63 protein-coding genes, 1 tRNA gene and 1 pseudogene (2 of these 65 running past the window's edge) are annotated in these 57,146 nt (G+C 43.0%); 44 read left to right on the forward strand and 21 right to left on the reverse strand.

All coding sequences use genetic code 11. The features are described from left to right. From D0T92_RS03940 to D0T92_RS04070, 26 genes are all read left to right on the forward strand, one after another. On the forward strand, nt 1–649 hold the 3' portion of the coding sequence (locus tag D0T92_RS03940) for a type IV secretion system protein (protein WP_151050425.1). It extends 17 nt beyond the left edge of the window; only the last 649 of its 666 coding nucleotides appear in the window; the start codon falls outside the window, past its left edge; it ends in the stop codon at nt 647–649. A gap of 61 nt (nt 650–710) precedes the next feature. Next, complete coding sequence (locus D0T92_RS03945; protein WP_151050427.1) at nt 711–1,682, forward strand: type IV secretion system protein; 972 nt, start codon at nt 711–713, stop codon at nt 1,680–1,682. A gap of 21 nt (nt 1,683–1,703) precedes the next feature. After that, a complete protein-coding gene (locus D0T92_RS03950; RefSeq protein WP_151050429.1) occupies nt 1,704–2,138 on the forward strand; it encodes a hypothetical protein in 435 nt (144 codons plus the stop codon). Nucleotides 2,139–2,158: 20 nt separating this feature from the next. Then, entirely contained in the window at nt 2,159–2,620 is a 462-nt protein-coding gene (locus D0T92_RS03955) for a DUF3568 family protein (RefSeq protein WP_151050431.1), read from the forward strand. Nucleotides 2,621–2,802: 182 nt separating this feature from the next. Further along, nucleotides 2,803–3,540, forward strand: a complete 738-nt coding sequence (locus tag D0T92_RS03960; RefSeq protein WP_151050433.1) for a virB8 family protein — start codon at nt 2,803–2,805, stop codon at nt 3,538–3,540. Further along, the gene (locus tag D0T92_RS03965; protein ID WP_151050435.1) at nt 3,537–4,358 is read left to right on the forward strand and encodes a TrbG/VirB9 family P-type conjugative transfer protein; all 822 of its coding nucleotides are present in this window, start codon (nt 3,537–3,539) and stop codon (nt 4,356–4,358) included. The genes D0T92_RS03960 and D0T92_RS03965 overlap by 4 nt, the downstream gene beginning before the upstream one ends. Then, on the forward strand, nt 4,359–5,645 hold the full coding sequence (gene virB10, locus D0T92_RS03970) for a type IV secretion system protein VirB10 (protein ID WP_151050437.1): 1,287 nt from the start codon (nt 4,359–4,361) through the stop codon (nt 5,643–5,645). A 52-nt stretch (nt 5,646–5,697) separates the two neighbouring features. Continuing rightward, nucleotides 5,698–6,795, forward strand: a complete 1,098-nt coding sequence (locus D0T92_RS03975) for an ATPase, T2SS/T4P/T4SS family (protein ID WP_151050439.1) — start codon at nt 5,698–5,700, stop codon at nt 6,793–6,795. A gap of 57 nt (nt 6,796–6,852) precedes the next feature. Continuing rightward, a complete protein-coding gene (locus tag D0T92_RS03980; RefSeq protein WP_225315135.1) occupies nt 6,853–7,632 on the forward strand; it encodes a tetratricopeptide repeat protein in 780 nt (259 codons plus the stop codon). A gap of 2 nt (nt 7,633–7,634) precedes the next feature. Further along, nucleotides 7,635–8,003 (forward strand): hypothetical protein, encoded by a 369-nt coding sequence (locus D0T92_RS03985; RefSeq protein WP_151050441.1) that lies wholly within the window; start codon nt 7,635–7,637, stop codon nt 8,001–8,003. A 68-nt stretch (nt 8,004–8,071) separates the two neighbouring features. After that, the gene (locus D0T92_RS03990; RefSeq protein ID WP_151050443.1) at nt 8,072–8,470 is read left to right on the forward strand and encodes a single-stranded DNA-binding protein; all 399 of its coding nucleotides are present in this window, start codon (nt 8,072–8,074) and stop codon (nt 8,468–8,470) included. A 60-nt stretch (nt 8,471–8,530) separates the two neighbouring features. Continuing rightward, a complete protein-coding gene (locus D0T92_RS03995; protein WP_151050445.1) occupies nt 8,531–10,564 on the forward strand; it encodes a type IV secretory system conjugative DNA transfer family protein in 2,034 nt (677 codons plus the stop codon). A gap of 53 nt (nt 10,565–10,617) precedes the next feature. Further along, on the forward strand, nt 10,618–11,256 hold the full coding sequence (locus D0T92_RS04000; protein WP_151050447.1) for a hypothetical protein: 639 nt from the start codon (nt 10,618–10,620) through the stop codon (nt 11,254–11,256). Between the two features lie 21 nt (nt 11,257–11,277). Then, nucleotides 11,278–13,707, forward strand: a complete 2,430-nt coding sequence (locus tag D0T92_RS04005; protein ID WP_191963666.1) for a UvrD-helicase domain-containing protein — start codon at nt 11,278–11,280, stop codon at nt 13,705–13,707. A 67-nt stretch (nt 13,708–13,774) separates the two neighbouring features. Further along, a complete protein-coding gene (locus tag D0T92_RS04010) occupies nt 13,775–16,660 on the forward strand; it encodes an LPD7 domain-containing protein (RefSeq protein WP_151050452.1) in 2,886 nt (961 codons plus the stop codon). A 15-nt stretch (nt 16,661–16,675) separates the two neighbouring features. Beyond that, entirely contained in the window at nt 16,676–16,891 is a 216-nt protein-coding gene (locus D0T92_RS04015; RefSeq protein WP_151050454.1) for a hypothetical protein, read from the forward strand. A gap of 60 nt (nt 16,892–16,951) precedes the next feature. After that, nucleotides 16,952–18,244 carry an ArdC family protein gene (locus tag D0T92_RS04020; protein ID WP_151050456.1) on the forward strand — a complete coding sequence of 431 codons (1,293 nt, stop codon included), beginning with the start codon at nt 16,952–16,954 and terminating at the stop codon, nt 18,242–18,244. A gap of 78 nt (nt 18,245–18,322) precedes the next feature. Next, entirely contained in the window at nt 18,323–18,844 is a 522-nt protein-coding gene (locus tag D0T92_RS04025) for a plasmid mobilization relaxosome protein MobC (RefSeq protein WP_151050459.1), read from the forward strand. A 15-nt stretch (nt 18,845–18,859) separates the two neighbouring features. Beyond that, nucleotides 18,860–19,915 carry a relaxase/mobilization nuclease domain-containing protein gene (locus tag D0T92_RS04030; RefSeq protein ID WP_151050461.1) on the forward strand — a complete coding sequence of 352 codons (1,056 nt, stop codon included), beginning with the start codon at nt 18,860–18,862 and terminating at the stop codon, nt 19,913–19,915. Between the two features lie 157 nt (nt 19,916–20,072). After that, nucleotides 20,073–20,981 carry a DNA-methyltransferase gene (locus tag D0T92_RS04035; protein WP_225315136.1) on the forward strand — a complete coding sequence of 303 codons (909 nt, stop codon included), beginning with the start codon at nt 20,073–20,075 and terminating at the stop codon, nt 20,979–20,981. A gap of 42 nt (nt 20,982–21,023) precedes the next feature. Next, nucleotides 21,024–21,338, forward strand: a complete 315-nt coding sequence (locus tag D0T92_RS04040) for a hypothetical protein (RefSeq protein WP_151050463.1) — start codon at nt 21,024–21,026, stop codon at nt 21,336–21,338. A 230-nt stretch (nt 21,339–21,568) separates the two neighbouring features. Continuing rightward, nucleotides 21,569–21,799 (forward strand): hypothetical protein, encoded by a 231-nt coding sequence (locus D0T92_RS04045; RefSeq protein WP_225315137.1) that lies wholly within the window; start codon nt 21,569–21,571, stop codon nt 21,797–21,799. 232 nt (nt 21,800–22,031) lie between these two features. Further along, nucleotides 22,032–22,472, forward strand: coding sequence for a thermonuclease family protein (locus tag D0T92_RS04055; RefSeq protein WP_151050467.1), 441 nt, complete (start codon nt 22,032–22,034; stop codon nt 22,470–22,472). A gap of 131 nt (nt 22,473–22,603) precedes the next feature. Beyond that, on the forward strand, nt 22,604–25,030 hold the full coding sequence (locus D0T92_RS04060; protein WP_151050469.1) for an AAA family ATPase: 2,427 nt from the start codon (nt 22,604–22,606) through the stop codon (nt 25,028–25,030). A 699-nt stretch (nt 25,031–25,729) separates the two neighbouring features. Beyond that, a complete protein-coding gene (locus D0T92_RS04065) occupies nt 25,730–26,038 on the forward strand; it encodes a type II toxin-antitoxin system PrlF family antitoxin (RefSeq protein ID WP_151050471.1) in 309 nt (102 codons plus the stop codon). Nucleotides 26,039–26,050: 12 nt separating this feature from the next. Continuing rightward, entirely contained in the window at nt 26,051–26,512 is a 462-nt protein-coding gene (locus tag D0T92_RS04070; RefSeq protein ID WP_151050473.1) for a type II toxin-antitoxin system YhaV family toxin, read from the forward strand. A 70-nt stretch (nt 26,513–26,582) separates the two neighbouring features. On the opposite strand, the gene D0T92_RS04075 is transcribed toward D0T92_RS04070, so the two are convergent. Together D0T92_RS04075 and D0T92_RS04080 are read right to left on the reverse strand one after the other, a co-directional pair. Continuing rightward, complete coding sequence (locus tag D0T92_RS04075; RefSeq protein WP_225315138.1) at nt 26,583–27,386, reverse strand: thermonuclease family protein; 804 nt, start codon at nt 27,384–27,386, stop codon at nt 26,583–26,585. A 23-nt stretch (nt 27,387–27,409) separates the two neighbouring features. Next, nucleotides 27,410–27,589: a YdcA family protein gene (locus D0T92_RS04080; protein WP_151050475.1), complete on the reverse strand. Its 180-nt coding sequence runs from the start codon at nt 27,587–27,589 to the stop codon at nt 27,410–27,412. Nucleotides 27,590–27,932: 343 nt separating this feature from the next. On the opposite strand from D0T92_RS04080, the gene D0T92_RS04085 reads away from it, so the two are divergent. After that, complete coding sequence (locus tag D0T92_RS04085) at nt 27,933–28,535, forward strand: LexA family protein (protein ID WP_151050477.1); 603 nt, start codon at nt 27,933–27,935, stop codon at nt 28,533–28,535. Next, the gene (locus D0T92_RS04090; protein WP_151050479.1) at nt 28,536–29,795 is read left to right on the forward strand and encodes a Y-family DNA polymerase; all 1,260 of its coding nucleotides are present in this window, start codon (nt 28,536–28,538) and stop codon (nt 29,793–29,795) included. Nucleotides 29,796–29,944: 149 nt separating this feature from the next. On the opposite strand, the gene D0T92_RS11345 is transcribed toward D0T92_RS04090, so the two are convergent. From D0T92_RS11345 to D0T92_RS04105, 4 genes are all read right to left on the reverse strand, one after another. After that, nucleotides 29,945–30,106, reverse strand: coding sequence for a hypothetical protein (locus tag D0T92_RS11345; protein ID WP_191963667.1), 162 nt, complete (start codon nt 30,104–30,106; stop codon nt 29,945–29,947). 44 nt (nt 30,107–30,150) lie between these two features. After that, nucleotides 30,151–30,696 carry a hypothetical protein gene (locus tag D0T92_RS04095; protein ID WP_151050481.1) on the reverse strand — a complete coding sequence of 182 codons (546 nt, stop codon included), beginning with the start codon at nt 30,694–30,696 and terminating at the stop codon, nt 30,151–30,153. Nucleotides 30,697–30,740: 44 nt separating this feature from the next. Beyond that, complete coding sequence (locus tag D0T92_RS04100; RefSeq protein WP_151050483.1) at nt 30,741–31,523, reverse strand: N-6 DNA methylase; 783 nt, start codon at nt 31,521–31,523, stop codon at nt 30,741–30,743. A 63-nt stretch (nt 31,524–31,586) separates the two neighbouring features. Continuing rightward, complete coding sequence (locus D0T92_RS04105; protein ID WP_151050485.1) at nt 31,587–31,988, reverse strand: phosphoglycerate kinase; 402 nt, start codon at nt 31,986–31,988, stop codon at nt 31,587–31,589. A gap of 625 nt (nt 31,989–32,613) precedes the next feature. Between D0T92_RS04105 and D0T92_RS04110 the strand changes: the two genes are divergently transcribed. Then, complete coding sequence (locus D0T92_RS04110) at nt 32,614–32,979, forward strand: hypothetical protein (protein ID WP_151050487.1); 366 nt, start codon at nt 32,614–32,616, stop codon at nt 32,977–32,979. 44 nt (nt 32,980–33,023) lie between these two features. On the opposite strand, the gene D0T92_RS04115 is transcribed toward D0T92_RS04110, so the two are convergent. The 6 genes from D0T92_RS04115 to D0T92_RS04140 form a co-directional block, all read right to left on the reverse strand. Further along, entirely contained in the window at nt 33,024–33,368 is a 345-nt protein-coding gene (locus tag D0T92_RS04115) for a type II toxin-antitoxin system PemK/MazF family toxin (protein WP_151052964.1), read from the reverse strand. Further along, the gene (locus tag D0T92_RS04120) at nt 33,368–33,610 is read right to left on the reverse strand and encodes an AbrB/MazE/SpoVT family DNA-binding domain-containing protein (RefSeq protein WP_151050488.1); all 243 of its coding nucleotides are present in this window, start codon (nt 33,608–33,610) and stop codon (nt 33,368–33,370) included. Before D0T92_RS04120 ends, D0T92_RS04115 begins: the two co-directional genes overlap by 1 nt. A gap of 291 nt (nt 33,611–33,901) precedes the next feature. After that, entirely contained in the window at nt 33,902–34,186 is a 285-nt protein-coding gene (locus tag D0T92_RS04125) for a type II toxin-antitoxin system RelE/ParE family toxin (protein WP_151050490.1), read from the reverse strand. Further along, nucleotides 34,183–34,434 (reverse strand): hypothetical protein, encoded by a 252-nt coding sequence (locus D0T92_RS04130; RefSeq protein ID WP_151050492.1) that lies wholly within the window; start codon nt 34,432–34,434, stop codon nt 34,183–34,185. The genes D0T92_RS04125 and D0T92_RS04130 overlap by 4 nt, the downstream gene beginning before the upstream one ends. Nucleotides 34,435–34,961: 527 nt before the next feature. Further along, nucleotides 34,962–35,771 (reverse strand): hypothetical protein, encoded by an 810-nt coding sequence (locus tag D0T92_RS04135; RefSeq protein ID WP_151050494.1) that lies wholly within the window; start codon nt 35,769–35,771, stop codon nt 34,962–34,964. Between the two features lie 16 nt (nt 35,772–35,787). Continuing rightward, the gene (locus D0T92_RS04140) at nt 35,788–35,994 is read right to left on the reverse strand and encodes a Cro/CI family transcriptional regulator (protein WP_151050496.1); all 207 of its coding nucleotides are present in this window, start codon (nt 35,992–35,994) and stop codon (nt 35,788–35,790) included. Nucleotides 35,995–36,151: 157 nt separating this feature from the next. On the opposite strand from D0T92_RS04140, the gene D0T92_RS04145 reads away from it, so the two are divergent. The 8 genes and pseudogenes from D0T92_RS04145 to D0T92_RS04180 all read left to right on the forward strand — a co-directional run bounded on the left by D0T92_RS04145 (nt 36,152) and on the right by D0T92_RS04180 (nt 41,503). After that, nucleotides 36,152–36,742 carry a LexA family protein gene (locus D0T92_RS04145; RefSeq protein ID WP_263641695.1) on the forward strand — a complete coding sequence of 197 codons (591 nt, stop codon included), beginning with the start codon at nt 36,152–36,154 and terminating at the stop codon, nt 36,740–36,742. Between the two features lie 1,081 nt (nt 36,743–37,823). Then, nucleotides 37,824–38,006: a hypothetical protein gene (locus D0T92_RS04150; protein ID WP_151050500.1), complete on the forward strand. Its 183-nt coding sequence runs from the start codon at nt 37,824–37,826 to the stop codon at nt 38,004–38,006. A gap of 100 nt (nt 38,007–38,106) precedes the next feature. Beyond that, the gene (locus tag D0T92_RS04155; protein WP_151050502.1) at nt 38,107–38,637 is read left to right on the forward strand and encodes a TrbM/KikA/MpfK family conjugal transfer protein; all 531 of its coding nucleotides are present in this window, start codon (nt 38,107–38,109) and stop codon (nt 38,635–38,637) included. A 170-nt stretch (nt 38,638–38,807) separates the two neighbouring features. Continuing rightward, entirely contained in the window at nt 38,808–39,575 is a 768-nt protein-coding gene (locus D0T92_RS04160; protein WP_151050504.1) for a nucleotide-binding protein, read from the forward strand. Further along, a complete protein-coding gene (locus tag D0T92_RS04165) occupies nt 39,568–40,005 on the forward strand; it encodes a hypothetical protein (protein WP_225315139.1) in 438 nt (145 codons plus the stop codon). The genes D0T92_RS04160 and D0T92_RS04165 overlap by 8 nt, the downstream gene beginning before the upstream one ends. Before the next feature lie 10 nt (nt 40,006–40,015). Then, nucleotides 40,016–40,276, forward strand: coding sequence for a lipopolysaccharide heptosyltransferase (locus tag D0T92_RS04170; RefSeq protein ID WP_225315140.1), 261 nt, complete (start codon nt 40,016–40,018; stop codon nt 40,274–40,276). Nucleotides 40,277–40,280: 4 nt separating this feature from the next. After that, nucleotides 40,281–40,367: pseudogene (locus D0T92_RS11700) on the forward strand (helix-turn-helix domain-containing protein); the annotation flags it as partial. A gap of 116 nt (nt 40,368–40,483) precedes the next feature. Then, entirely contained in the window at nt 40,484–41,503 is a 1,020-nt protein-coding gene (locus D0T92_RS04180) for a tyrosine-type recombinase/integrase (RefSeq protein ID WP_263641696.1), read from the forward strand. A 35-nt stretch (nt 41,504–41,538) separates the two neighbouring features. On the opposite strand, the gene D0T92_RS04185 is transcribed toward D0T92_RS04180, so the two are convergent. Continuing rightward, nucleotides 41,539–41,614 (reverse strand) — tRNA-Ile (locus D0T92_RS04185). Between the two features lie 155 nt (nt 41,615–41,769). Between D0T92_RS04185 and ubiD the strand changes: the two genes are divergently transcribed. Then, entirely contained in the window at nt 41,770–43,248 is a 1,479-nt protein-coding gene (gene ubiD / locus D0T92_RS04190; protein ID WP_151050507.1) for a 4-hydroxy-3-polyprenylbenzoate decarboxylase, read from the forward strand. Between the two features lie 118 nt (nt 43,249–43,366). Continuing rightward, complete coding sequence (locus D0T92_RS04195; protein ID WP_151050509.1) at nt 43,367–44,476, forward strand: endonuclease/exonuclease/phosphatase family protein; 1,110 nt, start codon at nt 43,367–43,369, stop codon at nt 44,474–44,476. 76 nt (nt 44,477–44,552) lie between these two features. Here D0T92_RS04195 and D0T92_RS04200 read toward each other — a convergent pair whose 3' ends face one another. Beyond that, entirely contained in the window at nt 44,553–46,949 is a 2,397-nt protein-coding gene (locus D0T92_RS04200) for a DNA translocase FtsK (RefSeq protein WP_151050511.1), read from the reverse strand. Between the two features lie 285 nt (nt 46,950–47,234). Here D0T92_RS04200 and D0T92_RS04205 point away from each other — a divergent pair, with 285 nt between their 5' ends. Beyond that, nucleotides 47,235–47,798 (forward strand): hypothetical protein, encoded by a 564-nt coding sequence (locus tag D0T92_RS04205; RefSeq protein ID WP_151050513.1) that lies wholly within the window; start codon nt 47,235–47,237, stop codon nt 47,796–47,798. A 48-nt stretch (nt 47,799–47,846) separates the two neighbouring features. Next, complete coding sequence (locus D0T92_RS11350; protein WP_191963668.1) at nt 47,847–48,017, forward strand: hypothetical protein; 171 nt, start codon at nt 47,847–47,849, stop codon at nt 48,015–48,017. Between the two features lie 67 nt (nt 48,018–48,084). On the opposite strand, the gene D0T92_RS04210 is transcribed toward D0T92_RS11350, so the two are convergent. From D0T92_RS04210 to D0T92_RS04235, 6 genes are all read right to left on the reverse strand, one after another. Further along, the gene (locus D0T92_RS04210) at nt 48,085–48,588 is read right to left on the reverse strand and encodes a DUF302 domain-containing protein (RefSeq protein ID WP_151050515.1); all 504 of its coding nucleotides are present in this window, start codon (nt 48,586–48,588) and stop codon (nt 48,085–48,087) included. Between the two features lie 238 nt (nt 48,589–48,826). Beyond that, nucleotides 48,827–50,611, reverse strand: a complete 1,785-nt coding sequence (locus D0T92_RS04215) for a M48 family metalloprotease (protein WP_151050518.1) — start codon at nt 50,609–50,611, stop codon at nt 48,827–48,829. Nucleotides 50,612–50,622: 11 nt separating this feature from the next. Beyond that, complete coding sequence (locus tag D0T92_RS04220) at nt 50,623–51,219, reverse strand: LemA family protein (protein WP_151050520.1); 597 nt, start codon at nt 51,217–51,219, stop codon at nt 50,623–50,625. 162 nt (nt 51,220–51,381) lie between these two features. Beyond that, nucleotides 51,382–52,557 (reverse strand): radical SAM family heme chaperone HemW, encoded by a 1,176-nt coding sequence (gene hemW, locus D0T92_RS04225; protein WP_151050522.1) that lies wholly within the window; start codon nt 52,555–52,557, stop codon nt 51,382–51,384. A gap of 116 nt (nt 52,558–52,673) precedes the next feature. Next, nucleotides 52,674–53,288, reverse strand: a complete 615-nt coding sequence (gene rdgB, locus D0T92_RS04230; protein WP_151050524.1) for an RdgB/HAM1 family non-canonical purine NTP pyrophosphatase — start codon at nt 53,286–53,288, stop codon at nt 52,674–52,676. 13 nt (nt 53,289–53,301) lie between these two features. Beyond that, on the reverse strand, nt 53,302–53,535 hold the full coding sequence (locus D0T92_RS04235) for an NGO_0222 family membrane protein (RefSeq protein WP_151050526.1): 234 nt from the start codon (nt 53,533–53,535) through the stop codon (nt 53,302–53,304). 193 nt (nt 53,536–53,728) lie between these two features. Between D0T92_RS04235 and rnhA the strand changes: the two genes are divergently transcribed. Together rnhA and D0T92_RS04245 are read left to right on the forward strand one after the other, a co-directional pair. Next, nucleotides 53,729–54,166 (forward strand): ribonuclease HI, encoded by a 438-nt coding sequence (rnhA, locus tag D0T92_RS04240; RefSeq protein ID WP_151050528.1) that lies wholly within the window; start codon nt 53,729–53,731, stop codon nt 54,164–54,166. An 87-nt stretch (nt 54,167–54,253) separates the two neighbouring features. Further along, nucleotides 54,254–55,726 (forward strand): protein adenylyltransferase SelO, encoded by a 1,473-nt coding sequence (locus D0T92_RS04245; RefSeq protein ID WP_151050530.1) that lies wholly within the window; start codon nt 54,254–54,256, stop codon nt 55,724–55,726. Nucleotides 55,727–55,805: 79 nt separating this feature from the next. Here D0T92_RS04245 and D0T92_RS04250 read toward each other — a convergent pair whose 3' ends face one another. Next, nucleotides 55,806–56,633 (reverse strand): SDR family oxidoreductase, encoded by an 828-nt coding sequence (locus D0T92_RS04250; RefSeq protein WP_151050532.1) that lies wholly within the window; start codon nt 56,631–56,633, stop codon nt 55,806–55,808. Between the two features lie 172 nt (nt 56,634–56,805). Between D0T92_RS04250 and D0T92_RS04255 the strand changes: the two genes are divergently transcribed. Next, nucleotides 56,806–57,146, forward strand: partial view of a c-type cytochrome gene (locus D0T92_RS04255; RefSeq protein WP_151050534.1) — the 5' portion only. Its footprint extends 115 nt past the window's final position; only the first 341 of its 456 coding nucleotides appear in the window; its start codon is at nt 56,806–56,808; its stop codon lies off the right edge, out of view.

Below are 57,146 nucleotides of genomic sequence, written 5' to 3' on the forward strand. Positions count from 1 at the left end.
AAAAATAAAAGCTATTGCAGTTTTGGTATCTACAGGATTAATGACTGTTTCGATGCCTATGTCCATTGCCGGTGGTATCCCTGTATTTGATGGTGCGGCAGTTGCCCAAGCCATTCAGCAAGGAGTGCAAATGGCTGAGCAAATACAAAACCAGATCAAACAACTACAAGAGCTTAAAAACCAAGTTAAAGCTTTGACTGGTAGTCGTAATTTAGGGGAGTTTGCAAAAAATACTGCCCTTGACCATGTGCCTGATGAGTGGAAAGCCGTTTACGGCGACATTAAAAATTTAGATACATCAACAATTATAGGTAAAGATCGCTATAAGCAAAGCAATGCCACTGACGCTTTAATCAACAGTTATAAACAGGCTTCAAAAGCAGTTTTTGATACTCAAAAACGTATTGATGTGATTCAAAAGTTGGCCCAACAAATCAATCTGACACAAGATGCCAAAGCAGCAGCTGATTTACAGAATCGTATTTCGATTGAGCAGTCAAGAATTGCAACAAATCAAGTCATGTTGGACATGACTATGAAGATGGCCGAGCAGCAAGAAAAAATCCAAACGGCTCAGCAACAAAATATAATTGCCTGTCAAATCAAAGCTAAAGGCCGTTCTGCTCAGAAAGCATGTGGTTCTATTTAATTTTTAATAACTAAACCCAACCCGCTGTTTTAAACAATCAGCGGGTTTTTTAGGAAAAAAAATGTCTGACGCATCTGGAAAATCAACATTTTTTGTTGATATGACACAATTTGTTACCGTGAACATGGGCACCAGTTTGTTTGAATCTGCTGGAAATTTTATTTCAAGTATAGCACCTGTTTTTTCAACGATGTTTGGTTTGTACCTTTTGATGGTGATGTTTTCATATTGGCAGGGAGGTGGTGTTGATGAAATGTTCGTTGACTTTGTAAAGCGAATGATTGTATGTTGTTTTTTAGTCATTTTAGCCTTCAATGCTACTCATTACCACGAACTTGCTAATCTTATTTATGTCTTACCTGATGATTTGGCAAAAGCATTCGGAAGTGTGGAGTACTCTGGTGGTGCATTAGATAAAATTGTGGATGATGTAAATACAGTCACAGACGAACTTGCTTTTCAAAAGAGCAGGCTTAATATTTTAGATGTCGGCACAAGGTTCGATTACACTCTTGTTATTTACAGCATTGAAATTTTTATGGGAATTCTTCTAACTGTTGGATTTGCCTTCTATTTGCTATCAAAAATTTCTCTTGCAATGGTTCTTATGATAGGTCCGTTGTTTATCGGTTTCGGTTTATTTCCTGCTACTCGCCAATACAGCATGAACTGGGTTGGACAGTGTTTAAATTATCTATTTACTATTGTCTTATTTTCGGTGCTTGGCTCAATGATGTTAACTTTTATTAAAGATTATGTTGATATAATGGGAGCAGATAATATTGCTGCAGCATCATCGTTAGCTATGTTATTAGTTTTAATAACTATTCTTTTTATTATTGTTTGCTTCTTTATACCTCAAATAGCATCTGCGCTGACAGGTGGGGGAGCTATACAAGGCTCTATGCGAACAATTTACAATGTAACGCGTAAAGGATTGGCTAAGATTGATCACGGTACAAGAAAATCTGGAGTCGCTGCGAAGAATGTATGGAATAAAAATCGTAGTGGAGGAAGTATAAAAAAATCCTAATATAAATGAAGGAGGTGAAAAATGGATCATAACGATATAAGGAAAGGTGTCTTACAGGCTCAAGTTGTAGACCGTAATTCAGGTTTTTTGTTATTTGAAATTTTTGTTGTACCTCCTACTCTTGCTTATTTTGTTGCAACTAGTAAATTTGTTTCAGAGTACGTCGGTCAAGATTCATTAGTATTTATATTTACAGGATTTTTTCTATTTTTCTTTTTTGTTTATGGGGTATTTTTCAACACAAAATTCAGAAGATATATTGCATTATTCTTCAGTTTCCTATGGGTGTATAGCGCATGGAAATTTGTCGGTCCTGATAAACCTTTTTCTGACTATCAAATAACGGACTACTTCATAGATGTTTTTTTTAGAAGTATTCCATGTGTAATTATATTTTTAATTACTCTTTTCTTACATTGGCATGATTTTATATTTTTAGATGATATGCAAAATTAATTAATATAGGAGTAGTAAGTATGAACAATAAGAAGTTGATAGTATCTCTTCTGTTTTCTATTTCAATTTGTTTGACCGGTTGTGCCGCTCTAAATGATGGTTTAGCGCAGATAAATAGCACTCTAGGAGAAATTAATGGGGGCTTATCTGGGTCATCAAGTAAGCCCATTTCTGATAAACAAACTGCCGTTTATGCTTTAAAAAATATGCAAATATCAGAAACATCCGCTTTTAATGGAACCGGTTATGGTAAAGGGCTTCGCCTAACCGGTGAGGCATACAACAAAACAAGTAAACTGGTAAGATTGAATCTTTCTATCCCCATCTACGATAAAGGTGGATTCCGTGAAGGCTCTTTAGGTGGTGAGATTACTCTTTCACCAAAAGAGAAACAACGGTTTGAATTCGATACCCCATCAGCTATACCTGAAGGCGGAAAACTGGATTTGAATAAATTCAAAGTTTCCCAAGAAAAATTTTGATATTTATAAAACGCTGAAACGCTTCCAAATGGAAGCGTTTTTTCTTTTGGAGATTTACATAATGAAGAAACTGACATTAATACTAATAGCAATGATGATGGCCACTGCTTGCTCACATAATCCAAAGAAGCCTAGCGGTCAGCCTTTTCCGATTAACCCCACTTATCAGGTAGGAAATTAAAATGGGATTATTCCGCAAAAAAGATAAAGTTAGAAAAACTAATACAAAAGAGCAAAAGCCGAAAACACCTTATAAAGAAAGTATCGACTTTATTAAGGCAGCCAAAGAGTTTGAAAAATCAGAAAACGACAACATCCGTAAACGTGAAAAAATAGCATGGGTTGTCGCCGGTGCAGCTGGATTAATTACAGTAGCATCTGTCTTTGCTGTAGCAGCTATGCAGCCGCTTGTACGAGTTGAACCTTACATTATGCTAGTGGATATGAACACTGGTAAAACCAATGTGATTACTACATTAGATCATAAAACTTTATCCAATAATAAAGAGTTAAATAAACACTTTTTAGGTAGTTATGTGAAGAATCGTGAAGGGTATGACTGGTATACGATTCAGACCACTTACGATACTGTAATTGCGATGAGTGGACCACAAGAGCAAGCTCAATTTACGAAGCCTTTCCAAGATGAAGTAGGGCCTGATAAAGTTCTTGCTGATAAATATAGAGTAAAAGTAGATATTAATTCTATTTCATTTGTCGGCGAAACTGCACAGGTCCGCTTTACTAAGACAACATTACCCGTCACTCCCTCATCGGGAGACGCCCCTGCAACACAACACTTAATCGCTACAATTGCGTATCACTATGCTAATCCACCGTTGAATGAAGAAGAACGGGAATATAACCCAACAGGATTTATTGTTGATTCTTATCAAGTGGAAGTGGAGAACTCACAATGATAAATAAAACTTTTTTAATTTCCGGTATTGTCGCCGGTTTTTTTTCGCTCTCCGTTCAGGCCGCAGCTATTCCTAAAGGTACGGTATATGACAAACGTATCCAGTATATAAATTACAACCCAGACAATGTGGTAGTTATTCGATCCAAAGTGGGCAGAGCTGTGTTGGTACAGTTGGCTAATGATGAGCGCCTAAGTGGCGATAGTAAAGGTTTGGCTGCTGGCAATACCGGTGCATGGGCCTTAAACGTATCCGGAAACAATATTTTCTTTAAACCCAAAATTGCTTCTCCTCAAACAAACTTACTGATTACCACCAATAAACGAACTTACGCATTCGATTTACAGATGGCGGGTAAAAATCGGCCACCCACCTATATTCTGCGCTTCCGCTATCCGGATGAAGTAAGACAGCAGAGGGAAAAAGTAGAACGTAAACGTCGCGAAGCACGTACTCTTAATGATCTTCATCCTGAGAAAAGTTATGGTTTTCGTAACTTTGATTATTGGGGATTTGGCTCTAAAGCCCTTTCACCATCTGAAATGTGGGATGACGGTCGATTTACTTACCTCAAGTTTGATGATGCTCGTGAAATGCCTACAGTGTTTAATGTGTCCGCTGATGGCACAGAGTCCACCATAAACAGCCATATCGAAAATGATACATTGGTAATTCACGGCACTTCTGCTTTATATCACTTGCGATTAGGTAAAAAGGTGCTGGGTGTAGAAAACCGAAGCTATGACAGTAAGGGTAAATTTAACTATCGGGGAACAACTATTCCCGGAGCAGTCCGTATGAAAAAGGAGGGCAAGTAAATGAACTTGGATCCGAACAGTATTAATCAAAATAATGAAGATGGGACAAATGCAATAGAACCATCTTCTGAGACTAACAACGGCCACTTGAATGAAACTCCGAAAGATGGAGATTTTCGTGTGCAAGATTTGAGCGGGCAGATTAAAACACCGGAGGCCGAACGAGGCATTCCGCGTGATTTAAGTGTCCGCAAAATTTCAACCATGAAAAAGGTTGTTATTTTAGTATTAGGCCTGTTTTCCGTTGGGCTTATTTCTGCAGGTGTAATGCGTTATGGTGCGGGGTGGTTTAAAAAAGAACCTAAAACCGAACAGACGCAAATAGCGTCTACAAGTGGAACTCGCCATGATTTCAGTAAAAGCCAGAAAGATAGTCTTTCCTCAGCTGCCGATGTTGAAATTGTGGAAGAAGTTGCATCCGAACCAGAATCTGACATTGTATCCGAACCGCAGCCAGATATTTCTTCACAAGCTACAACAGCTACTCCAACCGTAAGTGAACCACCACCAGATTTGCGCCTGATCAGCCCGTTGATGTTCGATGATGTAGATAGTGCGGTCACAGGGGGAGAAAGTGTTGCTAGCGCAGGAGGAGCTTCAGCTTATTTAGGTAGTTCCTCTGAAAGTGATACAGACAATAGCAAACAACAAGGGTTGGCTGCCCGATTAAATGGATCGATATTTACTCCCGCCGTTGCTCAACAACGTGGCAATTTGGATTATCTTCTTGGGCGTAGCACTGGCATTCAATGCGGTTTGTTAACCCGTATTGTGACTACTTATCCGGGTATCACCAAATGCCAAGTACTTAATGATGTATATTCGGCCAACGGAAAAGTACTTTTGGTTGAAAAAGGGTCAATTATCCACGGAGAACAGCAATCAGCTTTGATGCAGGGCCAAGCTAGGGTATTTGCCGCATGGACTACAATAGAAACACCCAATGGCGTGACCGTCAGAATTGATAGTTTGGGGGCTGATCCGTTAGGAGGATCTGGTCATCCTGCGCGTGTTAATAATCACTTTTGGAAACGTATCGGTGGTGCAGTCATGATCAGTATGATTGATGACATCATCAATGCTTATGGACGTCGTAGTAAAAACTCCTCTGAAAATGTTTCTTTTGAATCCACTACCGAATCGGCTCAGGATCTTGCAACAGAGGTATTGAAAAACACTATTAATATCCCTCCAACTGGATATGTAAATCAAGGAGAACGTATTATGGTTTACGTTGCTCGCGATGTTGATTTCAGTCATGTTTACGAGATAGTCCCTACCGATTAAACCAACTGCCGCCCTGTTTAGTTTTCAGGGCGGCTTTCTTTGGGAAAAAAGTATGAGCGATTTGAATAAGGACGTAACCGTCCGAAATCTTTTAGATAAATTGGGAATTACGGAAAAACTCAACCAAAGTGGTGTTACTGAAGTTTTAATTAACCGCAGTGGAGAAATGTTTACGGAAGACAGCAGCGGTTTTACCCGTTATGAAAGCAGTATTCTTACTTTGGATAATCTTAAACAGCTAGGCAATACGCTTTGCGTATTTAACGGCAAAGCACTAAACACGAAAAACCCTATTCATTCGGTTACCTTACCTGATGGAGAACGCGGGCATATTATGATGCCGCCTTCGTGTGAAGATGAAACAATGGTGTTTGCATTCCGTAAACCTTCGAATAGTCGTTTCAGTTTGAATGACTATATCAACACAGGTCGTTTAAAAGACTTTAACGACGTATCTACTCACGGCGTGCCTGAGCGTCGTGTTAACTCAGAAATTGAAATAGACAACCGTTATATTCGTGATGTTTGCGATAAGATGAAACTGCCTTACGATGTAAAATTGGCTGACTGGCAGCACCAGATGTTAGAGCATAAAGCCAACGGTAATTTAGTTGAGTTTTTCAAGATTGCGATTGCCCGTAAGTTAAATATCTGCATGGTTGGTGGTACCGGATCCGGTAAAACAACATTTACTAAAGCTCTTGCTGATTTAATCCCCGAAAACGAACGTTTGATTACCATTGAAGATACGCACGAATTAAGCTTACCTAACCATCCTAATCATGCTCATCTTTTCTATAAAGAACACATTTCGGCAAAAATGATTGTAGCTGCCTGTATGCGGTTGAAACCTGACCGTATATTTTTAACAGAGCTGCGCGGCGATGAGGCATGGGATTACTTGTCTGCTCTTAACACAGGACACCCTGGTGGTTTAACTTCAGTCCATGCCAATGATGCCCGTTCTGTTCACTACCGTATTGCACAATTGGCGATGGAATCCCCTGCAGGTCAAAAAATGGATCATTCCTATATATTGAATACTGTGCGTGCCACTATTGATGTGGTTTGTTATTTTGAAAAAACACGTATGACAGAATTGTACTTTGATCCGGTCGAAAAATTCTATGCGATGAGCGGACGTCTGTGATTTTGTCAGCCGATGAAAAATCTTATACAATTACTGGAAATTTAAGAAAGGTTTCAAATGGCTGTTGCAGCTACTATCGCTCCAAGTGCAATGGAACGGCTTTATCGTGCATTGGAAAAGCCGGATCCATCTTATTTACTGATTTCAGGTTTAGAGCGAGATGCTAAGTCTTTATTGTCAACTCCAAATAACGCAGTCGGGTACGTGATCTTGGGGATGCTTGATGCTATCAGTAGCAGGAAAACGGAATTTGATAAACATTTTAATTTCATTTCTGCTCCAGGAAAGCCAACAATGGCGGATTTCCCTCGGATTAACGGATTAAACCGGATGGGTTTTTTCGATGAAGCTACGGAATACCTCAAACAGATGCTTGATTCTTCAAAAAGTATAGATAATCCTTACTATCTTAAAGCTTTGGCTCAAATAGGAATGATGTATGGATTTGTTGATGATGCCGGTTCCGTTATCGAGCGTCTAAAACGGATGGAATCGTTGGAGCCAGGTTCCCAAGACGAATTGGAAAAAATTTATCTGCTGTTGAAAGAAACCTCAGTTTCTCAAGCTGCCATGATCGATGCTGTTTTGGCAGCTAAGAAACTGCTTGCAGAAAAAGGTTTACAGATCCCTTGTTATTCTTTCGGTTACTCGGTTGAGTACGATAGTTTCATAGAGTTGAAAATGCTTTGCTTTGAAACCAATCTAGATCGGCTAGCTGAAGCAGATGAAGCTTTATCCCGTTTATTGGTAGGTATGGAAAAATCTGTTGATGAGAGTCTGCTTAATTTAAGTATTTCCTGCCGCCCTTATAATCCGAGTTACGGAATAGGGGGGTGACTATGATTGAGCCTAAAGATTTTGTGGACAGCGCACAAGCTATGTTTGGTGAAAGCGAAGTAGGAAACCGCAATGCTGTTAGCCGGATATATTACGGTGTTTATCATACAGGATTGCAGCTCGCCTTTGATTGTTTAGGATTTACATATACAACGGGCGTGTCAGTACATAAGCAGCTTATTGATTTTTTCAAGCATCAAAACGAAAAAGACTTGAAAATTATCGGGCGTCAAATGGAAAAACTCAGAAATGCCAGAAACGAAGCGGACTATTCGCTGGATACCTGTGTTTCTCCTGAAGATGCCAAACTTGACTTGATACTGGCATTGCAAACCATTTCTCAAATTCAAGAGGTACAAAACCGTTTCTAGACTTTTTTCTATACTACCAAAGGCCGTCTGAAATTTTTAGACGGCCTTTGGTTTTTAAAGGATTTAAAATGCCATATATCAATAAAATCGAAGTAATGGGCAATCTGGCCAAAGACCCTGAATTGCGTTACATGCCCGATGGTAAGCCGACCACAAAAATCACGGTGGCCGTCGCCGATAAATGGACCGATAAAAAAACGGGAGAACTGAAAGAGCATGTCGAATGGTTCGCTGTTTTACTGTATGGCCGCCACGCGGAAATTGTGTGTCAGTACATGAAAAAAGGTGACTGCATTTTGGTGTACGGAAAATTGCGGACACGCTCCTATACTGATAGAGACCATATAGAGCGTAACGTAACCGAAGTATTGGCTAACGAAATGCAAATAATCCATACAGCCAACCGCCATACTTCATCAGATAATATTTCTGCATCATCAGGGGAAGGTATCTACGGCATGATGTAAGCTACAGTTTCATTTCAGGCCGTCTGAATTTCAGACGGCCTTTGCTTTGGAGTTTTCCGCATGAAAAAATATCTAGGAATGGCACTGCTCATCTGTCTGTTAATGGTGCTAGCAATTTTTAGTGGTTCGTATATTGGCTCCATCCTATATACCCAATGGTTGGGGTTAAAAACCGAACCGTCAATATCTTTACTCATTACTTATTGGCAACACATAGATCAATTACCTAAAGGCATGGTTTGGCGGCTGCACGTTTCTACCCTTGCAGCTGCCATACTACCGGTTTTGGTTTTATTTTTGGCTTTTATCTCTATATTTTCTAACCAAAAAAAAGAATTACACGGTTCGGCACGGTTTGCCAATCGTCGCGAAATAAAGCAAACCGAATTGCTAAAAAAGGATTTTAAAGAATCAGACCCTCCTGACCTACTGGTAGGCAAGTATCAAAACGAATACTTGCGTTGGGCAAATGACGGTTTTGTTTATTTGGCTGCACGAACTCGTGGCGGTAAGGGGGTAGGTTTTGTAATTCCTAATTGCCTGCATTACCGGCACAGTATGGCCATCAATGATCCTAAAAAGGAAAATTTCCTGATCACGGCAGGATTTCGCGCCCGTTGCGGACACAAGGTATTTTTCTTCAATCCCAGCGGTACCATGCCGTATCACGACCGTGATCAGTCTGCACCGTTGATAAGCCATCGTTGGAACCCGTTAACTTACGTGCGCCGCAATCCGATTTATACCTACAAAGATGCTTTAGCTGTGGCTGCAGTATTTTATCCTTTACCGACAGAAGATAGGGGGAGCGCGAAGTTTTTCCAGCAGGAAGCACAAAAGTTGTTTGCAGGTCTGTTGCTCTATCTGATCGAAACCGAAAGAGAACGTGATTTAAGCCGGCCAGAAAACAAAACCACAATGTCCAATCTATTCCGTCTGACCACTCCTACTGACGGTAAAACCTTGCAAGAATGGATACGTGCCGAATTTGAATTGCGGGCGGCACAACCGGAAACGCAACTCAGCCGGAATTGCCAAACCCTACTGATGGGCTTTGCTAACGGCAACGCTAAAACTGGTGGTGATATTTTATCCACCATGACCGCACCACTAGCGATTTTTTTAGATCCAGCGGTTGAGGCAGCCACCAGCGGTGATGATTTTTACCTTGACAATGTACGCCGTGAATTGACCACAATCTATTTGGGCATATCGCCGGAAGAAATCAAAGTTTACGGCACGCTATTGAATCTATTTTTTAGCCAGTTATGTGATGTCAACGTACGGCAGGGGCTACCTAAAGATAATAAGGAGCTTAAATATCAATGTTTGTTGCTGTTGGATGAGTTTACCGCGCTCGGGCGCATCCCTGCCATTGAGGAAGGTGTAGGCTATCTTGCCGGTTACGGAATCCGACCTACTATTATTTTTCAGACACCTGGGCAGGTTGAGAAAGTGTATGGCAAAACTGGTCGGCAAACCTTTTTCAGCAACTTCACTTGTCGTTTGGTATTTGCTCCGCGTGAGCAGGACGAAGCCGAAGAACTCAGCAAGCTGATCGGTTACTACACCTACAAAGCTAAGTCATCGTCACGATCACGTGGAAAAAACAGCAGTAGTAGTGGTAGTAATATCAGCGACCAAAAACGTGCGGTGATGAATCCCGACGAACTTAAAATAATGCCTGACAACAAGATGATCATTAATATGACCGGTATACGGCCTATCTATGCAGACAAAATCATCTACTATGAAGACCCGATTTTTAGTAAGCGTGCGAATTTACCGGTTCCCCATGTGCCTATTTTAGAAGTTAACCTTGCTCAGAAAAAACTACCGCAAGTAGCTAGACCGGATTATGTTTCGCCCGAAGATATGGCAAGCTTTAAATGGAGAGATGCGGTCAACTCTGAAGATATCGCCCGGTCACTGATTACGGCATTGATTCCGCCGGAAAGCCCGCCGGAGTTTGTTGCCAAAGTGGTACCGGTAATTATCCAAAATTGGGGTGATGGTGGTTTAAGTATCGTTTCGGAAATCCTGAAAAACACGTCAACAGGGGGAGATAAAAAACAGCAGCCGGTAGCGGCTTAGTTTAGGTTTGTATTAAGGACGGCCCTTTGTGGCCGTCTATTTTTTGGAGATTGATGATGAAGAAAATTGTGTTGGTGACGGGTGGTACGAAACGACAACGTAATTGCTATATTGCAAATCAACAGAGTCATACAAAGAACAGAGATATCAGAGCCATTTTGCCACTCAGCAATGAAGAAATACTTTATGACTTGGAAAATGCATGGGGTGTTGATTTATATATAAGTATGGATGATACCAAATACATTTCACAAGAAATCTTAGATAGGGTTACAGAGCGTGTCCACTTATCAGATAAAAACGGAAAGCTTTCAGTCATTGAAATAGATAATTACGACAATCAAATTAAGTATGATAATGATACGGATATTTCGTGTTATCAGGCAATTACACATACTCAAATAGTCATTATAGGTAATAGTGATGATGGTCGGACAATTTTCCCCCCTGAACTGCTAAATGTAGAAGGTTGCAATGCCGCTTTTTCTTTCGGTATATTGCTATCTACAAGAGAATTGCACGATCCATTTGCGCATTTGGAAACTGAAATTGCTTGTCGACTGGATAAGTTATTTTCATATAATATCAATACCGTTTCTTATGATCCGAAGACACGAACCGGTTTTGCATCAATAAGCAATTCATCACCCCCTGACGTAGGCACGATTCGATACCTACCTGAAGATAAATAATTATATGTAAGGATAATGGGTTTGGATAAACAAATTGATAAGTCATCTGCTCATAGGGTGAGCGATGATCAACTATTCGACTTGCTCAAGCAAAGTCCGTCTTTTTGGGTTCGGTTCGCTTCCCGAATACGTTCCGCCCATTTCCTAAATGCCCTAAAAAAGTCTTTTGATTTAGGTTATGGACAAGGGATTGACGAACCCAGAGAGTTGCTTATCCAATATCAAGATAATGTTTCACTTTCAAAATATGGTTTTGATGAATCCATTTACGGGCCTGATAAGTTTGCGGTAACGGAAGTTCTCAAACAGCAGATGATTAAGGATACAGAGAAAGCTATCAAAGCTGGCTTGGTTTCTATGCCCAGCGAATCGCAATGGAAAATGATTTTTTCTGATCATCCTGCTTCAAGCGTTGTTGCCGGAGCAGGTTCAGGCAAATCCACTACCTTGGTGCTCAGGGTAGTATTTATGGTTTGTTATCTCAAAATAGATATTAATGAAATTCAATTAATTTCTTTTACCCGTGCATCATGTGAGGAATTAAGGGAAAAAATAAAAAAGGTTTTTTCTTTTGAAGTGTGGCGAGACGTCATTAATTTAAAAGAAGACATATTGGATAAACAGTTAAAGCGGTTAGTGAGAACTTTTCATTCAGCCCTTTATGCACTCTCACTTAGGCAATACCAAAATTTTGATATATTTGAATTTTTAGGGAATAGAAAAGCTAAAGACGGTTTTAATCCACTTTTTGTAAGCCATCTGACAGATGAGCAGAGAGAAATTGTGCTTGAAGCCTATCGAGATTGCTTTTGCTATGTTCCTGAGTTTCGAAATGCTATCGTCAAATTGTATAAAAAAAACGTACTTAGTAAAAAACTCAAATTTGCTGAAATTGGTAAGAATTACGACGATAAGAAACTTAAGATGGCATCAGACAGGGATCTTCTTTTAACAGAAACAGTGAATAAACTATGGAAAGAAGACTTTGAGCGTATCGGTTTAGATATTCATCTTGAACCACAACTTTTAAAGCCTTACAGCGGGTATAAATTTTACTGTAATGCAATAATTAAAACAGCAACAAAGAGTATTCCGTTATTTCTCAGCTTGCGCGGTACTAAAGATAATGAGGAAATAACTACTGAGAATGAAGAACTTTTAGAAAAAATCAGAACAATACCAATTGCATTAATGATGAAAAAGAATATTGTCCTTCACCATATAACTACCGAGTATGTACATGTTCAAACTTTGGATGATTTGGAAAAACTAAAATTTGCGTTGGAGTTAGAAGATAAAACCGAGATTCAAAAAGAGGCTCCACGTTTTGAATTCCAATTGGAAGGCAATATTAGTAAAACATCAATTGAAGAAGCCTTGTTTTCAGAAGCCAATTTTATTCAAAACCTTGGAATGGAAGTTCCTGTTGTGATTAAGAAGATTTTGGAAAATAAGTTTTTTCGACAATATGCTGATGAATATCAATTTGCCATTGCTCTGTCACATTTCATACCGTATTTAGAAAAAATATTGAAACAGAAAAAAATGGTTTTATTTAACCGCCTGTTCTTAAGCGGTGCAAATCATGAGAACGGATTACCTAAGAATTTTCAACAATTGTTAAATTTCAAACATTTACTGATTGATGAATTTCAAGATATTTCTCCGCAAATTGTTAGCTGGATAAAGGCAATACACCGCAAACTTGTATCGAATGACATAACTCCAACTATTATGGCTATTGGGGATGATTGGCAGTCTATTTATGGTTGGAGGGGTAGTGCATCGGAGTTATTTATCAATTTTCACAAGTATTTCCCAGTGCATAAAGATTTAGGTGGTAAGACTGGTTATTACCAAATGGTGCACAATTATCGGTCATTGGAGCCTATCTTAAGAGACGCTGAAAAGATACTAAGACCGGTAAAGAACAAAATAGACAAAGAAGCGATAGCCGTTAAAAAAAATGATACAGGTTGTATGGGTGTTGAAGTAATAACTGGAATAGATTTTAAAACGAATACAGGCATTCAAACCATCGTCGCTCGAATTATTAAGGAGAAAAATTGGGTCTCGAATTTAGCCAATAAGGATAAAAATCAAGTAATGATATTGTCTCGGACTAGGGATGTACGGGATAGAATAGCTGGTGATTTAAAAAGGTATGGTCCTTTAGACGGGGTAAAACTGTACACTTACCATCAATCAAAAGGTTTGCAAGCTGATGTAGCTATACTTTGTGGAGATATAAGTTACGATTTAAAACATAGATTCAGGAATGCAGTTTATAAAGTAAGTGGTATTTTTAATCAGACTTATGATGAAGCTGCAACTGATGAAATTTACAGATTAGCTTATGTGGCTGCCACACGTGGTATTCGTCGTGTGATTTGGTTTGTTGAAGAATCCCAAATCTCCGGAGCCTCTTGGCAGCTAAGACATTCCCCTTAAGGCAAGGTTTTTAATCACTGTCGCCATTAACATTGTGTTAATGGCGGTTTTCTTTTGGAGAAAATTTATGAGCAACTACGACAATATCCGTAATGCACTAACATTTATAGATTCACATGATCGTGATACTTGGATACAGGTTGGTTCTGCTTTGAAAGATGAGTTGGGTGAGGAAGGTTTCAATTTATGGGACAGATGGTCTCAAGGAGCAGATAACTATAATGCCCGCGATGCTAAAGCAGCATGGAAATCATTCAAGCCTGGCTTTTTCCACATTGCCTCAGTATTTTATCACGCTCGTACCAACGGTTACCGCCCAGAGAAGCCCTATATTCCACCATCCGCTGAAGAACAGGCCCTGATTCAAGCAGAACGGGAAGCAACCCGTTTGTCCGAAGAACAGGCACGTACTGAACGCAGGGAACAAGTAAAACATCTCGCTCAACGTATTTGGGAGCGGGCCACCTCCGCCGACATTAGTCACCCTTATTTGATAGCCAAAGGAATTACGGATACGGCCGCTATCGCAGGGATGCGCCAAAACCTGTACAAAGGCAACAATAATCTCTTGGTCCCCGTGTTTTTCAATCGTGAAATTGTCAACGTGCAGTCTATCAATCAAGACGGTAGCAAACGGTTTTTGGCCGACGGTCAAGTTCAGGGCGGTTTTGCAGTGGTGGGCGATGCAGCCAACACGCAAAACGGCATTGTTATTGCCGAAGGTTTTGCAACGGCCGCAAGTATCTATCAAGCCACTGGAAAAACTGTGATTGTAGCTTTTAATGCCGGTAACATGGTAAATGTATCAGAACGTTTGGCCAAAAGCCTACCTACAAATGTACCGGTTACTCTTGCAGTGGATAACGATGCCAGCCTGACCGGTATGAAAAAAGCTCGAATGGCGGCCGAATACTTTGAAGGTCGCGCCCAAGTAGTCGAGCCTGAATTTACGATGGCACAAATCCGGCAGTATCAACTCGAAAATGGTAGTGACGAAAAAGGCCGTTTGAAGCTGCCAAGTGATTTTAACGACTTACACCATTTGTCCGGGATCGAGGCTGTACGTGAAAAAATCGAATCAGCTTTTAGACGGACTGAAACGTCGTTATCGGAACCTAAACCGGAAGTCAAGCCGCCTCACCCTGATACAGCACCCGTCATAAGCGATGAGGAATGGGCAGCGATAGTTGCTGAAGAAGCGCGTTTATCAGGCTATACCGTGCCACCACCAACCGAATTGACCCACCAAGCCGCCGATATTCAGGCGGCTTCTGTTTTACAGGAACAGGATATGAACAACAATCAACATAATATAGCAGAGACGGAAGTTGCTCAGGAAAGTCCGTCTGAAAATACCGTTATCTCGGAAAATACCATTGAATATGTTGCGTCACGACAGAGTAGAGAGCCTGAATCCTATGAAAAGGTTGATCCTGACCATGTTTTTGGTAGAGGTCGCACTACTGCCAGCGATATAGTAGAGAATGCCAGTGTAAGAGATGAAAGTAATACCAACGAATCAGTGCCGGGCAATGTATCTGAAAAAACACCGGAAGCCGGACAAGCAGAAAAAGTCGATAGTGAGCTAGAATCAAAAGCCGCTACTGTAAAAAAACCTGTGATTGACTTGAATTACCGCATCCCGCCAGAAAGTATTCAAAGCCGTTATGTTGTTGCAGAGGGCAAGTATTTATCGGCAGCCAACCATACCACGGTGATGTTTACGGATGCCGGTAAAAAAATCAGTACGCCAAAAACTGATGTGCAAACTATCAATGATATGCTCGAAGTCGCTAAAGAAAAAGGCTGGGACAGCATCAAAATCAGTGGCAACAAGGAATTTAAAGCCATGATGTATGTTGCGGCAGAAAGCCAGGGTATACGCACCAGTGGCTACAAGCCTACGGCAGAAGATTTGGCTTTGGTTAAACGATTGCAACAAGAGCGGTCACTGAATGCCATCGAGCCGCAGCCTGAACGTGCGCCTGCCGTTGCACCGGTAACAGAAAAAGTTGCACCTGTTCCTTATCCTGGCGATAAGAGGAAACAGGAATCTCAAGTAGAGAAAGCGACCAAAACTATAGCGTCCGTAGAAGTTGGTGAGCGAATAGTGGATGTCGGTACAGCACATTACCGCCATGACCCTGATGAACAACTCAGTCCTTATATCGTACTAGAACGAGAGGGTAAGGAACGAACCGTATGGGGTGTTGATATACCTGATGCGATGGCACGTAGTGGAGCCGAAGTCGGCGACCGTATCCATTTGCATAGATTGGGCAAGCAACCCGTCGAAATCGAAGTGAACGTCCGCGATGAAGACGGTAAAGTTATCGGTACCGAGAAAAAAGAGGTTGAGCGGAATTTATTCCGAATGGAAATTGTTCAAGAACAACGACAGTTGCAAGAGAAATCAGCAGCATCTGAGCGTGAACAAGAAAAGGTGCCCAGTAAGCCAGACGTTAATATGCTGTCGAAAGCGGATAAAATGATGGCTCAAAACGAAATACCGTCTGATGCATCCATCAATTCATCCTATGTCGCCGACACACAGGTGGGTGTACCGTTGCAAGCAGTCGGACAGTCCGAAATTAGCTCCGAAATAGCGGTCCAGGCTGGTCGTATGAAAACGGCAGCGTTGGAAACCCACTTTATATCGGCGAAATCCATATATATGGATAAGGCAGCCAAGCTATCTAAGGCGAATAAACAGCATTTGCAATGGCATGAACGTAATGTTTTAGATACTATTCGCGGTCTGAAAGGTGATGCTCGCACGTTAGCTCTGACCAACTATTACGAGCATACGTCCAAGCTAATGAGCGGCTCTAAACTTAAGTTGCCCAAACCCATTCAACAGGCTGTATCAAGTCCTACTCACGCTAAATCAACAGCCGAGTTAAACCAACGGCAGGGGCGTTCGCAAAGCAAAGAAGTGGAAATGGATCGTTAACAGTGAGGATAGTATATGTCAGGAAATGAATTATTGCTTGAGTTACAGAAAAATGAGCCACTGGATAATTTCTTCACCCCGGAAGAAGCAGAGGTATTTTTCACATTAAGCCCAGAGCAGCAGCAAAGATACTTAGATGCTTGCAGTTCAGAAGAAAACATACAGGCTTATTTGAAAAGGCCTGACGAGCCGCAGTCTGCAAAGAACCTTCTTTCAGATAACATCAGTTAAAACCGGTTGAAACATACCCCGTACTTTGAATGGTACGGGGTATTTTGTTTGGAGGAATAAATGAGCAAAGAACAACAAAATACACAGGAAAAATACGCCGAATCTATTGCCGCAGAACTTATTGCACATTTGAAAAGCGGTACGGCACCGTGGCAGAAGCCGTGGGATCCAACCATGAGCGGCCTGCCGTATAACCATATCACCGGAAATACATACTCCGGAGGCAACACGCTTAAGTTGATGATGCAGCCGTATGGTGATCCGCGCTGGCTAACTTACAAACAGGCACAATCCGTCGGTGCACAAGTACGCAAAGGTGAAAAAGGTGTACCGTTGGTACGATTGATCACGCATGTTGAGCGTACGGTTAAAGATGAAAATGGTAAACCGGTACTGGATGACAAGGGTGAACCGAAAAAAGAATTTGTCAAACTTGATTTCCCTTATATCAGATCATTCAGCGTATTCAATGCGGAGCAAATAGATGGATTACCCGAATGGAAGCCCACACATCCCCCTCAACATGAATGGGAAAAGCATCAACGTGCTGAGGCTCTTTTAACAGCATCAGGTGCGGAAATAAGACACCGTTACAGGAATACCGCTTATTACCGACCGTCTCAAGATTATATTGTGCTACCACACAAAGAACAGTTTCCTAATGCCGGCCTATATTACGCAACAGCCCTTCACGAACTCGGGCATTGGACAGGCCATGAAAACCGATTAAACCGTGATCTATCCGGCAGTTTTGGCAGCATATCTTATGCCCGTGAAGAATTGCGTGCCGAAATTGCATCCATGATGTTAACGCGACAGCTTGGTTTGCCGCATGATCCGGGCCGTCATGCCGCCTACGTCGGTAGTTGGATACAGATTTTGACCGACGAACCTACTGAAATTCTTAAGGCAGCCCGTGATGCCGACAAAATCCAAAGTTTTGTAATTGGGCTTGAAAAAGAGATCAGCCAAGAACCGAAGAAGGCACCGTCCGCATCCAATTTAACACCTACTACCCATCCAGAAATAAACGAACAAACTATAAACAATATAGCAAGGCCGTCTGAAATAGCTCAGACGGCCTTTTCCAATGACGTATCGGCTAAACAAAGTCCACAAGGAAGTTTGAATGCTTTAAAGCATCTATACATGATGCAGACGGCCACTTTATCACCGGCAGATAAGCAGCACCGAACCGTATTGGAATATGCGATGGAAAAAACCATATCCGGCTTGCCTAAAGATGTGCAGCAGCAGGCATGGATTAATTTTTACCGGTCACAATTGCATGAAGTTGCAAACAAATATGAGACTGCGGCGGAGCGGCAAGCTGAAACCAGTATTGACCGCTGATCTATAAAAAATCTTCCTGGATGCTTGCTCTTGTAAAGGGCAAGCTATTTTTATTTGATACCCGTTAAAGGTTTATATATGTCGAAAAAAATTGATGTGTACGGCTTATCCGATGCAGAAATTAAGACCCTGCGCGAAATCGCTTATAAACTTTACGGAAAGGCCAGTGTGTCTTTGTTAGCAAAAAAACTATTACAGAAAAAATTGCAAGCGGCTGCTGAACCCGAACCGATACAGCTACCGCCTCCCAAGTGCCAAAAACGTATCACTCTACGCCTGCCGGATAAAGATCGGGCCTATCTTGAGGCCGCAGCGGATAAACGTCGCGGAACTATTAATGACGTAGCGAGAGACATTATCCAGTCCCATATATCCCATCATCCGATTTTGTCGGCATTTGAAACTGATACATTGTCACAATCGAACTATCAGTTAGTCATGATAGGCCGCAATCTAAACCAAATCGCCCGCCGTCTGAATGCGGGCGAAAACGTATCTTTAAACAGCCAACAGATTGGTGAGCTGAAAAAGTTTATTGATGCCCATGTTGGCAAAGTAAACCATGTGCTGCAAACCAACCGCCGCAGGAAGCGGGAGTAGCCGAAAGGAATGAGGATGACATTGCACCGTAAAATAGACGATTGGTTCTTGGGTTATAAAACCCGGGCGGTTAAAGCCAAAAAAGACAGTGGGCTGTACTTAGGCAGTAGCCAGCGTAGCCATGCCAAGCCTTTGAAGCCCGGTAGCGGTTTGGCCAACTTGCGCGCTGCCGCACTTAAACACCCCGAAGTGATGGTGAAAATTCCCAAGCGGCTCAGCAACAATTCCAAAGGTATGCGCGGTGTACGAAATAATTTAGATTATGTGTCGCGTAACGGCAAAGTCCCGTTGGAGACGCAATCCGGAGAAAAACTAATCGGTAAGAGGGCAGTCATGGATTTTGCAAACGATTGGAAACGGCTTGGCATTCCCGAAGAGAGTAAACATAAAGAAGCTCTTAACATTGTTTTATCTATGCCAGAAGGTACACCGCCTGATGCTGTATTGAATGCTGCTCGCAATTTTGCTGCCGATCAGTTTGCCGGACACCACTATGTGTTTGGATTGCACCACGACAGTCATAATCCCGACGAACCGAAACATCCACACGTACACTTAAGTGTATTGATGCGTGATGAGTTTGGACGGCGGCTCAACCCACGTAAAGCCGATTTATTTGAATGGCGCGTCCGTTTTGCGGAAAAACTGCGTGAAGAAGGTGTATTGTGTGCGGCCACCAAACGGCAACATCGTGGCAAGGTACAAAAACCGGAAAACAGCCTACTGCGTGCCATGCGTCAGCGCGGTGTGTTGTCTAATGCAGCGAAACAGCAAGCAGTTGAATTGATGGAAGCTTTGAAAAACAATGAACGCCCCAAGCATCCTTTTTTAAAGGAGACAATGCAAACACGTGGAATTGTTCTGGAACAATACGGACAAATAGCCAAAGAGCTATACAAAATGGGGCATAAAAGTGAAGCACGGATTATCAGTAAATTGGCAAAAGACGTAGCCGGACAATCTTTTGATACCAAAGCACAAAACCAGTATGACACTATTAAAGGCAACCAGCCTACATACGATAAGCAGCAAAAACAATCTATTTCCCAAGATAAAGATATAACACGTTGATTAGAATATCCCATATAAAAAAGCAGGTAGGGTTTAAACCCTACCTGCTTTTTTATTGAAAGGTGTCTTTATGACTTATTTCTATCCTGATAAGAGTTGCCTCTTTACCGGCGACTGCCGCCTTGTGCTGCCCGATTTGGCCAAATAAGGCGTAAAGGTGCAGACCTGTATTACCTCTCCGCCGTATTACGGCCTACGTGATTACGGTTGTGAGGGACAAATCGGTTTAGAACCAACAGTAAACGAGTATGTCAGCAACTTGGTTGAAGTATTCCGCATGGTACGCGATGTACTAGCTGACGACGGAACCTTGTGGCTAAATCTTGGTGACAGTTATGCAGGAAGTGGTAAAGGCCGCAATGCTGACGGCAGTCCATTTACCGGTTATCAAGATTCATTTCAGACAAATACCCAACTGACAGGCTGTCTGAAACCTACACCGCTTTCAGATGGCCTTAAAGCAAAAGACCTAATTGGAATTCCGTGGCGGGTTGCTTTTGCTTTACAGGCAGACGGATGGTATTTGCGCCAAGACATTATTTGGCACAAACCTAATCCGATGCCTGAATCCGTAACCGACCGCTGCGTCCGCTCACACGAATATCTATTTTTGTTTTCCAAAAACAGCCGTTATTACTTCGATCATGAAGCAATCCGAGAGCCTTCAGAGAGTTATGAACGTCCCAGCGCAAATCGACAGAATGATTTTTGCCGAACAAAAGGAAAATATACGACAACTCCGAATCCTGGACAAAGCATGACCCAACACCGCAGCAACCGCAAACACACACCTGCACGGCCACAGCGTAACAAACGTAGTGTATGGTCGGTTTCTACTGTAGCCGCCCGCCATGACCATTTGGCAGCCTTCCCGCGGAAGTTGATTGAGCCGTGTGTTTTGGCTGGTTCACGCACGGGTGACTTGGTTCTCGACCCGTTTTCGGGTAGTGGTACCGTGGCTGAAACGGCCAACCAACTGGGGAGAAGATGGATAGGGATCGAATTAAATTCTGCCTTCGTTGATCTGCACGAACAACGGACAGCGCAGCAAGTAATCGGTTTTTAATATTATGGAAATTATGTTGTTTAAAAATATCACCGAATGATCATGGATTTAAAAAAACATTTAATTATTTTTTTAAATATTCAATTTTATCAACATAATAAATTTTATATTTATAATTATATAAGGAAAAAAATGAAAACCCTATTAAACATGATGAGCTTACCAAGTAATATACCCTTAGAAACATACCAACATCTTATTACCCATCCCAAGTTAACTGTTTCGGTTGAGCTAACCCCAGAACAGCAAGCAGCTATTTTATTTGCTTACGATCGAGGTGTTGATAATATGGACAAAGCCACTTATCAACATTTACAAACCATTATTTATCAGCTGAAAGACGCAATTCATCTATAAAAATTACTGAGTTTCGGACAGCCTTATTACACTAAGATTTAATAGGGCTATAAGAAGACAGCTAAAAATAATTTATATAATTTAAGGTCATCTTTCTGTTTTTTATTTTATGATTTCAACGTGTAGAATAATGTGATTTATTCTTAAAATATATTTAAATACAACACGTTAAATATTATTTCATGCTATAATAGCCCAAAATAAACTGTTTGATATAGAAAGGATTCGTCATGTGTACCCTGATGGAAAAAGATGCCCTGCTAGAACGCGTAGCCTCCGTTCAGGCGCTTATTTCGTGTAATACACCGCTGTCTGTCGAACTCACCTCTGATCAAGAAGCAATTTCAGACTTGCGTCGGTTTCTGTACCGCACCGCACCTGGAGATATTGATTTTCAGGCGGTGGCAAAAGAATGTCAGGTTATGTTTGAAAAATATCAATCCATAGAGGTTACTGCATGACACCAAAAGAGGAGCGGGAATGCTTTGACAAAATATGGCAGAATTTAACATCAGGGCAGAAGGTTAAACCGTCTGCCCATCCTTTTGGCTATGTATTGGATAGACAACCATGTTCCGGGAAAAAAGGCGGAATATCCTACTGCTCTGGAGGAAAATTTGTTTGCGTAGATGGCACCATCAGCAAATCAAAAAAGATTTGCGGCCGTTAACCTAAACATTAGAGAAGTTTGTTTTGAGCAAAAAGTCTAATTTACTTATTATACTTCTGTTGCCGCTAACAATACTTTGGTCTTGTATTACCGGTCCATCCAATGATAAAAAGTCTCAGAAAGTAGCACTGTCAGATTATACCTATAAAATAGAGAGGGCTGTTTCAGCTGAGGTGTCTCCAGTATTAAACAGCACCCCTCATTTACTGAGAATAGAATCAAGAATAGACAAGGACAACACTAGATGTAAAGTCATGGGTGTGGCAGATGGTGATACTCTGACATGCCTATCGTCAGAGAAGGTGCCGATTAAAGTCCGGCTGAATCAGATAGATGCTCCTGAGCATAAACAAGACTTTGGTAAAGCTGCGAAAAAAGCATTGTCAGCTTATTTTCTTGAGGAAGGTTGCTGCTTGCGAATATTGTATATTAGAAATTATAATTTTAATTATAAAAATAGATAGATATTATATCTAAATATGATTATATACCATTGAACACGCTAAAACACTTAGTAAAGGGGGCAATTTCATTGCAACAAAAGTGTTTTAGGACTTTTTAAGGAAGTATATTCAACTTAAGAGGTAAAAAAGCGATGAGTGGTGAAGTAAAAAAAATTGATTTCATAAAGAATATGGCAGTTTATCGTGACTTTCAATGGACGTCATCGGTTAGGGATAATGGCAATAACATTGCAGAGTTTAAAAAAATTAACATTATTTATGGTCGAAACTACTCAGGCAAAACGACACTCTCTCGGATATTCAGGGCTTTTGAAACAGGCTCAATCTCAGATAAGTACAGCTCCCCTGAGTTTCAACTATCATTTGAGGGTGGTAGTACGGCTTCGCAAAAGACACTCATCAGTCATGACCACCTTATTAGAGTTTTCAATGAGGATTTTGTCCGTGATAACCTACGCTTCATTGTTGATGATGCTCAATCCATTAATGCATTTGCTATCTTGGGTGAAGATAATACAAAGCTTGAGGTAGAAATTAAGAGGTATGAAGTTGAACTTGGTGACGAAGAGGAAAAGTCTGGGCTTCAGAGAGAACTTCTCGTTGCTAGAGAAAAGTTCCACAGAGCTCAGGAAAACTATAATGAAAAGTCGTTAGACTTAGAGCATAAGTTACGTGATAAAGCAAATAATGCGAAAACAGGAATCAAGTACAATAGTACATTTGGCACCCCCAACTATAATATAAATAAAATAAGAGAAGACATCTCAACTGTTATCAAGGACACTTATTTTCCACTCACTGATGAGGAGGTGAGTAACTTTCATCAAATCCTTAAAGAAGACCCTAAATCGGAAATTCCCGAACCCCCACAATTCAACTTTCAATATACTGCAATAGTCTCTCGGGCTAAAGAGTTAATTGAAAGAAAGATTCAGTTATCTAGTCCAATTCAAGAATTGCTAAACGATACGGCTTTAGAAAAGTGGGTAAGAATTGGTCGGGAACATCATCAAGAGAAAAGAGATACATGTGCATTTTGTGGCAACGATCTACCTGATGATTTGTGGGATAAACTTGATAAACATTTTAATCAGGAGTCTGAGCAACTTCGTCAAGAATTGGAAAGTTTACTGAGATCTATTAAAGATGAGTGCCTAAGAATTCCTAATCTACTGAAAATCAAGAATTCGATGTTCTATGCTAATTTCTCTGCTAAATTGGATTTACTCACAGAACAGTTTTCTACCTTATCAAACTCTTACATTGATAATCTGTGCGTTATAAAAAAACAGATAGAAAAGCGAAGAGATGAGATTTTTACACCTCTTGAGTTTAAAGCACCTGTGTCAGTAGAAGATGATTTGAATGATGTCAGGAATTCCTACGAACAACTTAGAAATGAATCAAACAAACTTACTGCTTCACTAAGCACTGAGCAATCTAGGGCTCGAGAGGCTCTCCGTCTTTATGAGGTATATACGTTTATAAACAGCATTCAGTATGAAAAAGAATGTAAGGACATTGATGCGCTGAAGAAGGCGATGGATAAAGCAAAAGAAGCTACAGATACTATAGAACAACAGATTGTTATAAAGAGAGAAGAAATCGCAAAACTAAAGGCTCAATTAAAAGATGAAAGCAAAGGGGCTGATCGGGTCAACGACTATTTGAATAATTTTTTTGGTCACCAGTATCTCTCACTTAAAGCCATTGAAGAGACTTCAGAGGAGGTGTCATCTGGATATCGATTTGAAGTAACACGCAACGACAAAAAGGCATTCCACCTTAGCGAGGGTGAATGTAGTCTAATAGCTTTTTGCTACTTTATGGCTAAGCTTGAAGACGTAGAGACTAAAGGTAACCAGCCGATCATCTGGATTGATGATCCTATTTCCAGTTTGGATGCAAATCATATCTTTTTTATCTATAGCCTTATTAATACCAAGATTGTTAGTTCTGAGAAATATGAAGATGCAGGGGAGGAAAAAAAGAGAGGGTGTTATAAACAATTATTTATTTCTACTCATAACCTAGACTTTTTGAAGTATCTGAAGCGGCTGCCTAGGGCTTCAAATAATAAGTTATTTCAATACTTTATTATCAACCGAGTAGGTCAAATTAGTGATATTAAATTAATGCCAAAATACCTGAAAGAATATGTCACAGAGTTCAATTTTTTGTTTCATCAAATATATAAGTGCGCCCATGCTCAGGCCGGATGCGATGAGAATTATGATTGCTACTACAACTTTGGGAATAATGCTCGTAAATTCCTTGAAGCATTCTTGTACTACAAATACCCTAACGCTAATAGAAATGATAAAGATAAGTTGGCTCGATTTTTCGGAGATGATGCATTGGCTGCATCACTAACAGATCGTATTAATAATGAATTCTCTCATTTAGATGGTGTATTTGAGAGAAGCGCTTTACCTATTGATGTTCCAGAAATGAAGACTGTAGCTAAATTCATTTTGCGGAGGATTGAGGAAAAGGATCCTGATCAATACTATGCTTTACTTGAAAGTATTGGAGTGACTGGTGAAGAACACGTATAGAACGTATAACTTGACCTAAAACTTTTGTAATTTCCTGATTGTAAATGCTAATACTATCTGCTTTTTATAGTAGGAGCAGGGCAAAAGACCTGTATCAGGGGGAGTATGATACTTTTTTGCTCTAAAATATCACTGAGTATTATGGATGATGTTGTTTGGTATGATACTTTAACTATTTTTTATTCAAGTCTTATTTGATAAATCAAGATGTTAGTTTGTTTTTTTGTATGATGTTTTATTATTTGTTAATGCTTTTATGAGTATGAAACGAAACTTTTGAGAGTAGAGCAGATTGCAGAAGGAGGTCACCATCAAATCAATGAGCTGGTTTCACAATGCAGAAAGATATGAATGATTAACCGTAATGGTGAATTGATCGATGCTGCATTGGCTTACACGAGAGCTGTATCCTCACAATTTTATTTATAAATATCTCAACGGTTAAATCTTCAGTATTTCTTATCGCACGATATACAAATAATCCTTTCTGAGTTCAACAATAAAAATATATTGACAAGGTAAGGAAAATTCCTTACTATTAATTGAAGCTAAATTTGAAGCTAAATTTTAAAGCTACTTTTTTACTTTTTTTCAAATTAAGGAAAAGGACCCACGCCTCAGAATTGAAAGCGCATACAACAGGACGAGAATGTCGCAGTTATGCAGAAATAATCAAAGTAAAATGGCAGGGCACCACAAATGAGTATGAAAACAATTTATAACGCTGTGTCAACCTTGACCAGTAAAAACCAAACAACTATCCCTGAACCAGTGCGAAAGGCATTGGGTTTGGGTAAGCAGGATAAAATCCGGTTTTTGGTATTAGAAGGTGGGAAAGTGTTACTTGAAAAGAACACGCCCGAACAGGATGAGTTTGATCGTGACCCTGTAGTTGGGCACTTCTTACATTTCTTGGAAACTTCAATGCTGAACAATCCTGATTCTATTAGTCCTGCTTCCAAATCCCGTTATGAACGTTATCGTAAATTGGCTGGGGGTGAACAATAGCAAAGGATTATCATGCCTAATGATGATGACAATTTACAGTTAAGTGGTTATACCATTTATGAACATAAAAATTTCAAACACCAATTAGAACATTTGGCTGAAAAGATAGAGGCTTGGAATAAAGCCGGTAAAACCGGTTCATCCCCAGATGCCAAATTGTTAAAGCGAATATTGGAAGAAATTGAAAATATTGCCTACAACCCTGACAACCCGGAATACAGACTTGGGGATACGCTTGGACAAGAGCACAAACATTGGCGGCGGGCAAAATTTATGGGTAGATATAGGCTATTTTTTCGATATGATTCAAGCAGTAAAATCATCATTTTGGCTTGGGTAAATGATTCGGAAACAAAACGAACGTTCGGCAGTAAAAAAGATGCCTACGCTGTTTTCAAAAAAATGTTGGGAAAAGGAAATCCCCCATCAGAATGGGAGGATTTACTTAAAGCCACCATCAAAGATAATGGGTAAATATAGATTTACGGTTCAGGCCACTTATAAAAAAACAATAAGTGGCTTGATAATTAAGATTATTTTTTAATTAACAAATACTTTCGCAAGGTATGCCATCATTATCACGATCAAGTCTTCTTACGCCACATTGGTTTAAATAAAACTTTGCTTCGATACAACTTCGCATTTCTCGGCAAAAACGTTTGCCGGAGCAAGTAAATTCTCCACCGGATATATTGACTTTAGGCTCAATGGCTTTTGTTACATTGCGCGGTCTTTCCTTATGTCGAAATTCACTTGGATATATAGGGTTAGGCTGAGACCACAGTCCTTTATTTTTACTGCGAGCTACTGCTTCCAATTCTAGATATTCGTTATCAATCATGTATTCACGATATGCCCATGCGTAACCGCTTGTTACCATAGCTTTATTGATATTGGTGCCGTCGAGGTAAACCTCTGCAATGGTGCGCCCGTATTTATCGCGACCGTTGGTTCTCAAATTCACATTTTTTCCGAAAACATAAGCTGACAATGCTTTTTTCGCAGCTTTACCAAAGTCTTGTTTATGCTCAGGAGCATCTATCTGATTCAGCCGGACTTTAATCGGCACCTTCTCTGACGATAGGCATGTCAGAGTATCACCATCTGTCACACCCACGACTTTACATCTAGTGTTGTCCTTATCTATTCTTGATTCTGTTTCCAGTAAATGAGGGGTGCTGTTTAATACTGGAGACACCTCAGCTGAAACAGCCCTCTCTATTTTATAGGCATAATCTGACGGTGCTACTTTCTGAGACTTTTTATCATCAGATGGACCGGTAATACAAGACCAAAGTATTGTTAGCGGCAACAGAAGTATAATAAGTGAATTAGACTTTTTACTCAAAACAAACTTCTCTAATGTTTAGGTTAACGGCCGCAAATCTTTTTTGATTTGCTGATGGTGCCATCTACGCAAACAAATTTTCCTCCAGAGCAGTGGGATATTCCGCCTTTTTTCCCGGAACATGGTTGTCTACCTTTAGCCGTAACTGTAAATGATGCGCTGGAAAGTGCGATTGCTATTAATACCATGGTGATTTTTTTCATGTGATATCCTGTGTATTTAAATTTGTAAGTATAATTACTATTATATAAAGTATTTTCACATTTTCAATACTTAATTTAATATTCTACACTTCAGTATTCTGGGAATAAATTTAAAGCCAGGTTGATAATTTGTTATGGCGTGATACACAGAAGCTCTGCTTGAGTGACGTAATTTAAATAAGCCTCATAATTTAGGCAGATTGATGTCAGCACATTCTTAAGTTTTTATTATGTTTTCTGGATTACTTCTATTTTTTGTGTTCATTTGAAAACAATTTAAGTTTACATTTTGATATTTTACAATTAAACTTGATTTTGTAACTTAATCAAGTTTAATTTTACTATGACAAAACAAAAAGTATTACAGCATGGAGGAGCGCGTATAGGTGCAGGTCGGAAATCAATGAATGGACCTACTGTAGTAAAGCGTATTCCTCAATCAATCGTCCCCGTGGTTGATGATTTGATTAAGCGTATCGCCAACCAAACCCAAGAGTCTGATGCTAAGCTCCCATTGGATGCCATTCTTTTATCTGGAAACCTATCTTCTGTTTCCATTCCTCTCGCAGAAGAGAAAATCCCAGCAGGCTTCCCAAACCCTGCTAGTTCGGATGTTGCAGACTACATTGATTTCAACGCTTACTTGGTCGCTACTCCCGCAGCTACGATAGTTGTGCGAAGTGGAGGTTTATCTATGCTCGATGCGGGTATCGATGTTAACGATTTGCTGATTATTGATCGCTCAGTAACGGCTAAGCATGGTGATATTGTAATGGCCGACCTAGGAAATGAGTTTACTATTAAGCGTTTGTATAAAAAAGGAAATCAAATAGAGCTGAGGTCTGAGAATAGTTCTGAAACGTACCCAAATTTTACGCCGACTGAACATGACACATGGTTTATTGTCGGTGTGGTTCGGTTTGTTATAAAGGATGTGAGGCGTTAGATGTTTGCGCTTATTGATGGAAACAACTTTTACGCTTCGTGTGAACGGGTATTTCGACCAGACTTAAAAAATACACCTATCGTAGTTTTGTCTAACAATGACGGCTGCGTCGTAGCCCGATCGAGTGAAGCTAAGAAGTTAGGTATTCGAATGGGAGTGCCTTTTTTTCAAATAAGGCACCTCGTATCCAGTGGCAGTGTCGTGGCCAAATCGAGCAATTATAAACTTTATACAGATTTGTCGCGCCGAATGATGGAAACCATAGCTACGTTGGTTCCGTCGATTGAAATTTATTCAATCGACGAGTGCTTTGCGGATGTAAGTGGAATGGCAGATTTAACTCAGCTTGGCTATTCAATCAGGCAAAGAGTAATGCAATGGGTTGGTATTCCGACCAGCATAGGTATTGCTGCTACCAAAACATTGTCCAAGTTTTGTAATCATTTAGCTAAACAATATCCAAAGCAATTTAATGGTGTGGTAGTTTGGGAATATTGGCCGGCATCTATACAGGAACGTGCTTTGGCAAGCCAGCCTGTAGCGGAAATATGGGGCATCGGTCGTCATACTTCGGAAAAGCTTGCAGCACAAAAAATTCAGACAGCCTTAGATTTCTATCGATCAGATGCAGCTATGTTACGTGCTCGTTATGGTGTCGTTATTGAGCGCATTCACCGAGAGCTGCATGGCTATACGTGTCATGATTTGCAAGTCGAAACTGATACTCGCAAACACATTATTCGTAGTCGGAGTTTTGGAAAGACACTAACCGAGTTTGAAGCGCTTGAAGCAGCGATTAGCCATCATATTTCGGACGGTGCAGCTATTTTACGTCAAGAAGGGACGTTGGCCACAACAGTCACGGTCTTCATCCACACAAATCGTTTCCGTGAAAATGAGCCACAATATTGCGGACATTTGATGTCGGTGTTGGTAGAGCCAACTGCTGACACCATTCAGTTAAACCGTGCCGCACTTGCCTTATTGAAGAAAATTTACCGTCCTGGTTTAGAATTTAAAAAGGCAGGTATCGAGCTTGGTGGTATCCAACCATCTGGGATTATTCAAGCCAACTTATGGAGTAGTAATACAGTCGATAGAAGCTCCTTATTGTCTGCTTGGGATGAGATTACTGCTCACTATGGCCGCCACTGTATCAAGTTGGCTAGTGAACTGCTGAGCAGTGATTGGCATATGAGCCGAGATGCGCTTAGTCCCTGTTATACGACATCGTTGCAGGATGTGGTAGTCATAAAATGATATCTAATATATTTATATGTTATATTTATATATGACACCATAAAATGTGCTCAAAATATGTGAGTATTTTTGATGTTCATTGCTTAGTTTAGGTCTTTTTATGTTAAAGCAGGAACATTAACAATAATAAATCCGCAGGAGGGGGCAAGTCAGGCTTGGGCTTGCCGGTTGCGTAGGTTGCCGTAGGTGCCGGAGCGGTCGGTATGGTCAAGCCTGGCTTGGGGGCGTGGGGACGTTGTAGGCGGAGGTACGGAGCAGGAAACGGGGCTGCTGCGGGCTGGATTTTGACAAACGGGCTTCCCACCTGACATATTCAGGCCGTCTGAAACTACTTCTTTTCAGACGGCCTGCTGCACTAAAAATGAAAGATTACTTGCTCGATTGTCCACCAAGTTCTGGGGTATGCTTCCCTAAATTCATCAATTTTCCATTGATTTTCTTCATCATCAATCCCTGTATCATAAATAAATTTTCCATCGGAATCTATGAAATGTGTTGCTCTTATGCAACCATTTCTTATACTGGCTTCGACATTGGCAACATTTTCCAACATTAGCAGATTAGTTAAGGCCACTGTATCAAGTTTTGTATAAGGAGGAATATCCCCTTTTAGACAGTCTGAAAACAGTTTGTCATACGCATCACGGGGTAATAATGCAAATGTATCTGTCATGGTATCAATATCATAATCCTCACAAGTTTGTTTTAATAGGTCGTATGTAAAATCCGAGCCACTTTTTAAAGCTGAAGCAAAAATTTCGATACAGTCATCATCCGTTAGCCCATCATTCAGATGCGGACTGTCGCGCCACAAGGTCATAAAAATTTTACGGATTTGTTTTGGTGATAGGCTGTTTATTTCTGCCAAAATCTGCTCTGTTCTGTTTATATTTTCCATCATTTTTTCCTTTCTATTCAGACGGCCTGAAATGGCCGTCTGAAATATCAAAATAAAACGAGTTGTTCCTCTAGCGTTAACATATGCTGTGGGATTACCGTAATCGGGTTTTCTTCATTTCTTGCGGCTACTTTCTTACTTGTGGCTATTCTGTCCGCCATTACTTGGCCGAAGCCTCCAAATATCCAATCAGATGTACACCAAGCCTCCCAATATTCGTTAGTTAAACTGTTGCCATGTACGATTTTTGCGGGAATGCGGTATAGCTGGCATTGGATAAAGCACATCCAGACGCATAAAGCATCAATATCAACTCCGACTGCGGCCATGTGCTGTGTGGGTGTGTAGCCAAGAGAGCACACGTTTTCGGCAAAAGCGATTAGATTCACTCCGCTACCGCAGGTAGGTTCTAAAACGCTTACAAATGGATCGGTTTTCAGCTTTTCGGCCAAGTCTTGATTAACAATGGCGGCCATCAGTTTGCTGATGTTATAAGGCGTAAAATATTGCCCACTGTTTGGATTACCTAAGCCCAAGTCCATATATAAACAGCCTAGAATATCGGCAAATAAGCCTTGTTCTCTTTGGCCTCGTGTTTCTACTATCAAAACGCCTAATATCTCTGCAAACTGCTTAAAATCACTTTCCGCATACTGTTTGCGGATTTCGTGATAACGGTTTTCCCGTTGCTCCCATTTGCCGTCAAATGCGTATTGATTAATCAAAACAATAGCGGTTACTTCGACAAAATCTCTAAATAAATCTGCAACTCGATATGCACTACCAAACGATTTAAATAATTTGACAATCTCTTTATTGCTGTTATTCATTGCTTAATCTCCGTTGTGCTGTTCAGACGGCCTTTACAGGCCGTCTAAAACATCGTTTAACGATTACCACCAACTGTCATAGAAGACGGCCAAGCCGTTTGCTATGGCATCACGGGCGACTGCAATAAATTTTTTGGTTTCTTCTATGTCTTCTGCATAAACCTCTTTTCCACCGAAGAAAAAGCCTGGAGTGTATTCAAGCTCATCGTTTTCTAATGCCTGTTCCAAGCGTTCCAAGTCTGTTAAATCTAGTCTTACTGTTCGGCAGTTAAATACTTCCTCCTTTCCGCCTTTGATTCTGTAAAGCTTTTCCATCCATCCGTGTAGATGGTTATATTTACGCCAGTACGCTATGTCGGTTAGTTGGGCTTGCTCGCGCTCTTCATCGGTTTCCGGCATCACATCTGTTTGTCGGTCGCCTGCAAATTCAGCACGCATGGTGTAGCCGTACATGTCCAGTCCCATACATCATTCCTTTCATGTGAAATAATTAACAATAATTACAACCATCGGGGGCGGTCGCCGCCGTGTTGTGATGTCGTTAAAAATTTCCAAGCGCAAAAAGTCCAGACTGACTTTGTGCGGCTTTCATCTTTGTCCGGTGCGCCCTTCGCGGCGTGGTGGAAAAGGTGGAAGACGTGCAAAGTCACTCGTCTTGGTCTGGACTTTTTGCGCTTGGAAATTTAGACATCTAGAAACAACACGGCGGCGACCGCCCCCGATGGTTGTTTTACTGTACAGCCGCTTTAGCGGCGTTTCCGCCTTATGGCGGAATACACCGTTAGCGGTGTTTTTGGCACCTTCTGCCTATCCTGCGTTTAGTTTAAAAATAGGTTTATTTAGGATATTTTGCGTTTTTATCAGGAGTGAGGTACGCGTGGATAAAGATAGTCACGTTTAAAAAGTTAGATTGAGTTAGTTTTAAATAGATTTAAATTGATATTAATTAGATATAAATAGTTTATATTTAGATTGTTTTAGTTATAAATTAGAATTTTAATTAGACATTAATAGATAATATCTGGTATATTTATAGATAAGATTAGAGTTTATTAGATATAAATAGATAATTACTAGATATGGAATTGGTATGACGAAAATATCAGCAGCCGAATTTATAAAAAAACATCAGGCAACCGGTAGAAACTCGAAGTTGGAACCTTATAAGGCTGATATTTTGCTGCTTAAATCTCAAGGCTACACGCAACAGCAAATATTAGATTTCTTAAGATTGAATGGTGTTACGGTAGGCATGACAACGTTAAACTGGTTTATCCGCAGCCGGATGGAAAACATTGATAAAAAATCTGTACAGCAAAATCCGGCAACTCCTAGTCCGGTGTCTTCGGAAAAAGCAAATACAACAGAAAACAAACAGGTACAGGTGCAAGATCAGAATGGAGAGCCACGTAAATTTGAATTTGATCCATCTGTTGATGCAAAAAAATTGATGTAAAAAAGCCGTCTGAAAAACTTTCAGACGGTCTCCGATCATCATTTTCAATAAAGTTCTAAAATAGCCTCAATACGGGATAAAACATCTTGCACAACATAATCTGGGACTTTCTCTTTTAACACCGCTTTTCGTGCTTTCCAATCAAGGGATTTAAGCTGGTGGCAATGTATATTACCTTGAGTATGGGTTCCGGCTCCAAGCAGGCTAGAAAGCATTCCTCTAGCGGGTTCTGCTTTTCCTTGTGAAATGGGACAGGCAAAAACCAGTCCCATCGCTTTATTGAATGCTTTGGCAGATAACACCAAAGCAAAATGATCTCCCTGCATTTCCTTTCCGGATGCCGGATCAAATCTGAGATGGATAATATCGCCTTTTTCCGGGATATACATCATTCGGCGATCTCCTTGCCAACATCAGGCATTTCTTCCCATCCTTCAATGCGTGGGGTATCACCGTTCATCTCTGCCAATAAGTCCGACAGTTTATAACGCGGCCGCTTAACTGCCTTAATTAAAATTGTTTGCCCTCTGACTTCGGTTTGCAGTTCATCACCTATTTGTAAGCCTAGCTGACCGATAATCTCTTTGGGTAAGCGTACTGCCGCACTGTTTCCCCATTTCTGTAATTTCATAGCAATACTCCTTTTGGGATGTATCTACATTGTAGAAACTTTAGATTGTGGTGTCAAAAATATCGAACTAAAACTAAATTATCCCGAAAAACGTGAACATCCTTCCCCTGATAAACATCTTAAACGATTATTTTCATTATAAAAAATAAATGTAAATTGCACAAAAATATAAGGCCGGATGGCCTTATATTTTTTATAGTGATCTCTATATGGGAATTACCTTTAAGTGTGCGAAACACATTGTCCGTTATGTACATTATGTTATCTGTACAACAACTATATGATTTTGTTTTAAAAATCATCAACTGGCCATTTTTGCCATTGAGGTAGTACCGCAATAACGGTCAAATGGGTTTCTGACACCGTATATACAACGCGATAGCGCAATGGATAAAGCTCACGAGTGTTTTCAACCATCCCCGGCTTTCCCATGTGTGGTTGTGAAGCGGCCAAATCCAACACCCGTGAAATCTCATGAAAAGCTTTTTGTGCTGAAGACATACCTGCAAAATCTTTTCGCGCATCCAGTAACTTGTCCAACTGCTCAGATGCGTGTTCTGACCAAATGATTTTCACTTAGATCCTTCCTCGGCAGCCCATTGGGAAAATTTGTCTTCCATTTTTTTACAAACCTCCGAATGCTCGACTACCCGTCCTGCTGCAACATCGGCCAAGCCTTTTTCCACCTCTGCTCTCACATAGGCTTCATAACACTGCTTTTCGATAAAATCACGCATAAATTCTCGCACCAGTTGGGAAGCATTGCGATCAGACAGATGCGCAGCTTCCATAAAGGCTTCTTTTTCAGCATCAGGGACGTTCATAATGAATTGTGCCATAGCGTTCTCCTTTTCGGGCTATTCATATATATATGATATATATAGTGCAATAGGATAGCAAGGAAATCTCTCAAGTACCACACCATCTATCCACAAAAAACGTGAATATCCCTCCTGATAAACATCTTAACTTACTATTTCCTCAATAAAAAATAAATTGCACAAAAAATCATCAGGCCGAATGGCCTTATTATTATTTGATAGTGGTCTTTGATGTGATCTCTGTATAGAAATTGTCTTTAGCGTACAAAGAACTTTGTTCAATATGTACAGTGTACTTTGTTCAATATGTACAAAGATATGATTTTATTAGATAAATTTTAGATGTAAAAAAGGCCGTCTGAAAACGGCAAACGGCGATTTCAGGCAGCCTTAGTCCTTTTATTTGCTAAAAAATATAAAAAAAACGACCGATATTTTAAATCGGCCGACCAAAAACAAAATAAATGTGGGTTTTTAAGGTTTTTTTAAGGTTTTTAGAGAGTGTCACGCACGGCGGGGCGCAGCATTTTTCAGCCATTATCGTCTGATTTAATACCGCCTTTTTTTAAATATTTCTGTATGGCTTTATAGCCATTATTTCCTGATATATCAGGCTTTTTAGGTGGTGGTTTGTCGGGGGGCTCACTATATTGCCCGCGTTCTTTGGCCGCAGCCTCTAATTCGCGCCTCGTTCGTTCCTCTAATGCTTGCTTTTCAGCCTCTGGTGGGCGGCTTGTACCGTTATTATCGTTATTGAAAAAGGCAAACCAACCTTTGACTATGCTCCGTTCCATAATCGGGCGTAAATCGAGATTTTGATTGTGGAATGCCGCCAGCTGGCGGACGAGTGTTTTTTTCGCCGATGAACCTACTTTTTTTCCAGCATCCAACCGCATATCCAAGTAGTTGTGCCATAAATCGAGTGGAATGAATTTCGGCAGGCGGTAGTTGTCGCGGTCGTAGTGATAACGGCTATCTATCTTAGGTATGGGGATACCTTTGAGTTCGTAGATTTTGGCCAACAATACATCACGGTTGAGTAGCCAGTGCATTTTGCCATGTACGCCGCCGCGACGGTATTGCACTAGACCGAGCTTAAGCAGGGTGCGACGTACTTTTTCGTACCCACGTCGGGTGAGTCCAAGTTCTTTTTTGAGTTCTGCCGCAGTCTTATAAAGCCAACCGCAACGGGCAGGCTCTTTGTCCACGATATCGCTCCACCAAAATAGGTTGGATAAGAATGATGCCGCTTGAAAATCGTGCGCGCACACAGCCATAAACTCGTCATAAACTTGGACGAATTTATTGGTTAGATGGGGGCGTAGATCTGAGATAAGCATATTAAGCCACTCGTTGTTATGGCTTCTTTACCTTTAGAGCTTCTTGGCTTTGATATAACTGTGGATTTATTTTTAATTTTCCCCCTGTCAGCCCTTGAATGCGATATGCCTGTTTTTCAGGGACAATTTCTTTCCATTGGGTAACTGCGGAAGGGCTGATTCCTAAAGCCCTTGCAACAGCAATTTTTGTTCCATAAAAATCGATAACATCTTTTGTAAGCATTGCCGAAACTTTCTTTTTAAGTTTCCTTAAATTATATGTATAAAGAACACTTAAATCAACATCAGTTAAGATAACTTAAATACAAATAAATTTAGATTTGGACTTTATTGTGCGGATAGAAACTATCGGGGAGCGAATTCGTAAATTACGAAAAAATATGAATTTGACCCAACAAGATTTAGCCAAAAAACTGAAAGATGTATCTCATGTTGCTGTATCACAATGGGAATCAGATACAACCAAACCTAATGCTGAAAATCTGTATGAATTATCAACTTTGTTTGGTTGCGATTTTGGTTGGTTATTAAAAGGTGGTAATGGGGAAGCTACAAACGCAAAGCTAATCCCAAATCTGAATGCTACCCAGATCCCTATTTTGAGCTACGACGATATTCAAAATATTGATGTCATAAATCCTGTTATTCCAATAACAGGAGAATTTATAATGAGTAATCTGAAAGGCTCAAATTCAACATTCGCCTTTACACTAAAAGGTGATTCTATGGCAAATGACTTTTTAGAAGGTGATACAATTTTCATTGATATTGCAGTAAAGCCTGAGCCTGGAGAGTTTGTTTTGGCAAGAGTTGGGAGTGATGTACTGTTCAGAAAATATAAAATTGACAGCATAGGGCAATTTAGTCTTCAACCATTAAATCTTGATTATCCAATTATTTCATCAAATGAAGCTGAAATTAAAATTATTGGCATCTTAGTTGAACATAGAATTTATCGAAGGAAAAGATAGACGTAGCTTCACTTGGATTATGTTCACTTTTTATGATAATTATTTGTATCAAAAGCATCAATCTCAATTTTTTAAAAATTCTTAGTATTTTTCAAGGCCGTCTAAAGTTTTTTAGATGGCTTATTCATTTTTCAAATATCCTTTTTTTTCAATAGTATATTTCTATAATTTAATTTTTCTTAAAATAGTCCTTGCGATGTAATTTAAGTTATCTTAAAATTAAGTCAACGGTTAATGCCGAATAGTTCTTTAAAAATATGAAACGTAGCAACTGGCCTTCGGAATCGTACAGGTCTTGATGCCTTTAAATATGGTTGATTAATAACTGAAAATTAGGGCATCACAAGATCGTGACGGTAGGCGTAGAAAAGGCTTTGAGCCTTTGGGTAAATCGGACAAACGGTTGCAGGCGGCATTCAACGCGCCAAAAGAAAAAGCCGCGCATCCGGGGAGCGCAATAGCGTCCGGTTACAGGCGGCTGTTGAACGTATTTAATAATCGGGGCGTATCCCCGATGCTGGAGCGATAATCTACGGACAAGCTCCAAACTACACACTGATATTTTTAGACTACCTTTTTAAAAGGCAGATTAGGAGCTTTAAAGCTCTTTTATACAGATAGGTAGTCTTGCACACTATCTATCTGTATCCATATCCAAGCCTGTTTGTTTAAACTTAAGCAGGCTTCCGTATGGATATTTATATTGTACACTTTTTTAGTGTAAAAGTAACTGAAGTTATTTCTATGATGATTTCATTGCCGTCAGATGTTTTTGTTTTGGCGGCATTATAACGGCAGGTTAGGGCAGATTCCCTTTCGGCAGGGATGATGCAGCAAGCGGCTCGGGTGTGGCCGCCGTTATGTTTTTTAGCACACCATAGTTCGCCTTTGGCACGGCGTTAACGCATTCAATCAGCCTTTTGGGTTTCGATCTGCTCCGGCCGCAACGGGGCGGTGAGACGCTTACAGACCTTGCGACACGGTTTTGGCGGGTGAAAGGCTCGCCCTGTATCAATGGCCGTTTGGAAATATGATTTTCAAACGGCCATTTTATTCACTAATCTTTCAAAGGAGAACTGCCATGTTCCAAACCCAAACCCTAAAACCTGTACCGGTTTCAGTTATTGGTACTTACAACACACTTGAAGCGGCATCTCGACAGGTCGATTTATTTATGCGTAAGCAAGATCACGATGCCTGTGCCAACATTGTGCCATCTAATACCGGTACGGGTTATACAGTGCAGGCTGTGAAATGGCAATAAAAAACCGCTTTGTTTCCAAAGCGGCCTTTATTCATTAATAATTAAAGGATAATTATCCATAGGGGTGTGGTGATTATCCTTTTCTTGCGGAGTAATGTCAATGAAGAAAATTTTTGCAGTTTTTACGGCGGTTGCCGCTTGTGTTTCGTTGCCGGCTCAGGCATCGGATGTATTAACAGGCGATACCGGTTTGGCTTGTGAGGCTATTTTATGTCTGTCGAGTGGTGACAGGCCATCTGAATGTTCTGCATCCTTAAGTCGTTATTTTGGGATACATCATAAACACTTTAAAGATACTCTAAAGGCTCGCAAGAATTTTTTAAATATGTGTCCATCTAGTAGCAGTGCCAACATGCCAAATCTTGTAGATGCTTTGGTTAACGGAGCTGGCCGATGTGACGCGGCTGAACTAAACCGAGTAATGAGATCCACTTATACCGTAAAAAAATATGTACGTCACGGCAAAGGTGGTCGGGATGGTTGGTATGACACAGTGCAGGTTCCGTATATTAAAAATGCCAAGCCCAATTACTGCCAAGTGTATTTCGATCATGAATGGACTACAGCCGGTGATAAAGTGAAATATGTTGGTTCAGAAAAAGAAGGTGGCCGTTGGGTCGATGTAAAATAGCTCACTCCGCTCCGGTTTCATTCCTCCATCCAGCCCAACCGGAGCAATTTCAACCGGCGGAGAATGCTTACTCCGTCGGTCTTTTTATAGACTAAAGCACGCCTGAATCAAGGCGTTTTTTAATGTGTAAAAAGATTGGCCATTGTAGCCGCTAAAAAAAAGGAAATAAAATGAAAGAAGCGCATTTAATTGTTCAGGGCAAAGGTGGGGTGGGTAAGTCATTTACATCTATGATTATTGCTCAATATTTATCATCTGTTGCCGCTAATGATGATATTCCTGTTGTCTGTTTTGATACGGATCCGGTTAATCAGACCTTTAGCCGTTATAAGTCATTGAAGCCTGAAATCATCAATATACTTACCGCTGACAATACTATTGATACTCGGAATTTTGATGCCTTGATCGAAAAGTTGATTGAGGTGGACGGTATTGCAGTAGTGGATAATGGCGCAGCTACATTTGTGCCATTAATGAGTTATATCGCAGAAAATCATGTTGATGAACTATTGCAAGAAAGTGGTGTACGCTTGATTCTGCATGTGCCTATTATGGGTGGGCAGGCATTGGAAGATTGTATTGTGGGTTTATCTCAAACTATCAATGCCATAGATGCAGATGTTGTTGTATGGTTGAATGAATATAACGGTGCCATTAAATCTAGTGATAATAAGTTATTTACTGATTTTGCGGTTTACAAAGACAATAAATCCAAGATTATAGGGATAGTTAAAGTCCCGCACCGTAACCCTGATACTTATGGGAAAGACATACAAGCTATGACATCAGCCAATCTAACATTTGCTGAAGTTGAAGCAGCAACCGATTGGGGAATTATGCCGCGCCAACGATTGCGTACTGTAAAGCGTGATTTATACGAGCAATTGCAAATTATACCAATATGGGTGAATCAGCAAAAAGGTGTCGCTGATGAGTAGCAATGCGGACCACATAATTAGTGAGGTGTTTCGTCTTACCGGTATCCGTATTTCCAATGACGATCCGATTATGGCAGTGCTACTGATGCAACGGCAGATGTTCGATGCTGCATTTGAACACCAAGCTCAAACAGCTTTAGCTAACACCGAAAGTATTAAGGCTTACGCGGAAAGCATTGCCACCTCTGTTGCTAAGTTGGAAACCTACAGAGAGCAATTACTGCTAGAGCTCACGAAACATACTGATGAACAGATTAAGGGCACCGAAGATCGGGTTTATGCGTCGGTTGCCGAGCGAGTAGTGAAAGACGTAGAGGCTGCAAATGCAGCCTTTATAGGCCGTCTGAAAAAACTGTTGGTACTTGAGTTTGTGGCATTGGGTGTTGTATTACTTTTTCTAGTTGGTGTTTTATTTTTTAAATTTAATTAGTTGGAGGCTTATGATGTTGAGTGATGCTGCTCCGATTATCCAAACCATTAAAATACCGCCAGATTTTACTCCACCGGAAAATAACTATCCGCACTATCGGCTGTTACCGGTACAAACAGAAACAGGCAAATTTCATTGCCTGTTTTTTTATATTTCAGCTAAAGAATTCTTAATACTCGAACCGAAAATCAAGCGGTATCTTGCCATCCGTAAATTATCTGAGTTTGTGAAGACGGCAACATTTACCGTTTATGAAACAGCCGATGGGTAATGCTATGAATACATTTGATGTTAATGAGGCCGCCGAATACTGTAAATGTCACCCTGAAACAATACGACAACATATAAGGCAAGGTAGATTAGTTGCATCAAAACCGGGCCGCAAATATTGTATAAAACAGTCTGCTCTTGACGCATTCTTGGTTAGCCAAGAAAATTGTCAATTGCAGGCTTCACTCATAAGTAGGAGTGAAAAAAAATGCCAATATACAAAAGAAAGAACGGAGTCTATTACGTTGACCTTACCACACAAGGCGGCAAAAGAATTAGACAATCGACTGGCACCAAAAACAAGGAAGAAGCCCAAAAACTCTACGATAAAATGAAGTATGAGTTATGGTCATCTTCTCATTTTGATGAAAAACCAATAAAACTGTGGGAGGAGGCCGCAGTAAGGTGGATTGATGAGATGTCCGGCAAAAAAAGTATAGCGAATGATTTGTGCCGATTACGAAAGTTGCCTGAATTTCGCGGAATGTATTTGCATCACTTAACACGTGACTACATCATGGCAGTAGTGGCAAGTAAAAATTGCGCAGATAGCACTAAAAACCGTTATTTGGCACTAATCCGAGCAATACTAAATAAAGCTGTTAAAGAATGGGGCTGGTTAGATAGAGCACCACATCTAAAACTATATAGCGAGCCTAAACGACGGATTAGGTGGTTAACAAAAGATGAGGCAAATAGGTTGATCGCTTCATTGCCGCAATACATGGCCGATATGGCCATTTTTAGTTTGTCCACTGGGCTACGACAGCGTAACGTTTTAGATTTAGAGTGGAAACAGGTTGATTTAGCTGGCCGAGTTGCTTGGATACATGCAGATGAGAGCAAATCAGGTAGGGCTATTGGTATTGCTTTAAATGATACAGCCGTTGAAGTGTTATCTAGGCAAATCGGGAAAAATAACCGTTTTGTTTTTACTTATTCCAACGGTTGTAAGGTCAAAAGCATTAGTTCCCGAATTTGGAAAACTGCTTTACACAAGGCTGGAATATCTGATTTCCGCTGGCACGATTTACGCCATACATGGGCAAGCTGGTTAGTTCAAGCCGGTGTGCCTTTGGCCGCATTACAGGAAATGGGTGGATGGGAAAGTATTGAGATGGTGCGCAGATATGCACATCTATCTGCCGAGCATCTGCAAAATCATGCGGCTTTGCTTGATGCGATAGGCTTAGGTGATGGCACAAATTTGACACATCCCAATCAATAAAATAAGCCCTTGCTGATGCAAAGGCTTGATATCTTTGGTGGGTCCGGTGGGGATCGAACCCACGACCAAGGGATTATGAGTCCCCTGCTCTAACCCCTGAGCTACAGACCCGGGTCGAGAAAGGTTGCTATTGTAGCATAATTTATTACTTGGGCAAGTGGTTACAAACAGATAAGCAGACAGTACGTCGGGGGTGGGGTTTGTTATAATTCAGCCTTTATGATTTTTGTCTGAGTAACTTTTCAGACGGCCTTGAAAGCAACCCTATGAAATACAATGATTTGAGGGATTTTGTTCAAAAGTTGGAGCAGGAAAATAAGCTGAAACGCATCAGCCTGCCTGTTTCCCCCTATTTGGAAATGACGGAAATTGCCGACCGTGTTTTGCGTAACGAAGGGCCGGCATTGTGGTTTGAAAATCCGGTTCGGCAAGATGGTTCGCGCTATGCGTTTCCCGTGTTGGCCAATTTGTTTGGCACGCCTGAGCGGGTGGCGATGGGCATGGGGGCGGACAGTGTGGAAAAATTGCGTGAAATCGGCCGCACTTTAGCGTATTTGAAAGAGCCGGAACCGCCCAAAGGCATTAAAGACGCCTTTTCCAAACTGCCGTTGCTGAAAGATATTTGGAGCATGGCGCCGCATGTGGTGAAAAAAGCGCCGTGTCAGGAAATTGTTTGGGAGGGTGATGAGGTGGATTTAAACCGCCTGCCTATCCAACATTGCTGGCCGGAAGATATTGCGCCGTTGGTAACATGGGGGTTGACCGTTACCCGCGGGCCGCATAAGAAACGCCAGAATCTCGGTATTTACCGCCAGCAGCTTATCGGTAAAAACAAACTGATTATGCGCTGGTTGGCGCATCGGGGCGGGGCATTGGATTTTCAGGCACATAAAAAGCTTTATCCCGATACACCGTATCCGGTAGCGGTGGTTTTAGGGTGTGACCCGGCAACGATTCTCGGCGCGGTGACTCCCGTGCCGGATACGCTGAGTGAATATCAGTTTGCCGGCTTGTTGCGCGGTTCGCGGACGGAATTGGTGAAATGTATCGGCAATGATTTACAGGTGCCCGCGCGGGCGGAAATCGTATTGGAAGGGGTGATTCATCCCGATGAAACTGCGCTGGAAGGCCCGTATGGCGACCATACCGGCTATTACAACGAGCAGGATTATTTCCCCGTGTTTACCGTCGAGCGGATAACCATGCGCGAAAATCCGGTATATCACAGCACCTATACCGGCAAACCGCCCGATGAGCCTGCGGTTTTGGGCGTGGCATTAAACGAAGTGTTTGTACCGCTATTGCAAAAGCAGTTTCCTGAGATTGTCGATTTTTATTTGCCGCCGGAAGGCTGTTCTTACCGTATGGCGGTGGTGAGTATTAAAAAACAATATGCCGGCCATGCGAAAAGGGTGATGATGGGTTGTTGGTCGTTCCTGCGTCAGTTTATGTACACCAAATTTATTGTGGTGGTCGATGATGATGTGGACTGCCGTGATTGGAAAGAAGTGATTTGGGCGATTACCACCCGTATGGATCCGGTACGCGATGCGGTGATGGTGGAAAATACGCCGATTGACTATCTGGACTTTGCCAGCCCGGTGAGCGGGTTGGGCGGTAAAATGGGCTTGGATGCCACCAATAAATGGCCAGGGGAAACCCTGCGCGAATGGGGTAGAGTGATTGAACACGATGCAGCTACCATAGCAAAAGTTGATGCGATGTGGCAGTCGTTGGGTTTGTAAGTGATAGATAAGGCCGTCTGAAAGATATGTTTCAGACGGCCTTATTGGTTGTAAATGCGGTTGCGATAGGGCGGGGCATTCGATAATATCCATTATTAGAAAATATCAGGTATTGATTATGTTTGGACTTTCGCCAACCGATTGGCTGTTGATGATTTTGTTGTGGTTGCCGATATTGGCAACCTTGCTACCGCTGATTAACCATGATCATTGGGTTTTCAGGGTTTTCGATTTTCCGCGTTTGCAGATTGCCGCGGCGAGTTTGTTGTGTGTGGTGTTGAATTATCTCTGGCAACAGAATGAGCACCCGTTATTTACCTTTTTTGAAATCGTTAATTTTGCTTGTTTTATTTACCAGCTGAAAGAAATTTCTGCTTATACGCGTTTGAATAAAACCGAAGTATTGCAATATTCCGGCGAAGATAACGAACGTACCCTTTCCCTGATTACTTCCAATGTGTTAACACCCAACCGCCGTTCCGATTTATTGTTGGCAACGGTAAGAAAATATCAGCCTGATATTGTGCTGACTCTGGAAAGTGATAAATGGTGGGAAGAGCAGCTTGCGCCGTTGGAACACGAGCTGGCATATGAATACACCGTGAAAATCCCCTTGGATAATCTTTACGGTATGCATTTATATAGCCGCCTGCAGTTACGAAATGTTGAAGTCCGGCATTGGGTGGCGGAAGATATTCCGTCTATTACGGCAGAATTGCAATTGAGATCGGGCGAATGGATACGCATTTATTGCCTGCATCCCATGCCGCCGAGTCCTACCGAAGCAGATACTTCTACCGACCGCGATGCTGAGCTGTTGCTGGTAGGTAGGGAAATCGAAAAAAACAACCATTCTGTGCTGGTGTTTGGTGATTTAAATGACGTGGCATGGTCGCGGACTTCGCGCTTATTTCAACAAATCAGCGGGTTGCTTGACCCGCGTAAAGGCAGAGGCTTATACAGCACTTTCCATGCCAAATACCCGTTTTTGCGCTGGCCGCTTGATCATATTTTCCATAGTAGCGACTTTATGATGAGTGAAATTAAGGTGTTGCCGACTATTGGTTCCGACCATTTCCCGGTTTACGGTAAATTCCAATTTATGCCTGCCGCTGAAATTGTTCAGGAAAAAGAAGAAGCGGATAAAGAGGAAAAAGAAGAAGCCAAAGAAAAAATAGCCGAAGCAGAACCCCTTAAAGAGGTAGTTAGAGAAAAATATACCGAATAAAGAGTTAGATTTGTCTATATAACACAGGCCGTCTGAAAGATATGTTTCAGACGGCCTGTGTTATATTGTGGTTGATTTATAAATTATCTTTTTGTGCCAATATTTTACGGCTGCCGCCAACATCGGCGGGGGAAACCACGCCGGCATCTTCCAACGCCTGCATCAGATTGGCGGCACGGTTATAGCCTATGCGTAATTGGCGTTGTAATGAAGAAATAGAGGTTTTGCGGGTTTCCAATACAAAAGAAACGGCTTGATCGAAAAGTTCATCGCTATTGGCATTGGGGTTAACAATATTGGTGGTTTCCAATGCCGCTTCGCCGCTGAGCAATCCTTCAACATAATCGGTCGGCGCTTGCCGTTTCACATGGGCGACAATATGGTGGACTTCGTCGTCAGACACAAACGCGCCTTGTAAACGGGTCGGTTCGGCATTGCCCGGCTGTAAGAATAGCGAATCGCCATATTTCAGCAATTCATCTGCGCCCATTTGGTCGAGAATGGTGCGGCTGTCGATTTTGCTTTGTACGGTAAAGGCCATGCGTGTGGGGATATTGGCTTTAATCAGACCGGTAATCACGTCGACGCTGGGGCGTTGGGTCGCCACAATCATGTGGATGCCTGCCGCCCGTGCTTTTTGTGCCAAACGTGCGATTTGTTGTTCGACCGATTTGCGCTCCGTCATCATCAGGTCGGCCAATTCATCAATCACCACCACAATCATCGGCAGCGTTTCCAACGGTTCGGGGTCGTCCGGATTCAGGCTGAACGGGTTGAGCAGCGGTTTGCCCGATTCTTTGGCGGCCACAACTTTTTTATTAAAGCCGTCAATATTGCGTACACCGGCGTGAGACAATAAACGGTAACGTTTTTCCATTTCGGCTACACACCAGTTCAAGGCCTGCCCAGCTTCACGCATATCGGTTACCACGGGGCAGAGTAGGTGCGGAATACCGTCGTAAACACTTAATTCCAACATTTTGGGGTCGATCATAATAAAGCGGACTTCTTCAGGGGTCGCTTTAAACAGAATCGATAAAATCATCGCGTTGACACCGACCGATTTACCCGAACCGGTCATACCGCCTACTAATAGATGCGGCATTTTTGCCAAATCACCGACCACAGGAATACCGGCAATATCTTTACCCAAGGCAACGGTAAGCTTGGATTTTGCATCGGTAAACACCGAGGACGATAGGATTTCACTCAGCATGACATCTTGGCGGCGCTCGTTGGGCAACTCGATACCCATGGTGTTTTTACCGGCAATGGTTTCGACAATGCGCACGGCCTGTAACGACATCGAACGGGCGAGGTCTTTAGAAAGATTGACAATCTGGCTGCCTTTAACGCCTTGTGCCGGTTCGATTTCAAAGCGGGTAATCACCGGCCCCGAAGTAGCGGAAACCACTTGCACCCCGATGCCGAATTCTGCCAACTTGGCTTCGATACGCTCGGCGGTTTGTTGGAGTTTTTCCGGATTGACAACCGGCGGCTCGCCCTGCGGCAGGCGCAGTAGATGAAGCGAAGGCTTGATATATTCGCCGGTGTGGTGCTGTTCGACCGCATCGCCTTTTTCATCGAATAAGGCCGGTTGAACAGGAGAAGGCGGAGCAACCGATACGGCTACGGCTTTGCGGTTGCTGGAACTGCCCGCCAGTTGTTCGACAGGCTCGGCGGTAATATTTTTCGCTTCGCGCACCATACGGCGGGTGGTTTTTGGGTCGGGCAGGTCTCGAACGTATTTATCTTCTTTACGCATAAGCTTGAGCCACAACCATTCCATTTTGGCACCGGTTTTTTCCAATACATCCAGCCATGAGACTTGTGCCAACAGGGATAAAGCCAGTAAGAGAATCACTAGCATAATCAGCAGGCTGCCGGATGTGCCTAACAGCCAAGTCAGCCCGGAAGCGGTAAATGAGCCGACTAAACCGCCTGCGCCGACAGGTAGGGCGTCTGCCAATTCGGATTGGAAAGAAAAAACTTCCAAAACCGGGCTGCACAATAATAAGACGGCCAAAGCGGCAGCAGCAATTTTATAGTTATACGGTTTGCTTTCGGGCGTTTGCAACGGGCGGAAATTGCGGTAAAGCAGAATGCAGGCGGCGACAATCCACCACCAAAACGACAGGCCGAATAAATAATAGCCGACATCGGAGAAATACGCGCCAAAGAGGCCGCCGAGATTGTGTACTTCATCGGAGAGCGGCACGCTGCGCGACCATGCGGGGTCGTCCATCGTGAAGCTGGCTAAACACAAGGCGGCATAAACGGTCACCAGCAGGCCGAACAACCATAAGGTATCGTTGATCAGATTGATAACGTGTTGCGGGCGTTTGCGTTTGACTGCATTCGGAACCACACCTTTCGGCTTGCGTACCGGTTTGGTTTCAGACGGCTTGTTTTTTACGCCGGATTGGGTTTTTGCAGTAGGTTTGGTGGTTTTTTTCGGAGATTTGGTAGCCATAAACAATCATATAAGAGGCCGTCTGAAAATGAGACGGTAACAAGCGGGTTGGCCGATAGGGCATAAGTTTTTACAGAGTAATCAGATGGAATGACTTAAACAACATCGGCGGCGTCAAAATGGTGAAATTATACAATATTATGCCGTTTCAGGTAGAACAGTGCTTGAAAGGTGTTTTCAATATTATCAACGGTGGCCATTGTAGCCTTGTGCTAGGTATAGTTATAGTATTCGGCATGAAATAAAAATAATGCAACGGAGGTGGATGGAATCGAGGAGTTGGTTATGAATACACAATGGGATAGATTATTCGGCAGTATATTCGCCATGGCGACGATAGTTATTGTGTGCTACTTTTTTATCAGCGATGAGTTCTTTGAATGGGTATTTGCACGGCACCATAACGTTCTTAGCTGGTATATTCGACCGTTGTTTATCATTCTAATTGTGATTGGTGCGTATAAAAAATCATTTACTATTATTTTTGCGTCAATCTTTGCATTGTTCACAAGCATGTTTTGGTTTCCAATACCAAGCGATGTTGATGCGGATGTTGTAGGGTTTTTGAATTTTGAAAAGAACTATCTAGTGAGTGGTTGGTCGGTCGATAAACTTTTTGTCGCCGGCGCAGTTGTGCTGTTTTTTGTCGGTTTGATTTATGCGGCTTGGCAAAGAAAATGGAAATTTCTGATAATTGTGATTGCCGGAAGTGCGGTACTAAAAGTCTTTCATAGTGTTCTATTTAGCGGTGAGAGCGGATTTTCTATTGTAAAACCGGCATTATTGGGTGTTGTGGTGTGCATCGTGTCGATTATTTTGTTTGTACATAGCAAAAAGACAAAAAAATAAAGCATAGTAGCTTAAAAATGAATAGTGTGTAGCTGGTATGGTAAAAGCATGAATACCAAGCTACAGGCTAAACTAAAATACTGCCCATTAAGCCGGGCGGTATTCCATAAGTCAAAATCGGGTACGCCTGTATTTTTTAAAAGCCGCAGCCGTGATAGTAAATTAATGGGTTTGGCGGCAATACCGAAAGTATCCATCCCTTTATTTCAGACGGCCTGATTATAAAGGGATGGTGTGGTTGAGCTCAAACCGTTATTCGGTTTGGTTTTTTCAATGTGTACAGTATTTATTGGGTTACGGTTTGAACAATCAGTTTTTCTGCATTGGCCAGAGTGTTTTCAACGTCATTAAACTGAATACGCGTACCTTGAATCAGGGCGCGTGTGTTATGGAAAACCACTTGAACCGTGCCGTTGTTTTCAGTCACCAAAACGCGCAAAGGCAGGCGGATGGCGAACTCGGGGTCTTTCACCATCAGCGGCGTGCCTGCTTTAGGGTTGCCAAAAATAATCACTTTGGCAGGTTGCATGTTTAAACCGTTGGCACGGGCGGCTGCATGATGATCAATTACCGTAAAAATAGTCATCCCTTTGGCTTTGATGGTATTTTCAAGGCGGGAAACCGTATCATCAAAACTGTATTTGCTGGTTACCGTATGGGTAAACTGCATAGCTTGCTGATGATGGGGATGGTCAGGCATATTACGGTGTCCTCTCCAATGGGATGTTTGTGCACAAGCCGACAAAGTAGCGGCAACCAATAGAATACAAGCAGGCTTTAGGTATTTCATAATGTCATTCCTTTTATCAGGTAGATAATCTTTTCAAGCTCGATTTATCGGGTAAACAAGATAATAGTATTATGAATAGATTATGCCTGATAAAGTTTGAATCGGATAGAAAATAGAAATACGTGATTAAATAAAAAAGGGTTAAATACGTTGTTATTTACCCCTTTTTATTTTTCAGACGGCCTAAAAGTTTGTAGCGGTACGTATATTTTAACGGTTTGATTTCGACGATAAGCCGTTATGTTCTGCCATATAAGGCAACAACGTTTTCAGCGGCTTCTGCCCAGTCGGAGTTGCCGCCGGCAGCCAGTATCAGGCGGCATTTGGCGAGAAGCTCGGTGCGTTTGTGTTCAGGGTAGGTTTGGAGCGTGTGCAGTATTTGCGGCAAGCCTTTGATGCCTAATGTATTCAGACGGCCTGCTTCACCTGTCCATTGTGCCAGTGCGGCGAGAATGGTTTGGCTGTTATGTTCTTGGGTTTCTTGTGGGTTGGATTCCGGCTCGGCAAACCATTTCAGCCATGCGGCGGTTTCCAGCCACAATAAGGCGGCGGGGGCGTCTAAGCCGTTTAGACCGGCAAAGTGGCTTAATTCATTTTGCAGGCTTTGTTGTTCTTCGGGCGGCAGGGCGGCGACGGAGGGTAACAGGTGCATTAGCAGCGGGCGGTGTAGCGGTTGCGGCAGCGGGTGTTGTTGCAGGCGCTGATAAAAAGCGGTGCGCAATGGAAACCTTGTTGACCAAATGTGTTCGGTTTCGGCCAATGCGGTGGGGGTGAGTAGTGCGGATAGGGTAATGGTAAGCCGCTCGCTGTCGCCTTCGGCACTCAGCCAGTGTTTGGGGTTGAACTGTAGCAGTTGCGCCTTATCGGTTTCCGCATGGGTATCAAACCGACGGATATTTTCTGCTAATAACCTGCCTTGGTGTTCGTTGGGGTGGGTTTGTTCGGCCATATCGGAATATCCGTTTTGGTTTGAAAAGGAAAAAGTGGAATAGGGAAGATACACAAAATCTGCCCGGTTTTCTTTGGCTTTGCGTATTTTATGGCGCCAACGGCGTGCATGAGAAGGGCTGAGCCGTTGTATGCGTTCGTAAATATCGGGATGGGTGGCGGCGAGGCGGTCGAAGATATCGGCTTTATCCAATCCGGCAAACATAAAATGAGCGTATTCCGACGCATGCGGCGAGTTCAATCTGTGGGTGGGCGCAACAGCCACTTTACACAATGCGGAAGCCAATCCTTCGCTGTGGCGGGTGAATTGAACTGCCGATGCATCGGCTAAAAATTCACGCTGACGGCTGATGGCTGCCTGTATCCAACCGGCAACCAGCGAGCCGGTAAAGCCGAGAACAAGTAAAAAGCCGCCCAGTATCATGGTAAGCAGGTTGCGGCGGAATATCAGAAAATCGACGTTGATAAAGAAACGCCCCAAGCTGCTCAGCATCTGTAGGCCGTATAACCCGCCGCAAAGCTGCATATTGCGGCGCATATCACCATTGAGGATATGGCTGAATTCGTGGGCGATAACGCCTTGCAACTCGCTGCGGTTGAAAGCGTCGACTGCGCCGCGTGTAATCCCGATAACGGCATCGCGCTGATCCATTCCGGCGGCAAACGCATTGAGCGACATATCGGGCAAGATATAGACGCGGGGAATATGCATACCGGAGGCAATCGCTATTTCTTCGACCACATTTAACAGCCTGCGTTCCGATAAACGGGCTTGTTTGCGTGAAACCTGCTTGCCGCCTAATGCCGTTGCCACGACATGGCCGCCGTGTGACAGTTGGCGCAGGCGTATCCATGCGGCAACAGCTACCATTGCTAAAATAATGATAAAAACAACCTTAAAAACGGTTGGGTGCATAGCAATGCTGACACCGTCATGAATCTCAAGATAAAGCGATGTGAGTAAAGCGGTAATGGCAGCAGTAATGCCGGCTATGGCGACTACGGCGAATAGATACAGCCATAACAGGCCGCTGCTGAGGCGCAGGGCATATTTTTGATATTGGCGAAAATGCATGAGCCGGCCGCTTATCGGTTCAGATCGATTTTGGGGGCGTGGCGGATAATGGCATGGTCGTCGAACTGCAACATAGCTGCATTGCTTTTATGCCCGAAAAAATCTGCCAGCAGCGAAGCGGGAAAGGTTTCTCGTGCATTGTTGTAGGCCAGCACGGCGTCGTTATAGGCCTGACGGGCGAACGCTACACGGCTTTCGGCACCGGCCAGTTCTTCACTTAATGATTGAACGGCTCTATCGGCCTGCAATTCCGGATAAGCTTCTACAACCACGCTCAAATGGCGCAATGCCGAGCTGAGTTGGTGTTCGCCTTCGGCCAATTGTGCGATTTCTGTGTTGACATCGGGGCGGGCAACAGCAGCAGCAAGGGTGTTGGCAGCATGATTGCGCGCCTGTATGACATTTTCAAGGGTGTGTTGTTCGTGTGTCAGATAAGCTTTGACGGTTTCGACCAAATTGGGAATCAGGTCGTGCCGGCGTTTGAGTTGCACTTGGATTTGTGCAAATGCATTGCGGTATTCGTTTCGGGCGCGTACCAAACGGTTATAAATCACAATCGGTACGGCCACGCATATCACGATAACAACCAAAATCAGTAAACTACCCATTATGAAAGCCCCTTGTTTGTGTGAAATTATGCAGGATGAAAATTTGATTTTAGCATAAAGAATATTGGGGAAAGGGGGCGCTTTTGCCGAACGGCATCATAATTTTACGATAGGGTTACAGGGTGTGGCGGTTATACGTCATAGCCATGGCGTACGGCTGTTTTATAAAAAACATTGCAATAAATCATTTAAAAAGCGCCTGCCCAATTCAGACGGCCTGAAATAATGCGGATCGGTATCCAGTAGGCCGCGTTGTTGTGCGGTTTGAATATCGGCGGCAATGCGGGCGGCGGGGATGCCGGTGCGTTCGGGCAGCCATTCGGCGGGCACGCCGTCGGTAAGGCGCAGTGCGTTCATCATAAATTCAAACGGCAAATCCGACGCGGCAACGGCTTTGCGTTCGATGGCGGAGGCCGGGTTGTTTTGCATGGCGTTGAGATAATCGTTGGGGTGGCGTTTGCGGGTGGTGCGCTCGATATGGGTCGGGTAGGAAATTTTGCCGTGTGCGCCGGCGCCGATGCCGAGATAATCGCCGAATTGCCAGTAGTTTAGGTTGTGTCGGCATTGGTGGCCTGCGCGGGCGAAGGCGGAGGTTTCATAATGTTCGAAACCGGCTGCGTATAAAGCATTGTGTACTGCGTCTTCAATATCTTGGGCGGCTTCGTCTTGCGGCAGGCCTTTGGGCGGGGTGTGGCCGAACGGGGTGTTCGGTTCCATAGTCAGATGATAGGCGCTGATGTGGTTGGCGCCGGTGGCAATGGCGGTTTGGATATCGTTTAAGGCCGTCTGAACGGTTTGGCCGGGTAGGGCGTACATTATATCAACGTTCACCCTGTCGAAAATATTCAGCGCATATTCGATGGCGGATAAGGCTTCGCGGTGGTCGTGAATACGGCCTAGGCTTTTGAGGGCGTTGTCGTTAAAACTTTGCACGCCGATGGAAAGCCGTGTGATACCGGCTTCTTTAAACCCTTGGAATTTTTCTTTTTCGAAGGTGCCGGGGTTGGCTTCCATGGTGATTTCGGCTTGCGGCTGTAAGCGGACAAGCGAACGGATGCCGCCGAGCAGGCGGTCTATCGAGGCCGCCTGAAACAGGCTGGGGGTGCCGCCGCCGATAAAAATGGTTTCTACCGGTCTGCCCCAGATATTCGGCAGCTCGGTTTGCAGGTCGGTGAGCAGTGCGTCGATGTAGGCCTGTTCGGCAAGATCCGTTTTGGCCTGATGCGAATTGAAATCGCAATAAGGGCATTTGCGCACGCACCACGGAATATGGATATAAAGCGACAGCGGGGGCAGGGCGGTTAGGTGGCCGGGTTGCGAAAAATGAATGGTTTGCATAAGTTTGGTCGGTGTGTGGCGGCAGGTGGTTCGGTTTTTTAATCATGCCGTATGCTGTCGCTGTATGTGTTGGTTGGCCGCCTGTTTGGCTATTCAGACGGCCTTTAAGATGGTTTTTAATATGGTGGGTTTTGCGGATAAAGCAAGCCGATTTTTTGCTTGAGTTCGGTTAGAGCCAAGCCGCGGTGGCTGATACGGTTTTTGGTTTCGGGATCTAATTGGGCGGCGGTGCAACCCAATTCGGGGATATAAAAGTGCGGGTCGTAACCGAAGCCGTTTTCTCCGGCCGCTTCGGCCTGCCATGTGCCGTGCCAGATGCCTTCGGCAATAATCGGCTGCGGGTCGTTTTCATGGCGTACCAACACCAGCACGCAAACATAATAACAGCGTTGGTCGGCTTTTCCGGCCAGTTCGGCGGAAAGTTTGGCATTGTTGGCCGCATCGGATTTAGGGTTGCTTCCGGCAAAACGTGCCGAATAAATACCGGGTGCGCCGCCCAAGGCGGGGGCGCAGATGCCGCTGTCGTCGGCCAAGGCGGGCTTGCCGCTGTGTTTGCTGGCGTGGCGCGCTTTGGCAATCGCATTTTCGATAAAAGTGGGGTGCGGCTCGGGGCATTCGGGTACGTTGAATGCGGATTGCGGCAAGACTTCGATATCGTGTGCGGCAAACCAGCGGGTAAACTCTTTCAGTTTGCCGGCATTGCCGCTGGCTAATACGATTTGTTTGAGCATGGGGTATCCTGTTTTACGGTGTTTCTTCGGCCGCGGCCGCTTTGGCGGCTTTTTCAAGTGCGGTTTGGCGGATGTAGAGCGCGAGGCAGGCAACTTGTCCGAATACGGCACCAAAAGCAAACAAAAAGCTGGCAATGGCAAACTGTTTGCTGCCGATGTGGAGCAGCCAACTGCCCAACAGCACCAGCGCCATAAATAATAGGGTAAAAAAGGCAATGCCGAGCAGGAAGATTTTGCGGGCGTTCATATCGGGCGGTAGGAAAAAGAAAGGCGGTCATTATAACAAATTCCCTGCCGTGCCGGATATGAAAACCGATGTTGTCCTACTGATAAACGATATCAATAGGGTGTCGGGCGGATAGTGTATTCGAGGCCGTCTGAAAAAAGATTCAGACGGCCTTGTGGTATGATGCGCTCTCTTTTCAGAAAGCAGGACAGGTATGGAAAAAACCGTTTATCTTTATACCGACGGGGCATGTAAAGGCAATCCGGGTGCGGGCGGCTGGGGCGTGTTGATGCGCTACGGCAGCCATGAAAAAGAACTTTGCGGCGGCGAGCCCGAAACCACAAACAACCGCATGGAATTAACGGCTGTGATTAAGGGCTTGCAGACGTTGAAACGGCGCTGCCGCGTGGAAATCCATACCGATTCGCAATATGTTAAAAACGGCATGGAAAGCTGGATACACGGCTGGAAGAAAAACGGCTGGAAAACCGCTGCCAAAAAGCCGGTGAAGAATGAAGATTTATGGCGGCAGCTAGACGAATTGGTACAAGGGCATGATGTTTCGTGGGTGTGGGTAAAAGGCCATGCCGGACATCGCGATAACGAGCGCGCCGATGAATTGGCCAATCAGGGCGCGGCGCAGTTTGTTTGAGCCGTTTTACATGGCTACTGTATTTCAGACGGCCTGCCCTTATATAAAACAAAATAACACACCACACACATCCATAGGATAAATACTATGTCACACACACTCCCGCTACAACTGCAATCCCTAATGGTATTGCCCGAAAGCTTTTATAGCCGTGTCCGCCCCGAGCCGTTGGGCAAGCCTTATTGGGTGGCGCAAAACCATACGCTGGCGGCGGAAATGGGTTTGAGGCCGTCTGAAATTTTCGATAACCCCGATAATCTGCTTTATCTTTCCGGCAGCGGCAAGAAATACGACCCTGCGCCGATAGCCACGGTTTACAGCGGCCATCAGTTCGGCGTGTATGTGCGCCAGCTGGGCGACGGTCGCGCCATGTTGATTGGCGACTCGGTTGCTGCCGACGGTAAGCGTTGGGAATGGCAGCTCAAAGGGGCGGGTAAAACGCCGTATTCGCGCTTTGCCGACGGTCGCGCCGTATTGCGTTCGAGTATCCGCGAATATTTGTGTTCGGAAGCCATGCATGGTTTGGGTATCCCCACCACCCGAGCGTTGGCACTCACCGGTAGCAACGATGCCGTTTACCGCGAACAGGTGGAAACCGCTGCGGTGGTGACCCGGATTGCCCCGTCGTTTATCCGCTTCGGGCATTTCGAATATATGTATCACACCGGACAGCATCAAAACCTACCCCTGTTGGCCGACTATCTGATAGACCAACATTTCCCTGCATGCCGCGATGCCGAAAATCCTTATCTGGCCTTGTTTCAAGAGATTAGCCGCTGCACGGCGGAATTGGTGGCGGCATGGCAGAGCGTCGGGTTTTGTCATGGCGTGTTGAATACCGACAATATGTCGGCACTGGGGCTGACCATTGATTATGGCCCGTTCGGCTTTTTAGATGCCTACGACCGCCATCATATCTGCAACCATTCCGATACCGGCGGGCGTTATGCTTATAACGAACAGCCTTATGTGGTGCATTGGAACCTGATGCGTTTTGCTTCCTGCCTGTTGCCGATGGTGTCGGAAAGTGAATTGGTGGCCGAATTGGAACGCTTTCCGGAAATGTTTCAGACGGCCTATCTGAACCGGATGCGGGCGAAACTCGGTTTGCAAACCATAGACAAAGACGACGAAGAGTTGGTGGGCGATATGTTTGCTTCCCTGCAAGGCAGAAAAGTGGACTTCACTTTGTTTTTCCGATATTTGAGCGAAGTGAGCAATCAGCATGGTGAGCCGTTGCCGGAACGGCTAACCGCTTTGTTTAATGGGCCGATGGAAGCGTTTACGGCATGGATAGGCTGCTACCGCGGCCGCCTGCGGGCGGAAAACAGCGATCCGGTGGTGCGTGCCGAGCGTATGAATGCGGTGAATCCGTTGTATGTATTGAGAAACTATCTGCTTGAGCAAGCGATTGAGTTGGCGAAAAATGGTGATTTCAGAGAGATTGAACGGTTGCACCGCTGTATGCAAAATCCGTTTGTCGAGCAACAAGAATTTGCCGATTTTGCCGTTTTGCCGCCTGAATGGGCTGGTGGTATTTGTGTGAGTTGTTCGAGCTGATATCGGGTATCAAATAATCTTAAAGGGCCGTCTGAAATAGGTTTTCAGACGGCCTTTGTTTTAAATGCTTCTTCTGCGCTTATTTAAACCATGATTTGATTTTTTGGAATAGCGAAGTGCTTTGTTGTTCGAAATCTTCTTCAACCGGTGCGGGCGGCGGTGCTTCGCGGTGAACCGGCAAAGCACCGAAGCTTTGCGCCACCGGCATGATTTCAATGCTGTTTACATTCACATGGGCGGGGCGTTGGTATAGCCATAAAACCGTGTCGGCAATATCTTGCGGACGGATAAATTCGACATTTTCATACAGCTTGGCCGCCCGTTCGTTGTCGCCTTTGAAGCGCACATTGGAAAACTCGGTATCGCCGCACAAGCCCGGCTCGACATTGCTGACGCGGACATGAGTACCGGCCAAGTCGGCACGCAAGTTTAGGCTGAATTGGCGCACATAAGCTTTGCTGGCGCCGTATACATTGCCGCCGGGATAGGGGTAGGTGCCGGCAATCGAACCGAGATTGATAATGTAGCCGTTTTTGCGTTCGACCATTTGCGGCAGGATTTTATGGGTTAGGTAGGTGAGGCCGACAATATTGGTTTGAATCATGGTGTGCCAATCATCGAAATGGGCTTTATCGGCCATATCCAAACCGAGTGCCAAACCGGCATTGTTAATTAAGCCGTCGATTATATTGAAAGGTTCGGGCAAGTCTTGAAGGGCGTCATCAATGGCTTGGGTGGAAGAAACATCCATATCCAGCGGTAGGAAACGTTCGCCCAATTCTGCTTGCAAGGCTTCGAGTTTTTCTATACGTCGTGCCGCACCAATCACATAATAACCTGCCGCTACAAAACTGCGGCACATTGCTTCGCCAAAACCGGCCGATGCACCGGTAATCAAAACTGCCATGGTTTTCTCCTGATTTCCGAGGCATAAAACTGCCCCGTTTCCTATTAAACAAATACCGACCCGCCGGATTATCCGCAGTATGCGGCTGGTTCCCCTTATAGGTTTCGGGTATGATACTGAGAAACATAAAATAACATTAACCATAATACCATTAGAAAAGGAACACAACATCATGAAAAGCAAAAGCACATTACTTTTGCCGTTGGCGGTTATATTGATTTTGGCAGGTTGCGGTGCGCCCGAACCCGATGTTGCCAAAGGCCCGATTTCGGAAAACCGCACAACAGCTTTTAAATCGATGATGCCCAATTTCAGCAGCATGCGCAAAATGGTTCAGGGCGACGAGCCTTACGATATCGAAAAATTTAAAACTGCTGCTGCGGCGTTTGCCGAAGAAAGCCAAAAGCCGTTTCAATATTTCCAACATGATGAGCAGGGTGATGGTGATGCATTGCCTGTGATATGGGAAAAGCCGGAAGAGTTTAAAGCGGCGGAAGAAAAATTCCATACCGC

This window comes from Neisseria zalophi, from assembly GCF_008807015.1.
GTDB classification, from domain to species: Bacteria; Pseudomonadota; Gammaproteobacteria; order Burkholderiales; family Neisseriaceae; genus Neisseria; species Neisseria zalophi.

Bases quoted from the DNA above. Each gene is read 5' to 3' on its own strand.
- D0T92_RS03945 (WP_151050427.1), top strand. From the start codon at position 711: ATGTCTGACGCATCTGGAAAATCAACATTTTTTGTTGATATGACACAA.
- D0T92_RS03950 (WP_151050429.1), top strand. From the start codon at position 1,704: ATGGATCATAACGATATAAGGAAAGGTGTCTTACAGGCTCAAGTTGTA.
- D0T92_RS03955 (WP_151050431.1), top strand. From the start codon at position 2,159: ATGAACAATAAGAAGTTGATAGTATCTCTTCTGTTTTCTATTTCAATT.
- D0T92_RS03960 (WP_151050433.1), top strand. From the start codon at position 2,803: ATGGGATTATTCCGCAAAAAAGATAAAGTTAGAAAAACTAATACAAAA.
- D0T92_RS03965 (WP_151050435.1), top strand. From the start codon at position 3,537: ATGATAAATAAAACTTTTTTAATTTCCGGTATTGTCGCCGGTTTTTTT.
- virB10 (WP_151050437.1), top strand. From the start codon at position 4,359: ATGAACTTGGATCCGAACAGTATTAATCAAAATAATGAAGATGGGACA.
- D0T92_RS03975 (WP_151050439.1), top strand. From the start codon at position 5,698: ATGAGCGATTTGAATAAGGACGTAACCGTCCGAAATCTTTTAGATAAA.
- D0T92_RS03980 (WP_225315135.1), top strand. From the start codon at position 6,853: ATGGCTGTTGCAGCTACTATCGCTCCAAGTGCAATGGAACGGCTTTAT.
- D0T92_RS03985 (WP_151050441.1), top strand. From the start codon at position 7,635: ATGATTGAGCCTAAAGATTTTGTGGACAGCGCACAAGCTATGTTTGGT.
- D0T92_RS03990 (WP_151050443.1), top strand. From the start codon at position 8,072: ATGCCATATATCAATAAAATCGAAGTAATGGGCAATCTGGCCAAAGAC.
- D0T92_RS03995 (WP_151050445.1), top strand. From the start codon at position 8,531: ATGAAAAAATATCTAGGAATGGCACTGCTCATCTGTCTGTTAATGGTG.
- D0T92_RS04000 (WP_151050447.1), top strand. From the start codon at position 10,618: ATGATGAAGAAAATTGTGTTGGTGACGGGTGGTACGAAACGACAACGT.
- D0T92_RS04010 (WP_151050452.1), top strand. From the start codon at position 13,775: ATGAGCAACTACGACAATATCCGTAATGCACTAACATTTATAGATTCA.
- D0T92_RS04015 (WP_151050454.1), top strand. From the start codon at position 16,676: ATGTCAGGAAATGAATTATTGCTTGAGTTACAGAAAAATGAGCCACTG.
- D0T92_RS04020 (WP_151050456.1), top strand. From the start codon at position 16,952: ATGAGCAAAGAACAACAAAATACACAGGAAAAATACGCCGAATCTATT.
- D0T92_RS04025 (WP_151050459.1), top strand. From the start codon at position 18,323: ATGTCGAAAAAAATTGATGTGTACGGCTTATCCGATGCAGAAATTAAG.
- D0T92_RS04030 (WP_151050461.1), top strand. From the start codon at position 18,860: ATGACATTGCACCGTAAAATAGACGATTGGTTCTTGGGTTATAAAACC.
- D0T92_RS04040 (WP_151050463.1), top strand. From the start codon at position 21,024: ATGGATTTAAAAAAACATTTAATTATTTTTTTAAATATTCAATTTTAT.
- D0T92_RS04045 (WP_225315137.1), top strand. From the start codon at position 21,569: ATGTGTACCCTGATGGAAAAAGATGCCCTGCTAGAACGCGTAGCCTCC.
- D0T92_RS04060 (WP_151050469.1), top strand. From the start codon at position 22,604: ATGAGTGGTGAAGTAAAAAAAATTGATTTCATAAAGAATATGGCAGTT.
- D0T92_RS04065 (WP_151050471.1), top strand. From the start codon at position 25,730: ATGAGTATGAAAACAATTTATAACGCTGTGTCAACCTTGACCAGTAAA.
- D0T92_RS04070 (WP_151050473.1), top strand. From the start codon at position 26,051: ATGCCTAATGATGATGACAATTTACAGTTAAGTGGTTATACCATTTAT.
- D0T92_RS04080 (WP_151050475.1), bottom strand. From the start codon at position 27,589: ATGAAAAAAATCACCATGGTATTAATAGCAATCGCACTTTCCAGCGCA.
- D0T92_RS04085 (WP_151050477.1), top strand. From the start codon at position 27,933: ATGACAAAACAAAAAGTATTACAGCATGGAGGAGCGCGTATAGGTGCA.
- D0T92_RS04090 (WP_151050479.1), top strand. From the start codon at position 28,536: ATGTTTGCGCTTATTGATGGAAACAACTTTTACGCTTCGTGTGAACGG.
- D0T92_RS11345 (WP_191963667.1), bottom strand. From the start codon at position 30,106: ATGTCAGGTGGGAAGCCCGTTTGTCAAAATCCAGCCCGCAGCAGCCCC.
- D0T92_RS04095 (WP_151050481.1), bottom strand. From the start codon at position 30,696: ATGATGGAAAATATAAACAGAACAGAGCAGATTTTGGCAGAAATAAAC.
- D0T92_RS04100 (WP_151050483.1), bottom strand. From the start codon at position 31,523: ATGAATAACAGCAATAAAGAGATTGTCAAATTATTTAAATCGTTTGGT.
- D0T92_RS04105 (WP_151050485.1), bottom strand. From the start codon at position 31,988: ATGGGACTGGACATGTACGGCTACACCATGCGTGCTGAATTTGCAGGC.
- D0T92_RS04110 (WP_151050487.1), top strand. From the start codon at position 32,614: ATGACGAAAATATCAGCAGCCGAATTTATAAAAAAACATCAGGCAACC.
- D0T92_RS04115 (WP_151052964.1), bottom strand. From the start codon at position 33,368: ATGTATATCCCGGAAAAAGGCGATATTATCCATCTCAGATTTGATCCG.
- D0T92_RS04120 (WP_151050488.1), bottom strand. From the start codon at position 33,610: ATGAAATTACAGAAATGGGGAAACAGTGCGGCAGTACGCTTACCCAAA.
- D0T92_RS04130 (WP_151050492.1), bottom strand. From the start codon at position 34,434: ATGAACGTCCCTGATGCTGAAAAAGAAGCCTTTATGGAAGCTGCGCAT.
- D0T92_RS04135 (WP_151050494.1), bottom strand. From the start codon at position 35,771: ATGCTTATCTCAGATCTACGCCCCCATCTAACCAATAAATTCGTCCAA.
- D0T92_RS04140 (WP_151050496.1), bottom strand. From the start codon at position 35,994: ATGCTTACAAAAGATGTTATCGATTTTTATGGAACAAAAATTGCTGTT.
- D0T92_RS04145 (WP_263641695.1), top strand. From the start codon at position 36,152: ATGAATTTGACCCAACAAGATTTAGCCAAAAAACTGAAAGATGTATCT.
- D0T92_RS04150 (WP_151050500.1), top strand. From the start codon at position 37,824: ATGTTCCAAACCCAAACCCTAAAACCTGTACCGGTTTCAGTTATTGGT.
- D0T92_RS04155 (WP_151050502.1), top strand. From the start codon at position 38,107: ATGAAGAAAATTTTTGCAGTTTTTACGGCGGTTGCCGCTTGTGTTTCG.
- D0T92_RS04160 (WP_151050504.1), top strand. From the start codon at position 38,808: ATGAAAGAAGCGCATTTAATTGTTCAGGGCAAAGGTGGGGTGGGTAAG.
- D0T92_RS04165 (WP_225315139.1), top strand. From the start codon at position 39,568: ATGAGTAGCAATGCGGACCACATAATTAGTGAGGTGTTTCGTCTTACC.
- D0T92_RS04170 (WP_225315140.1), top strand. From the start codon at position 40,016: ATGATGTTGAGTGATGCTGCTCCGATTATCCAAACCATTAAAATACCG.
- D0T92_RS04180 (WP_263641696.1), top strand. From the start codon at position 40,484: ATGCCAATATACAAAAGAAAGAACGGAGTCTATTACGTTGACCTTACC.
- ubiD (WP_151050507.1), top strand. From the start codon at position 41,770: ATGAAATACAATGATTTGAGGGATTTTGTTCAAAAGTTGGAGCAGGAA.
- D0T92_RS04195 (WP_151050509.1), top strand. From the start codon at position 43,367: ATGTTTGGACTTTCGCCAACCGATTGGCTGTTGATGATTTTGTTGTGG.
- D0T92_RS04200 (WP_151050511.1), bottom strand. From the start codon at position 46,949: ATGGCTACCAAATCTCCGAAAAAAACCACCAAACCTACTGCAAAAACC.
- D0T92_RS04205 (WP_151050513.1), top strand. From the start codon at position 47,235: ATGAATACACAATGGGATAGATTATTCGGCAGTATATTCGCCATGGCG.
- D0T92_RS11350 (WP_191963668.1), top strand. From the start codon at position 47,847: ATGAATACCAAGCTACAGGCTAAACTAAAATACTGCCCATTAAGCCGG.
- D0T92_RS04210 (WP_151050515.1), bottom strand. From the start codon at position 48,588: ATGAAATACCTAAAGCCTGCTTGTATTCTATTGGTTGCCGCTACTTTG.
- D0T92_RS04215 (WP_151050518.1), bottom strand. From the start codon at position 50,611: ATGCATTTTCGCCAATATCAAAAATATGCCCTGCGCCTCAGCAGCGGC.
- D0T92_RS04220 (WP_151050520.1), bottom strand. From the start codon at position 51,219: ATGGGTAGTTTACTGATTTTGGTTGTTATCGTGATATGCGTGGCCGTA.
- hemW (WP_151050522.1), bottom strand. From the start codon at position 52,557: ATGCAAACCATTCATTTTTCGCAACCCGGCCACCTAACCGCCCTGCCC.
- rdgB (WP_151050524.1), bottom strand. From the start codon at position 53,288: ATGCTCAAACAAATCGTATTAGCCAGCGGCAATGCCGGCAAACTGAAA.
- D0T92_RS04235 (WP_151050526.1), bottom strand. From the start codon at position 53,535: ATGAACGCCCGCAAAATCTTCCTGCTCGGCATTGCCTTTTTTACCCTA.
- rnhA (WP_151050528.1), top strand. From the start codon at position 53,729: ATGGAAAAAACCGTTTATCTTTATACCGACGGGGCATGTAAAGGCAAT.
- D0T92_RS04245 (WP_151050530.1), top strand. From the start codon at position 54,254: ATGTCACACACACTCCCGCTACAACTGCAATCCCTAATGGTATTGCCC.
- D0T92_RS04250 (WP_151050532.1), bottom strand. From the start codon at position 56,633: ATGGCAGTTTTGATTACCGGTGCATCGGCCGGTTTTGGCGAAGCAATG.